This is a genomic window from Thermodesulfatator atlanticus DSM 21156 (genome assembly GCF_000421585.1).
Taxonomy (GTDB): Bacteria; Desulfobacterota; Thermodesulfobacteria; order Thermodesulfobacteriales; family Thermodesulfatatoraceae; genus Thermodesulfatator; species Thermodesulfatator atlanticus.
The window spans coordinates 1-57,671 of record NZ_ATXH01000008.1 but is presented as its reverse complement, the minus strand read 5'-3'; the positions used below and the strand labels follow the sequence as shown (position 1 = coordinate 57,671).

Annotated in this window: 54 protein-coding genes (1 of these 54 running past the window's edge); 28 read left to right on the top strand and 26 right to left on the bottom strand. The window is 43.0% G+C overall.

Going from position 1 to position 57,671, the window contains the following annotated elements:
- Together gyrB and dnaN are read right to left on the bottom strand one after the other, a co-directional pair.
- Nucleotides 1-1,411 carry the 5' portion of a DNA topoisomerase (ATP-hydrolyzing) subunit B gene (gene gyrB, locus H528_RS0104750; RefSeq protein WP_022853201.1) on the bottom strand. Its footprint begins 980 nt before the window's first position, so the window shows 1,411 of its 2,391 coding nt (coding positions 1-1,411); it begins with the start codon at nt 1,409-1,411; its stop codon lies beyond the left edge, outside the window.
- Nucleotides 1,412-1,413: 2 nt separating this feature from the next.
- On the bottom strand, nt 1,414-2,532 hold the full coding sequence (dnaN, locus tag H528_RS0104745; RefSeq protein ID WP_022853200.1) for a DNA polymerase III subunit beta: 1,119 nt from the start codon (nt 2,530-2,532) through the stop codon (nt 1,414-1,416).
- A gap of 213 nt (nt 2,533-2,745) precedes the next feature.
- On the opposite strand from dnaN, the gene H528_RS0104735 reads away from it, so the two are divergent.
- Nucleotides 2,746-3,345 carry an epoxyqueuosine reductase QueH gene (locus H528_RS0104735; RefSeq protein ID WP_022853198.1) on the top strand — a complete coding sequence of 200 codons (600 nt, stop codon included), beginning with the start codon at nt 2,746-2,748 and terminating at the stop codon, nt 3,343-3,345.
- Complete coding sequence (locus H528_RS0104730) at nt 3,332-3,556, top strand: DUF2905 domain-containing protein (RefSeq protein ID WP_022853197.1); 225 nt, start codon at nt 3,332-3,334, stop codon at nt 3,554-3,556. Before H528_RS0104735 ends, H528_RS0104730 begins: the two co-directional genes overlap by 14 nt.
- Here the strand turns inward: H528_RS0104730 and H528_RS13990 are convergent, their stop codons facing one another.
- The 4 genes from H528_RS13990 to H528_RS0104710 are packed head-to-tail and all read right to left on the bottom strand — an operon-like array spanning nt 3,557 to nt 5,920.
- Nucleotides 3,557-4,336 (bottom strand): tetratricopeptide repeat protein, encoded by a 780-nt coding sequence (locus H528_RS13990; RefSeq protein WP_022853196.1) that lies wholly within the window; start codon nt 4,334-4,336, stop codon nt 3,557-3,559.
- Complete coding sequence (gene hisG, locus H528_RS0104720) at nt 4,314-5,189, bottom strand: ATP phosphoribosyltransferase (RefSeq protein WP_022853195.1); 876 nt, start codon at nt 5,187-5,189, stop codon at nt 4,314-4,316. The genes H528_RS13990 and hisG overlap by 23 nt, the downstream gene beginning before the upstream one ends.
- Complete coding sequence (gene hisI / locus H528_RS0104715) at nt 5,173-5,556, bottom strand: phosphoribosyl-AMP cyclohydrolase (protein ID WP_022853194.1); 384 nt, start codon at nt 5,554-5,556, stop codon at nt 5,173-5,175. Before hisI ends, hisG begins: the two co-directional genes overlap by 17 nt.
- Nucleotides 5,557-5,578: 22 nt before the next feature.
- Entirely contained in the window at nt 5,579-5,920 is a 342-nt protein-coding gene (locus tag H528_RS0104710) for a cupin domain-containing protein (RefSeq protein ID WP_022853193.1), read from the bottom strand.
- A 118-nt stretch (nt 5,921-6,038) separates the two neighbouring features.
- On the opposite strand from H528_RS0104710, the gene H528_RS12710 reads away from it, so the two are divergent.
- Nucleotides 6,039-6,443 (top strand): hypothetical protein, encoded by a 405-nt coding sequence (locus tag H528_RS12710; RefSeq protein WP_033396255.1) that lies wholly within the window; start codon nt 6,039-6,041, stop codon nt 6,441-6,443.
- Between the two features lie 97 nt (nt 6,444-6,540).
- Nucleotides 6,541-7,275 carry a 3-deoxy-manno-octulosonate cytidylyltransferase gene (gene kdsB, locus H528_RS0104700; protein ID WP_022853190.1) on the top strand — a complete coding sequence of 245 codons (735 nt, stop codon included), beginning with the start codon at nt 6,541-6,543 and terminating at the stop codon, nt 7,273-7,275.
- A 50-nt stretch (nt 7,276-7,325) separates the two neighbouring features.
- Here the strand turns inward: kdsB and H528_RS0104695 are convergent, their stop codons facing one another.
- Nucleotides 7,326-7,532 (bottom strand): cold-shock protein, encoded by a 207-nt coding sequence (locus H528_RS0104695; RefSeq protein WP_022853189.1) that lies wholly within the window; start codon nt 7,530-7,532, stop codon nt 7,326-7,328.
- A 536-nt stretch (nt 7,533-8,068) separates the two neighbouring features.
- Between H528_RS0104695 and H528_RS0104690 the strand changes: the two genes are divergently transcribed.
- The 7 genes from H528_RS0104690 to H528_RS12705 all read left to right on the top strand — a co-directional run bounded on the left by H528_RS0104690 (nt 8,069) and on the right by H528_RS12705 (nt 17,747).
- On the top strand, nt 8,069-9,238 hold the full coding sequence (locus tag H528_RS0104690; RefSeq protein WP_028845782.1) for an acetylornithine transaminase: 1,170 nt from the start codon (nt 8,069-8,071) through the stop codon (nt 9,236-9,238).
- 36 nt (nt 9,239-9,274) lie between these two features.
- Nucleotides 9,275-9,796 (top strand): ferritin, encoded by a 522-nt coding sequence (locus H528_RS0104685; protein ID WP_022853187.1) that lies wholly within the window; start codon nt 9,275-9,277, stop codon nt 9,794-9,796.
- 54 nt (nt 9,797-9,850) lie between these two features.
- Nucleotides 9,851-10,771, top strand: a complete 921-nt coding sequence (locus tag H528_RS0104680; protein WP_028845781.1) for an aspartate carbamoyltransferase catalytic subunit — start codon at nt 9,851-9,853, stop codon at nt 10,769-10,771.
- The gene (locus H528_RS0104675) at nt 10,771-12,048 is read left to right on the top strand and encodes a dihydroorotase (RefSeq protein ID WP_022853185.1); all 1,278 of its coding nucleotides are present in this window, start codon (nt 10,771-10,773) and stop codon (nt 12,046-12,048) included. Before H528_RS0104680 ends, H528_RS0104675 begins: the two co-directional genes overlap by 1 nt.
- Before the next feature lie 103 nt (nt 12,049-12,151).
- Nucleotides 12,152-13,414 carry an ATP-binding protein gene (locus tag H528_RS0104670; RefSeq protein WP_022853184.1) on the top strand — a complete coding sequence of 421 codons (1,263 nt, stop codon included), beginning with the start codon at nt 12,152-12,154 and terminating at the stop codon, nt 13,412-13,414.
- Nucleotides 13,415-13,503: 89 nt separating this feature from the next.
- Nucleotides 13,504-16,068, top strand: coding sequence for a DNA mismatch repair protein MutS (mutS, locus tag H528_RS0104665; protein WP_022853183.1), 2,565 nt, complete (start codon nt 13,504-13,506; stop codon nt 16,066-16,068).
- A complete protein-coding gene (locus H528_RS12705) occupies nt 16,068-17,747 on the top strand; it encodes an N-acetylmuramoyl-L-alanine amidase (protein ID WP_022853182.1) in 1,680 nt (559 codons plus the stop codon). Before mutS ends, H528_RS12705 begins: the two co-directional genes overlap by 1 nt.
- On the opposite strand, the gene H528_RS0104655 is transcribed toward H528_RS12705, so the two are convergent.
- Entirely contained in the window at nt 17,737-18,864 is a 1,128-nt protein-coding gene (locus tag H528_RS0104655) for an HDOD domain-containing protein (protein WP_022853181.1), read from the bottom strand. The two genes, H528_RS12705 and H528_RS0104655, sit on opposite strands and share 11 nt — an antisense overlap.
- A gap of 178 nt (nt 18,865-19,042) precedes the next feature.
- Between H528_RS0104655 and H528_RS0104650 the strand changes: the two genes are divergently transcribed.
- From H528_RS0104650 to H528_RS12700, 3 genes are read left to right on the top strand one after another with little or no spacing between them, the layout of a single operon-like run.
- Nucleotides 19,043-19,558: a cysteine hydrolase family protein gene (locus tag H528_RS0104650; RefSeq protein WP_022853180.1), complete on the top strand. Its 516-nt coding sequence runs from the start codon at nt 19,043-19,045 to the stop codon at nt 19,556-19,558.
- Entirely contained in the window at nt 19,555-20,922 is a 1,368-nt protein-coding gene (locus H528_RS0104645; protein ID WP_022853179.1) for a nicotinate phosphoribosyltransferase, read from the top strand. Before H528_RS0104650 ends, H528_RS0104645 begins: the two co-directional genes overlap by 4 nt.
- Nucleotides 20,912-21,817, top strand: coding sequence for a DUF362 domain-containing protein (locus H528_RS12700; RefSeq protein WP_022853178.1), 906 nt, complete (start codon nt 20,912-20,914; stop codon nt 21,815-21,817). The genes H528_RS0104645 and H528_RS12700 overlap by 11 nt, the downstream gene beginning before the upstream one ends.
- Here the strand turns inward: H528_RS12700 and H528_RS12695 are convergent.
- The 5 genes from H528_RS12695 to H528_RS12685 all read right to left on the bottom strand — a co-directional run bounded on the left by H528_RS12695 (nt 21,801) and on the right by H528_RS12685 (nt 26,754).
- Complete coding sequence (locus H528_RS12695) at nt 21,801-23,465, bottom strand: cation:proton antiporter (protein WP_022853177.1); 1,665 nt, start codon at nt 23,463-23,465, stop codon at nt 21,801-21,803. The two genes, H528_RS12700 and H528_RS12695, sit on opposite strands and share 17 nt — an antisense overlap.
- Before the next feature lie 11 nt (nt 23,466-23,476).
- The gene (locus H528_RS12690; RefSeq protein WP_022853176.1) at nt 23,477-23,968 is read right to left on the bottom strand and encodes an NYN domain-containing protein; all 492 of its coding nucleotides are present in this window, start codon (nt 23,966-23,968) and stop codon (nt 23,477-23,479) included.
- Nucleotides 23,968-24,822 (bottom strand): ParB/RepB/Spo0J family partition protein, encoded by an 855-nt coding sequence (locus H528_RS0104625; protein ID WP_022853175.1) that lies wholly within the window; start codon nt 24,820-24,822, stop codon nt 23,968-23,970. The genes H528_RS12690 and H528_RS0104625 overlap by 1 nt, the downstream gene beginning before the upstream one ends.
- Nucleotides 24,809-25,582, bottom strand: coding sequence for a ParA family protein (locus H528_RS0104620; RefSeq protein WP_022853174.1), 774 nt, complete (start codon nt 25,580-25,582; stop codon nt 24,809-24,811). The genes H528_RS0104625 and H528_RS0104620 overlap by 14 nt, the downstream gene beginning before the upstream one ends.
- A 413-nt stretch (nt 25,583-25,995) precedes the next feature.
- Nucleotides 25,996-26,754 (bottom strand): 5-formyltetrahydrofolate cyclo-ligase, encoded by a 759-nt coding sequence (locus H528_RS12685; protein ID WP_033396253.1) that lies wholly within the window; start codon nt 26,752-26,754, stop codon nt 25,996-25,998.
- On the opposite strand from H528_RS12685, the gene H528_RS0104610 reads away from it, so the two are divergent.
- The 6 genes from H528_RS0104610 to thpR all read left to right on the top strand — a co-directional run bounded on the left by H528_RS0104610 (nt 26,753) and on the right by thpR (nt 32,026).
- On the top strand, nt 26,753-27,460 hold the full coding sequence (locus H528_RS0104610) for a septal ring lytic transglycosylase RlpA family protein (RefSeq protein ID WP_051132476.1): 708 nt from the start codon (nt 26,753-26,755) through the stop codon (nt 27,458-27,460). The two genes, H528_RS12685 and H528_RS0104610, sit on opposite strands and share 2 nt — an antisense overlap.
- A 38-nt stretch (nt 27,461-27,498) precedes the next feature.
- Nucleotides 27,499-28,239: a ribonuclease III gene (gene rnc, locus H528_RS0104605; protein ID WP_022853171.1), complete on the top strand. Its 741-nt coding sequence runs from the start codon at nt 27,499-27,501 to the stop codon at nt 28,237-28,239.
- Complete coding sequence (gene era, locus H528_RS0104600) at nt 28,220-29,131, top strand: GTPase Era (RefSeq protein WP_022853170.1); 912 nt, start codon at nt 28,220-28,222, stop codon at nt 29,129-29,131. The genes rnc and era overlap by 20 nt, the downstream gene beginning before the upstream one ends.
- Nucleotides 29,132-29,274: 143 nt before the next feature.
- Nucleotides 29,275-30,186, top strand: a complete 912-nt coding sequence (gene lpxC / locus H528_RS12680; protein ID WP_022853169.1) for a UDP-3-O-acyl-N-acetylglucosamine deacetylase — start codon at nt 29,275-29,277, stop codon at nt 30,184-30,186.
- Nucleotides 30,187-30,225: 39 nt separating this feature from the next.
- On the top strand, nt 30,226-31,497 hold the full coding sequence (locus tag H528_RS12675) for a CinA family nicotinamide mononucleotide deamidase-related protein (protein WP_022853168.1): 1,272 nt from the start codon (nt 30,226-30,228) through the stop codon (nt 31,495-31,497).
- Nucleotides 31,454-32,026, top strand: a complete 573-nt coding sequence (gene thpR / locus H528_RS0104585; RefSeq protein ID WP_022853167.1) for an RNA 2',3'-cyclic phosphodiesterase — start codon at nt 31,454-31,456, stop codon at nt 32,024-32,026. The genes H528_RS12675 and thpR overlap by 44 nt, the downstream gene beginning before the upstream one ends.
- On the opposite strand, the gene H528_RS12670 is transcribed toward thpR, so the two are convergent.
- The 13 genes from H528_RS12670 to H528_RS0104520 form a co-directional block, all read right to left on the bottom strand.
- Nucleotides 32,021-32,557 (bottom strand): methyl-accepting chemotaxis protein, encoded by a 537-nt coding sequence (locus tag H528_RS12670; RefSeq protein WP_022853166.1) that lies wholly within the window; start codon nt 32,555-32,557, stop codon nt 32,021-32,023. The genes thpR and H528_RS12670 overlap by 6 nt on opposite strands.
- Nucleotides 32,558-32,575: 18 nt before the next feature.
- Nucleotides 32,576-33,679, bottom strand: coding sequence for a cytochrome c3 family protein (locus H528_RS0104575; RefSeq protein WP_169352773.1), 1,104 nt, complete (start codon nt 33,677-33,679; stop codon nt 32,576-32,578).
- Nucleotides 33,657-34,976 (bottom strand): YncE family protein, encoded by a 1,320-nt coding sequence (locus tag H528_RS14525; protein WP_022853164.1) that lies wholly within the window; start codon nt 34,974-34,976, stop codon nt 33,657-33,659. Before H528_RS14525 ends, H528_RS0104575 begins: the two co-directional genes overlap by 23 nt.
- Complete coding sequence (locus H528_RS0104565) at nt 34,967-36,337, bottom strand: cytochrome c3 family protein (RefSeq protein WP_169352772.1); 1,371 nt, start codon at nt 36,335-36,337, stop codon at nt 34,967-34,969. The genes H528_RS14525 and H528_RS0104565 overlap by 10 nt, the downstream gene beginning before the upstream one ends.
- Nucleotides 36,312-37,394, bottom strand: coding sequence for a cytochrome c3 family protein (locus H528_RS0104560; RefSeq protein WP_022853162.1), 1,083 nt, complete (start codon nt 37,392-37,394; stop codon nt 36,312-36,314). The genes H528_RS0104565 and H528_RS0104560 overlap by 26 nt, the downstream gene beginning before the upstream one ends.
- A complete protein-coding gene (locus H528_RS0104555; protein ID WP_022853161.1) occupies nt 37,378-38,397 on the bottom strand; it encodes an NHL repeat-containing protein in 1,020 nt (339 codons plus the stop codon). The genes H528_RS0104560 and H528_RS0104555 overlap by 17 nt, the downstream gene beginning before the upstream one ends.
- A complete protein-coding gene (locus H528_RS0104550) occupies nt 38,370-39,563 on the bottom strand; it encodes a cytochrome c3 family protein (RefSeq protein WP_022853160.1) in 1,194 nt (397 codons plus the stop codon). The genes H528_RS0104555 and H528_RS0104550 overlap by 28 nt, the downstream gene beginning before the upstream one ends.
- On the bottom strand, nt 39,560-41,494 hold the full coding sequence (locus H528_RS0104545) for a cytochrome c3 family protein (RefSeq protein WP_022853159.1): 1,935 nt from the start codon (nt 41,492-41,494) through the stop codon (nt 39,560-39,562). The genes H528_RS0104550 and H528_RS0104545 overlap by 4 nt, the downstream gene beginning before the upstream one ends.
- Nucleotides 41,469-43,109 carry a peptidylprolyl isomerase gene (locus tag H528_RS0104540; protein WP_022853158.1) on the bottom strand — a complete coding sequence of 547 codons (1,641 nt, stop codon included), beginning with the start codon at nt 43,107-43,109 and terminating at the stop codon, nt 41,469-41,471. Before H528_RS0104540 ends, H528_RS0104545 begins: the two co-directional genes overlap by 26 nt.
- Entirely contained in the window at nt 43,109-43,555 is a 447-nt protein-coding gene (locus tag H528_RS0104535) for a hypothetical protein (RefSeq protein ID WP_022853157.1), read from the bottom strand. Before H528_RS0104535 ends, H528_RS0104540 begins: the two co-directional genes overlap by 1 nt.
- A 130-nt stretch (nt 43,556-43,685) precedes the next feature.
- Entirely contained in the window at nt 43,686-45,188 is a 1,503-nt protein-coding gene (locus tag H528_RS0104530) for a hypothetical protein (protein ID WP_022853156.1), read from the bottom strand.
- A gap of 192 nt (nt 45,189-45,380) precedes the next feature.
- Nucleotides 45,381-45,956, bottom strand: a complete 576-nt coding sequence (locus H528_RS13985) for a GNA1162 family protein (protein ID WP_022853155.1) — start codon at nt 45,954-45,956, stop codon at nt 45,381-45,383.
- Between the two features lie 14 nt (nt 45,957-45,970).
- Nucleotides 45,971-47,857, bottom strand: a complete 1,887-nt coding sequence (locus H528_RS0104520) for a hypothetical protein (RefSeq protein WP_157608117.1) — start codon at nt 47,855-47,857, stop codon at nt 45,971-45,973.
- A gap of 363 nt (nt 47,858-48,220) precedes the next feature.
- Between H528_RS0104520 and H528_RS0104515 the strand changes: the two genes are divergently transcribed.
- The 8 genes from H528_RS0104515 to H528_RS0104470 all read left to right on the top strand — a co-directional run.
- The gene (locus tag H528_RS0104515; protein WP_022853153.1) at nt 48,221-49,306 is read left to right on the top strand and encodes a cytochrome c3 family protein; all 1,086 of its coding nucleotides are present in this window, start codon (nt 48,221-48,223) and stop codon (nt 49,304-49,306) included.
- 48 nt (nt 49,307-49,354) lie between these two features.
- On the top strand, nt 49,355-50,458 hold the full coding sequence (locus tag H528_RS0104510) for a cytochrome c3 family protein (protein WP_022853152.1): 1,104 nt from the start codon (nt 49,355-49,357) through the stop codon (nt 50,456-50,458).
- A 6-nt stretch (nt 50,459-50,464) separates the two neighbouring features.
- A complete protein-coding gene (locus H528_RS0104505) occupies nt 50,465-51,550 on the top strand; it encodes an NHL repeat-containing protein (RefSeq protein WP_022853151.1) in 1,086 nt (361 codons plus the stop codon).
- Between the two features lie 21 nt (nt 51,551-51,571).
- Nucleotides 51,572-52,258, top strand: coding sequence for a DUF2202 domain-containing protein (locus H528_RS0104500; protein WP_022853150.1), 687 nt, complete (start codon nt 51,572-51,574; stop codon nt 52,256-52,258).
- A gap of 530 nt (nt 52,259-52,788) precedes the next feature.
- Nucleotides 52,789-53,895: a multiheme c-type cytochrome gene (locus H528_RS0104485; RefSeq protein WP_157608114.1), complete on the top strand. Its 1,107-nt coding sequence runs from the start codon at nt 52,789-52,791 to the stop codon at nt 53,893-53,895.
- A 16-nt stretch (nt 53,896-53,911) separates the two neighbouring features.
- Nucleotides 53,912-55,495 (top strand): formate dehydrogenase subunit gamma, encoded by a 1,584-nt coding sequence (locus H528_RS0104480; protein WP_022853146.1) that lies wholly within the window; start codon nt 53,912-53,914, stop codon nt 55,493-55,495.
- A gap of 9 nt (nt 55,496-55,504) precedes the next feature.
- Nucleotides 55,505-56,488, top strand: coding sequence for an NHL repeat-containing protein (locus tag H528_RS0104475; protein ID WP_022853145.1), 984 nt, complete (start codon nt 55,505-55,507; stop codon nt 56,486-56,488).
- Nucleotides 56,488-57,671 (top strand): cytochrome c3 family protein (locus H528_RS0104470; RefSeq protein ID WP_028845776.1); only part of this gene is annotated, 1,184 nt, incomplete at its 3' end. The genes H528_RS0104475 and H528_RS0104470, both read left to right, overlap by 1 nt.

The window sequence follows — 57,671 nt, the reverse complement described above, 5'->3', positions numbered from 1 at the left end:
ACTGGCGGATTTCCTCAGAGGAAATCATCTTGTCAAAACGAGCTTTTTCTACATTAAGGATTTTTCCTCTAAGAGGTAAGATGGCCTGGAAACGCCGGTCGCGGCCTTGTTTGGCACTTCCACCAGCAGAATCACCCTCAACTATAAAAAGTTCGCGTTCTTCGGGATTTTTGGACTGGCATTCAGCAAGTTTACCTGCCATCATTACGTCAAGGGCTTGGCCTTTTTTGCGCACAAGTTCCCGAGCCCGTCGGGCAGCCTCCCGCGCGCGCGCAGCTTCGACAATCTTTGCCAGTATCTGGCGAATCTCTTTAGGGTGTTCTTCAAACCAGCGCGACAAACCCTCAAAAACGATTGATTCAACTAGGGGCTTAATTTCGCTATTACCAAGCTTAGTTTTGGTTTGTCCTTCGAATTGGGGCTCAGGAACCCGAACAGAAATAACTGAAGTGAGCCCCTCGCGCACATCATCGCCTTCTACTTTTATCTTCAAGGCCTTAGGCAAATTATCGTGGGTAGCAATATAGCGGTTAATAGCCTTGGTAAGGGCCGCCCGAAAGCCAACTACATGGGTTCCGCCTTCTTTGGTATTGATGTTGTTTACAAAGGAATAACACAGTTCGTTAAAACCATGGTGATACTGAAGGGCAACTTCTACCTGCACTAAGTCTTTTTCGCCAGAAATGTAAATAGGTTCTTTATGGATAACTTCACGTCGGCGGTTAAGGTATTTTACGAACTCAACGATACCGCCTTTATAATAAAATTCCTCTTTTACGCCTGCGCGTTCATCAATTAAAACAAACTTGACTGTGGGATTTAAAAAGGCAAGCTCTCTTAGCCTGTGGACAATAACCTCATACTGAAACTCAAGCTCACCAAATATCTCGGGATCGGGTTTAAAAGTGATGATAGTGCCTGTTTTATCGGTTTTTCCTACCACTTCAAGGGAAGTTATAGCTTCACCACGCTTATATTTTTGACGATAAATTTTTCCATCACGGTGCACCTCGGCCACCAACCATTCCGAAAGGGCGTTTACCACTGAAACCCCTACTCCGTGAAGCCCGCCTGAGACTTTGTAAACACTATGATCAAATTTGCCACCAGCATGAAGCCTGGTCATAACAACTTCAAGGGCGGGAATACCTTCGGTGGGGTGAATATCAATGGGAATACCGCGACCGTTATCTTCAACCGTAATAGAACCGTCTTCGTGGATGATCACTTTAATTTGGGTGCAGAAGCCTGCCAAAGCCTCGTCCACAGCATTGTCAACCACCTCCCAGAGGAGATGATGAAATCCCTCTGGGCCTGTTGAGCCAATGTACATAGCAGGCCTTATCCTTACACCCTCAAGACCTTCCAGAACTTTTATTTGTGAAGCCTGGTAATCTTCTCTTTTATTCATGGCTATACACTCGACATAGGCATTACTAGGCAAAAGAAGCCTTTATCCTCAGGGCCAGTAATTACACAGGGCGTATCTTCGTCTTTCAATGAAAATTCTACTTCCTCTGAAACCATAACATCAAGGGCATCGGTAAGATACTTGGCATTGAAGTTTAAAACAATCTCTTCGCCCTGGAAATTGATAGGTACCTTTTCTCTTCCTTCTCCCAGATCAGGATGTTGGGAGACCAAGGTCAAAATACCATCTTTTATGTGAAAAGTTACCGGACGATAACGTTCTGCCGAAATAATAGAAATGCGCTTCAAAGCCTCGAGGAGTTTTTTACGGGGAACAAGGATAAGATTTTCCCTTTCTTCTGGAATAACAGCCCGGTAGTCAGGATACTGGCCGTCTATTAAGCGGGCTGTTAGGAGCATAGCAGGTGCAGCACAAATAAGATGATTTTCTTTGATGCCTATTTGGATTATGGGGGATTCCTGGGCTATTTTCTTTATTTCCTGGGCAGCCTTTTTAGGCATAATGATCCCTGGGCTTAAATCAAGCTGCGAAACCCCTTCAATCTCGCGGTCTATCATGGCTAAACGATGACCATCAGTAGCAACCAGGCGCAGAATGTTTTCTTCTTCAAGTTTTTCAACATAAATACCCGAGAGGATAAAACGCGTTTCTTCCGTAGCTACGCAAAAAATGGTCTTGGTTATCATTTCAAGGATTATATCTCCTGGGACTTCTACCAGTTCTACGTCATCTGTATCAGGAAGGGCCGGGAAATCTTCAGCCGGAAGGCAGGCAAGTCTGAAAAAGATGTCATCATCAAGGGGAGAGGTAATTTTTAGCCAGTTATTTTCTTCTTCTAAAACAAGTCTTTCATGGGGGAAATCTTTTACTATTTCGTAAAATTTGCGGGCAGGAATGGCTAATTCACCGGGTTTTTCTATTTCAGCTTCAAAATATGACTTAAAACCCAGTTCAAGGTCAGTAGCAGCTACTTCAATACCTTCATCAAGGGCCTTAAAAAGTACCGTTGATAAAATGGCCATGCTTGATTTGCGGTCTGCGATCCCTTGTACTTTTGAGAGCACTTTTAGGAGTGGTTCCTTTTCAACTATCAGCTTCATTTTTTACTCCTATGTATTAATTTTTTAAAAGATAGAAGTTATAAAAACGGTTTAAATTGTCAAAAATGTGTCCAGAGCTAGATATTTTAAGGAAAATGACCTGTTGAAATGTTTGTTGAAAATTTTTGGTAAAAAATATTAACACTTTTTTCAACACCTTTTTGACAACTTTTTTAACATCAAATTTAGGCCTGAGGCCTTTCTTTAAATAACATGAAAACAGCTAAAAAAGAAAAGATTTTCCTGCATATTTGTTGTGGGCCATGTACTCTTTATCCCTTAAAAAAATTACGGGAAGAAGGCTATGATGTAATTGGCTATTTTTATAATCCCAATATACACCCTTTTCGAGAATTTCGGAGAAGAATAAAGGCTTTAACTCAAGTTTCTGAGCAAAAGAAACTACCCGTAATCTTTGAAAAAGAATATAGGCTTAAGGAATTTTTAAGAAAAGTTATCTATCGAGAAAATAAAAGATGTGAAGTCTGTTATTTAATGAGGCTTGAGCAATCTGTGAAAAAGGCAATATCAGAAGATGCCGATGCCTTTACCACCACCCTTCTTTATAGCCGCTATCAACCTCATAAACTGATAAAAGAAATTGCCGAAGACCTTTCATTTCGTTACAAGATTCCCTTTCTTTACCGTGATTTTCGAGAAGGCTGGGAAGAAGGCCAAAAAGAAGCGAAAGCCCTTGATATCTACCGTCAGCCTTATTGTGGTTGTATCTTTAGTGAGCAGGAACGCTACGACAAAAAATTAAGAAAAAAATACACAGCAAGGAAAAAGGAGGATAAAAATGAATCCTCTTGAGGATTTAGGCAAAACTTTGTTGATTCTTGGCCTTTTTATGGTCCTGATAGGGGTTTTCTTGGTTTTTGGGAGCAAGATACCTTTTCTTGGCAAGCTCCCTGGAGATATCGTTATCAAGCGCGAAAACTTTACTTTTTATTTTCCGTTAGGGACTTGTATACTGCTGAGTGTGCTTCTCAGCCTTCTTTTTTCGCTGATTTTTCGGAAGTGATCAGTTTTCTAAATCCTTTAGAATCATGAGTTTTTCTTCGGCTTTTAAGGCCCAGCGCGACTCCGGTGCTAGCTGGAGGATGGATTCCCATACTTTTTTGGCTTTTTCTTCTTCACCAAGCCGCAAGTACACCAAGCCTAGGTAATAACGAGCTGCCATGTCTTGGCGGTTAAAGCGTACTGCTCTTCGAAAATCAAGCCGTGCTTGTTCATATCGGCCTTCTTCAAAGGCGATGAGCCCTCGATAAAAATAAGCTGTAGCATAGCGAGGATTATATTGTATGGCTTGGTTTAAATAAGAGAAGGCCTTTTTACGGTCGCCGAGCTTGTAATAAGCCCAGGCAAGATTCGTATAAGCAATAAAAGGCCTTTGATAAAAGGGATTTTTTAGGGCCTTTTCAAAGGAAGTAATGGCCTTTTTTATTTCTCCCTTGAGAAGATAAAGAGATCCTAAATTGTTAAGCACTTCTGGATTATCTGGTGCCAATTCAAGGGCTTTTTTAAAATTTGTTTCTGCCTTATCAAAATCGCCTTTGTCCATGTAAATGAGGCCTATGAGGTTATATACCTCCGGGTCTTTAGGATAGACTTTCTGTGCTTGATAGGCCTCTTTTAACGCTTCTGCTAAGCGACCTTCGTGATAATAGATAGCTGCCCGTTCAAGATAAATGTCTGCTTTTTCTTTGTAAAAGCTAGGTGGTGGCTCCACACTCTGACAGGAAGCCACCACCAGCAACATAGCCAAAAGTAAGAAAGCTTTAGATGACTTTGTTAAGGGCATATTCGATAATTCCTTGGGCGCCGCCTTCTAATAATTTTGGAACTAACTCCCTAACTACATCTTCGGCAACAACGGTTTCTATAGCAAACCAGTCGGATTCATAAAGAGGAGAAATAGTAGGGGCATTTAGGCTTGGAAGAATACTCACTATCTTTTCAAGGTTTTCTTTAGCAACGTTCATCTTCAAGCCAACAAGTCTGTGAGCCCGAAGAGCACCCTTAAGCATCACGGCAAGTTGTTCTATTTTTTTGCGTTTCCAGGGATCAGCCCAGGACTTTTCGTTTGCAATTAAATGCGGGGTGCTTTGCATGAGTTCGTGGATAATTTTTAACCCGTGGGCCTTGATAGTGGTCCCTGTTTCAGTAACTTCTACAATGGCGTCAGCAAGGCCCTGAACTACCTTAGCTTCGGTTGCGCCCCAGGAAAATTCTACCTGGACATTTATGCCGCGTTCGGAAAAATAGCGTTTGGTGAAATTGACGAGCTCGGTTGCGATTTTTTTGCCCTCAAGGTCTTCGAGTTTTTGAATGTTTGAGTCTGCAGGAACGGCAAGCACCCACCTTGCAGGACGTTTACTCACCTTGGAATAGACGAGCTCGGTCACGTAGTGGACTTTAGAGTCATTTTCAAGAATCCAGTCTTTTCCGGTAATACCACAGTCGAGAATGCCTTGTTCTACGTAGCGGCTCATTTCCTGGGCACGGCAAATAGCACATTCTATCTCTTCGTCGTCTATTTCTGGAAAATAACTGCGATGATGCACGTTGATGCGCCAACCGGATTTTTCAAAAAGTTCAATAGTTGCCTTCTCGAGACTTCCTTTGGGAATGCCTAGTTTAAGCTTTTTTTCCATAAACCACCTCTGGATCGAAAATTTTTTCTTGGTCAATGATCAATTTACCGTTTTCTAAACGGCGGTAAAAACAGCTTCGATAACCTTTGTGGCAGGCTGCGCCGCCGAGCTGTTCTACTTTAAGCAAAATGGTATCTTTATCGCAATCAAGGCGTATTTCCTTAACCAATTGCACATGACCTGAGGACTCACCTTTTAGCCAGATCTTTTGGCGACTACGGCTAAAGTAATGGGCCTTTTTTGTCTCAACGGTTTTTTCCCAGGCCTCTTCGTTCATGTAAGCAAGCATCAGCACTTCGCCGGTAGCAAAATCCTGTGCAATAACAGGAATAAGGCCACCGGTTTTTTCAAAATCTGGTTTTTCCATAGGGCCTCCTTTAAGTGCTTGCTTAGTATAACGGCGGACTATGAACAATAAAGAGCTTAAGAGGGGAATTTCCTGTATTTTTTACGCCGTGTTCGTCTCTTGCAGGCACAAAAACATAATCACCTGGTTTTATTTTTTCCCATTTCCCGTTAACAAAAGCTTCCCCTTCGCCTTCTAGAACAAAAATAGAATCAATTTGTGGATCATGAATATGCCGTGCGATTTCAACATCAGGTTCGAGGAGGAGCAGGCAAACACTGATTCTGTCTGTTTTTTCCGCATTTATAAGGGGTGCCCATTTTACTCCGTCAAATTTTGGATGAGGCACAAAGGTTATATCGTCCTTAGGAAAAAAATATGCCATAAGACTCTCCTCCTTTGAATTTTTCTTTTCAATAATAACTTTTTAAAAAGCTAGCAAAAGTTATAAATCTGTTAAAAAGAGGTAAAATTGCTTTAAACATGCTAAACCTGGCTTAACAATGTCAAAGCTTATTTTTAAAACTATCATTTTATGGATATTGATAGCTATTTTTGCGGTACTAAACGGAATCTTACGGGAAAAATTGTTTGTTTCTTTGATGGGCATAAAAATCGCCCTTCCTTTAAGTGGATTGACTTTATCTTCAATAATCGCGACCATTGTATGGTTTTTTCTTCCGAAAATGGGGTTATCTAGAAGGATTGACTTCATTTTAGTTGGCGTTCTTTTGGTATTTTTTACTTTAATCTTCGAATTTTTGTTTGGTTATTTCGTGATAGGCAAAAACTTTTCTGAATTGCTTGAAGTTTTTGATATAAAAAACGGAAATCTTTTTCTTTTGGTACTTTTAGTAATTGGTTTTTCGCCTTGGGTGTGTGCCAAAATAAAATATGGAGATCTTTGAAAAATGGGAACGGATCCATGCGATTGTGCTTGCAAAATTGTTCTCGGAAATTTTTCAAAGGTCTCCACATGGTCTTTAAAAAAGGTCTGGAGGGAATATGAAAATTTATGGCATTATTCCTGCTCGCTATGGTTCTACCCGCTTTCCGGGAAAACCCTTAGCGCTTCTTGCTGGAAAGCCCATGATCCAGCATGTTTACGAACAGGCCAAAAAGTGTCCCCTACTTGAAAAAATTGTAGTTGCTACAGATGATGAGCGCATAAAAAAGGCTGTTGAAGAAGTCGGGGGCATTGCGCTTATGACTAGTCCTCATCACGCTTGTGGTACCGAGCGCATTGCTGAAGCCGCAGAAATTTTAAGGCTCGCCCCAGATGACATAGTTGTGAATATCCAGGGAGATCAGCCGCTTCTGGAACCGGCTGTTATCGATGAATTGGTAAAGCCTCTTCTTTTAAAAACTCATATTCCCATGGCTACTGTAGCAGTGCCTATTACCCGTGAAGAAGAAAAAAAAGACCCTAACAGGGTCAAAGTGGTAATTAATAAAGAAGGCCTTGCCCTTTATTTTTCCCGCTCTCTGATCCCTTTTCACCGCCCCCCTGGCAAGAGTCCCAAATACTTAAGACACATAGGGATATATGCTTATCGCAGGGAATTTTTGGATACCTTTGTAAGGCTTGAACCAGGAGAACTGGAAATAGCAGAGAAACTCGAACAGTTACGCGCTTTGGAATACGGCTTTCCTATCGCGGTTTCTATTACCAAATATGAGTGTCCAGAGGTTGATACCGAAGAAGATCTTAAAAAAGTAGCAAAAATGCTTGAGGGTTAAAATAAAAAAGGCCCCGTAAGGGGCCTTAATGTTCATGTAAAAGATAGGAATTAGTCTTCTACAACGGTAACGTTTGCAGCTTGTTCTCCTTTGGGGCCTTGAGTAATTTCGAACTCAACAGTTTGCCCTTCTTGGAGGGTTTTAAAACCGTTCATCTGGATGGCGGAAAAGTGGACGAATACGTCGCCACCGTCATCCCTGGAAATGAAACCATAGCCCTTCTTTTCATCAAACCATTTAACCTTACCTCTAACCATGTTACCAAAATCCTCCTGTAAATTTAATACTTAATGGCATTATACAAAAACGAAAAATAAAGTAAAGCAAAAATTAAAAATTTTCTTAAATTTTGCTAAACTTTTCTAAGTAAAGCATAAATGAAAGGAAAATGATAAAAAACTGTGTGAGACCTTTGCAAAATTGTCGAGAGCAGTATTGCAAGCCAAGCGCAGGGGGATTCGTTCTTTTTTCGCAACGAAAAATAGGAACGGATTTTAGTTTGGTCACGGCATACCGTGCTCCTACAAGAGCAAAATGGTGGCAGTCTAGAAAACTAAAGGGTGCTTTTACTTTTAGCACCTGAAGAATCCACAGACAGGTCGGTGGATTCTTTGTTTCGCTCAGAATGACGTCTTCGCCCGTGGTTTAGGACTTCGACTCAGAGTAGGCTTTTCACTTTATCTAGTAAAAATTAGTAAATAGCCCTGACAAAATTCCTAACTAAATTAGGATAGTTTTGGGTGTAAAAGTCTCATAGGAGGGTAAAATGGCTTATATAAAAGATTTAGGGGAAATTTATTTGGCCAAAAATTACAAACGTTTTCCTGTAGCCTTTGTAAAAGGAAAAGGCACACGGCTTTTTGATGAGGAGGGAAACGAATATCTCGATTTTTGCGCAGGCATTGCCGTTTGCGCCCTTGGCCATGCACCAGATGAACTGAGTAAAGCCATATGTGAGCAGGCGCAAAAACTGATCCATGTTTCCAATCTTTACTGGACTGAGCCCCAGGCAAAGCTTGCCCGTCTTCTCTGTGAGCACTCTTTTGGAGAAAGGGTATTTTTTTGTAACAGCGGGGCTGAAGCCGTGGAAGCAGCCCTTAAACTTGCCAGACGTTACGCCTGGAAAAACTTTGGCCCAGAAAAAAACGAAATCATCGCCCTTGAAAACTCCTTTCACGGTCGCACATACGGAGCACTTTCTGCCACTGGTCAACCTGTTTACTGGCAAGGTTTTGAACCCATTGTGCCAGGTTTTAAGCACATCCCTCCAAACGATATCAAGGCCTTAGAAGAGGCTTTTTCCCAAAAGACCTGCGCCATTATCCTTGAGCCCATTTTGGGCGAAGGCGGGGTTATTCCCTTGAGCGACGAATTTGTGCAGGAAGCCCGAAAGCTTGCTGATAAATACCAAGCTCTTCTTATTTTTGACGAAATTCAGACTGGCATAGGCCGCACGGGAAAACTTTTTGCCTACGAATGGACAAGTGTTGTCCCTGATGTCATGTGTCTTGCCAAGGGTCTTGCAGGGGGTATGCCCCTTGGAGCCATTGTTGCTACCGAAAAAGTGATGGAAGCCCTTGAGCCAGGCACCCATGCCTCAACCTTTGGTGGAAACCCGGTAAGCTGTGCCGCAGCCCTTGTGGTGCTTGAAAAAGTACTGGCAAACGGCTTTCTTGAAGAAGTCACTTTAAAAGGTAAGGCACTTTTCCAGAAACTCGAGAACCTTGCCGAAAAATATCCTGAAAAAATCGCGCAAGTAAGGGGAAAAGGCCTGATGCAGGGCCTTGAGTTAAAAATTTCGGCAACTCCGGTGGCAAATTTTCTTTTTGAACAAAAGAAAATTCTTCTTACGGTCATTAAAGACCGGGTGCTCAGGTTTACACCACCGCTGGTGGTGGCCTATCGCGAGATAGACGCCTTAGCAGAAGCCCTTGAAGAGGCTTTGCAATCTGTTAGTCTATAAAAAAACTCAAATTAAAATTTTTCTAAGGAGGGAGTTATGCTAAGTGAAAAGATGGAAAAGGCCTTTAACGAGCAATTAAAATGGGAATTTTATTCTGCCTATCTTTATCTTGCTATGGCGGCTTATTTTGACAGCATTAACCTGCCGGGTTTTGCCAAGTGGATGAAGGCCCAGGCTATCGAAGAATCCGTTCACGCCATGAAATTTTATAACTACATTAACGAACGGGGCGGCCGTGTTGAGCTCCATGAGATAGAAAAACCGCCTGTTGAGTGGGAATCCCCCCTTGCCGTGATGGAATTTGCCTTGGCCCACGAGCAGGAAGTTACCAGACGTATTAACAACCTTATGAATCTCGCCCTTGAAGAGAAAGACCACGCCTCTCAAATTTTTCTCCAGTGGTTTGTTACCGAGCAGGTAGAAGAAGAAGACTCTTTTGGAAGCATTGTTGATCAAATGCGTTTGGTTAAGAATTCTCCTGAGGCCCTTTTCATGATGGACAGAGAGCTTGGCTCCCGAAACATTGATTTCACCGCCCTTTCACAGGAAACGCAATAGTTGCTTGACCAGCCCCTGGCCTTTTGGTATTTCTCTGGAGAGCCAGGGGCTGTTATGGAATTTCGTAAAAAACATATCCTTGATATCGCCAGTCTTGCGCCTGAAGAAATTACTTTTATTCTTGATACCGCAGAGGCCCTAAAAGAAGTTCTAGAACGCCCGATTCCCAAGGTTCCAACCCTTCGCGGAAAAATCGTCGCACACCTTTTTTTTGAACCTAGCACCCGCACCCGATTATCCTTTGAGCGCGCGGCTAAGACCCTTTCTGCGGATATTTTTAATTTTACCGCCCGGATGAGCAGCGTTGAAAAAGGAGAGTCCCTTCTTGATACCGTACTAAATATTAAGGCTATGGGGGCCGATCTCTTTGTCATCAGGCATCCCAACGCAGGTGCCCCGCATTTTATTGCCGAAAACATAAAAACACGTGTTATCAATGCCGGTGACGGCTTTAACGCCCATCCAACCCAGGCCCTTTTGGATCTCCTTACCGTGCGGGAAAAAAAGGGCGACTTTAAAGGCCTTAAGGTAGCTATCATAGGCGATATAAGACATAGCCGGGTGGCGCACTCAGATATCGTTGCTTTTCGCAAAATGGGGGCCGAAGTCTTTGTCTCAGGCCCTGCCACCATGCTTCCACCAGAAAGAGAAGCCCTGGGGGCCAGGGTTTGTTACCAATTAGAAGAAGCCCTTAAAGATGCCGATGTAGTCATGGCCCTTAGGGTGCAAAAAGAACGACATGGCCGTGCTTTGTTTCCATCGGTGCGGGAGTATGCCCGCTATTTTGGTATCAACCAGGAAAGACTATCCCTTGCCAAAGAAGACTGTCTTCTTATGCATCCAGGCCCTATTAACTGGGGGGTAGAGCTTAGTCCAGAGCTAGAAAACGACCCACGAAGCGTTATCCTCACGCAGGTTACCAACGGGGTTGCCGTGCGCATGGCCCTTTTAGTGCTTCTTTTAGGGGGTGAATAGTGAAGCTTTTACTCAAAGGCGGAAGAATCATTGACCCTTCCCAAAAAATTGATTTAAACGGCGACCTATTAATAGCAGAAGGAAAAATTAAAGAAATTGCCCCAGAGATTCACGCTGAAAGCGCGAAAATTATAAATTGCCAGGGCCTGATCGTTTGTCCGGGCTTGATAGATATGCACGTTCACCTGCGCGAGCCAGGTGAGGAATGGAAGGAGACCATTGCCACCGGGACTCTTTCCGCAGTGGCAGGGGGTTTTTGTGCGGTGGCTTGCATGCCTAATACCAAACCCCCCAATGATAACGCTGAGGTAACGCGCTTTATCCTGAAAAAAGCGGCTGAAGCAAACCTTGCCAGGGTCTTTCCAGTGGCCTGTATCACCAAGGCCCAAAAGGGTGAAGAACTTACTGAGTTTGGCGAGCTAAAAGACGCAGGAGCTGTAGCTCTTTCTGATGATGGTTATCCCGTGCCCGATGCGGGGCTTATGCGTCTTGCCCTTGAGTATGCCAAAAACTTTGATCTGCCCATAATTTCCCACTCGGAAGAGCTTTCCCTTTCCCAGGGGGGCCATGTAAACGAAGGCCTTGCCTCGGCAAAGCTTGGCTTAAAAGGCATTCCGCGGGAAGGCGAAGCTATAGCCATTTTTCGTGAGGTAATGCTTGCTAAACTTACGGGCTATCCTGTGCACATTGCCCATGTCTCTACCAGACTCGGTGTAGAAATTATCAGGGCCGCAAAGGCCCAAGGCATTCCCGTTACCGCAGAGACTGCGCCGCATTATTTTTCCCTTACTGAAGAAGCCACTTTTGGCTACCGCACTAACGCCAAGGTAAATCCACCCCTTAGGACTGACGAAGACCGAGAGGCCATTTGCCAGGCCTTAGCTGATGGAACTATCGACGCCATTGCCACAGACCATGCGCCCCATAGCCCGCTTGAAAAAGTTTGCGAGTTTGAAAAAGCAGCCTGCGGTCTCATCGGCCTTGAGACTGCCTTGCCCCTTGCGCTCCGCCTGGTACGCGAAAAGGTATTTTCCCTTTCGCGCATGATTGAACTTATGTCCCTAAATCCCGCACGTATTTTAAAAATTTCTGGTGGGACCCTTAAGCCAGAAGCACCAGCTGATGTAACGGTTTTTGATCCAGAAAAACGCTGGGTAGTAACCGAAGACGCCCTTCATTCAAAGAGCAAAAACTCGCCCTTTTTGGGCTGGGAAATGCAGGGTCAGGCCTTGCTTACCATAGTGGCCGGTGAAATAAAATTTTCGCGGCTAAATTAGATTCCATTGCCAGAATTCATTCCCATTTTTCGTTCCGAAAAATAGAAGGATCCTTTTTGCTGCAACAAGATCTTTTTCAGTTCATTTCCGTAATAAGGATCGCTTGAAAATTGACAAAGCCGTTGTTAATTTTCAAGCAATGTACAAAAAACGTTTTCTTGCGGAACGCATCAAAAAGGCTCTTCGGTATTTCCCCGTGGTTGCTGTAGTTGGAGCGCGGCAAACGGGAAAGTCCACTCTTGTGCAACACGAGTTTCCTGAACGAAAATATTTTTCGTTGGATTCTCCTGAAATAAGACAAGTGGTTGAAACGGAACCTTATGGATTTCTTTCTGCACAAAAAGGCCCTTGGACTCTTGATGAAGTTCAGAAAGTTCCAGCGGTTTTTGAAACCCTTAAAGTCATGGTTGATAAAGACCGAGAACCTGGACGCTTTTTGCTTACAGGTTCTGCCAATTTCCTTCTTTTGAAGAAGGTTTCCGAAACCCTTGCCGGGAGAATAGCTATTTTTGAATTATCGGGTTTTATGCTTGCTGAGGTTGAAGAATATTCTCCTCCTGAGTTTTTGAAAAATTGTTTGGTAGAGACAAAACTGCCTTCGTTAGAAGAGCCACCATCTAAACCTCCCCTTGAGAGCTTGATTAAAAGAGGAAGTCTTCCTCCGGCAGTTCTCATGGGAGATGATGAATTACGTCTTCTATGGTTCGAAAACTACATAGCTACTTATCTTGAAAGAGATTTACGAGATATATCACAGGTGGCTTCGTTAGGTGATTTTCGCAGACTTATGGGGCTTGCGGCTTTGAGGACTGCCCAGGTCCTTAACATCTCAGAATTGGCAAGGGATGCAGGTATTGCTCCTTCTACAGCCCGAAATTATCTTCAACTCCTTGAAATTTCTTATCAAATAAGGAGGCTTCCTCCTTATTTCACCCATCTTGGTAAAAGATTGACTAAATCTCCAAAGCTTCATTTTAGAGACACAGGCGTTGCTTTAAGCCTTTCGGGGATAATGCCTCAAGTCAGTAGGTTAACACTGCATCCTTACTATGCAGCCCTCGTGGAAACTTTTCTAGTTGAAGAGATTGCAAAGTATTTTTTGGTATTTGAGCCTCAGGTGCGCATTTATTATTATCGAACCCTTGCAGGAGCAGAAGTAGACCTAGTGGTCGAATTCGGTGAAAGGTTACTTCCCATAGAGATTAAGGCTTCGTCAACGGTATCTTTGAAAAAACTCGCTGGATTAAAACAATTTCTCAAAGATTTCGAAAAAAGAGCGCCTTTTGGCCTGGTTTTATACCTGGGAGAAGAAATTTTTCAGCCAGCTTCTAATATTCTGGTAGTTCCCTGGCATTATGTAATCTAATTTCCACAAGAAAGATAAGCAGCGTAGAAGGAATCCTGAATTAAAACATGCCCCTGTCAAAATTTGACACTTAGTTTAGAATTTAGCATATGGCCAAGCTGACCCCCATGTTTCGTCAATATCTCGAGATCAAAGAGCGCTACCCTGATGCTATTTTGTTTTTTCGCCTTGGGGATTTTTACGAGATGTTCTTTGACGATGCGGTGCTTGCCTCTCGCATCCTTGACATCACCCTTACCTCGCGCGACAAGGGTACCAAAGAAAAAGTCCCCATGTGTGGGGTGCCAGCGGCCAACGCCACCCCTTATATCAACCGCTTAGTGGAGGCCGGCTACAAAGTCGCTATATGTGAACAAGTGGAAGATCCAAAACAGGCCAAGGGGCTTGTGCGCCGCGAAGTCGTGCGTGTGATAACCCCAGGCCTTAATCTTTGCGGCGATTTCTGTGCAGCAAAAGAACATCTCTTCTTACTTTGTGTCTTTCCCGGTAAGAAATACGGTCTTTCTTACCTTGATTTAACCACCGGAGATTTTCGTGCCACCGAGCTCTTTGAAGAAGAACTTTTAAACGAAATCGCACGCCTTGAGCCCAAAGAGATCCTGCTACCCGAGGAACTAAAAGACTCTCAGTTAGTCTTGCGGATAAAAGAGATTTTGCCCCAGGTTTTTTTTAGTTTTCGCAATTTTTTGAGAGCAGCACGTCAGGCAGAAGAATTTTTGAAGGAATCTTTTAACGTGGCAGACCTTGCGGGATTCGGGCTCTCAGGAGCACCTTTTGCCATTCAGGCTTCAGCGGCACTTCTTGATTATGTTTTTGAAACCCAAAAAGAAAAGGCTTCGCACTTAACCCCCCCAAGGTTTTACTATCTTTCGTCTTTTCTGGTGCTTGACGAAAGCACCAAACGCAATCTTGAAATCCTGCGCAACAATCTTGATGGAAGTATAAAGGGAAGCCTTCTTGCAGTGCTTGATAAGACAGAGACCTCCATGGGGGGAAGACTCCTTAAGGAATGGCTTGTTTACCCCCTTCGCGATATAGAGGCCATTGAGGCCAGACTTCAGGCGGTGGCCTATTTTGTGGAAGATCACGGTCTGCGTAAAGAGTTGCGGGAGCTTGTGGCCAGGGTCTCAGACGTAGAACGCCTGGTTAGCCGGGCTGCCATGGGGCTTGCCAATCCCCGTGATCTGGTAGCGTTAAAAGAATCTCTCAAAGTTCTTCCCAAAGTTAAGGAATTAATTCCCCAAAAAGTATCTCCTTTGCTTGATGAGATATATGCTAATCTGGCTATTCCACAAGCGTTCGTTTCAAAAATTGAAAAAAACCTTATAGACGATCCCCCGGTTAATTTCCGTGAGGGCGGTTTTATTCGAGAGGGAGTCCATCAGGAACTAGATGAACTAAGAGGCTTAAAGACCGATGGCCTGAGTTATCTGGCCCAGCTTGAGGCCCGTGAGCGTGCCCGCACAGGGATCCCCAATCTCAAAATCGGATACAACCGCATCTTTGGCTATTACATCGAGGTTTCTAAAAGCCACCTAAGCAAAGTGCCAGAAGAGTACATTCGCAAACAAACGCTTGTTGGCGCAGAGCGCTTTATTACCCCTGAGTTAAAAGAATTCGAAGCTAAGGTGCTTTCCGCAGACGAGCGCATTAAGGAAATAGAGCTTGAGCTTTTCTTGGCCCTGCGCCAGGAAGTGGCTGACCAGGCACAAGTGATTAAGAACATTGCAAGGGCACTTGCCACTTTAGACGTGCTACTTTCCTTGGCAGAGGTTTCTGTGGAAAACCAATACGTGCGCCCCAAGCTTGTGCCAGAGCCTGTTATTGAAATCAAAGAAGGTCGCCATCCTGTGGTAGAAAAGGCCCTTCCTTCAGGGACTTTTGTCCCAAACAGTGTAAGGCTTGACCTTGAAGAAAACACCGTTCTCATCATTACCGGGCCAAACATGGCAGGAAAATCGACGATCCTGCGCCAGACGGCCTTGATCACCCTTCTGGCGCACATTGGTTCTTTTGTGCCTGCGGAAGAGGCCTGTATCGGGCTTTGTGATCGCATTTTTTCCCGTATCGGGGCTTCAGACCAACTCTCTCGTGGCCGCAGCACTTTTATGGTGGAAATGGCTGAGTGTGCTAATATCTTGCATCAGGCCACTTCCCGAAGCCTGGTGATCCTTGATGAAATTGGCCGTGGCACCAGCACCTTCGACGGCCTGGCAATTGCCTGGGCCGTGGCAGAATTTTTGCAAAAGAAGCAGGTGATGACGCTTTTTGCCACTCATTATCACGAATTGACAGAGCTTGCGGCTGAGTATCCAGGGATAAAAAACTTCAACGTGGCGGTAAAAGACTTTGAAGACCAAATAGTTTTTTTGTATCGCTTGCTTCCTGGTCCTGCCAGCGAGTCTTATGGGATCCAAGTGGCTGCCCTGGCAGGGCTTCCCAAAGAAGTAGTGGAAAGGGCCAAGGAGATTTTAGCCACCCTTGAGAAAGGCTCTGCCCCGAGGATTAGGCATACTAAAAAGCAACAAAAAAGCCTGTTTGCTATGGATGACATCTTAAAGCATCAGCTCCTTGCTTTAAATCCTGATAAGCTAACTCCTCTTGAGGCCCTGCAAAAACTTTACGAGCTACGCGCCCTGGCGGAGAAGTCCTGATGAGTCTTTTCGTCAAAAATTTGACAGCAAGGCTCCTTTTTTTGACCTTTATCTGGTGGAGTTTTTTATCCTTCGCCAGCGGGCAAGAAGCTGTAGCCGCTTCCCGGGCAGAGAAGGCCTACCAGCATGCTGAAGCCACGTTAAAAAAGTTTGCCAGGTCAAAAAAAATCAAATATCGCCGCTACTGGCTGGAGATTATTAGCAAGTTTAAAAGTATTTATTTACGTTACCCTGAAAGCGCGGTTGCTCCCAAGGCCCTTTATCGTACCGGGCGTCTTTACGAAGAACTATACGGTTATTCAGGAAAACGAAAAGACTTGATTCAGGCGGTAAGGTATTACCGTTTGTTATGGGAAAGATACCCTGAAAGCCCCCAGGCGAAACTAGCCCTTAAGAGAGCGGTAGTCATTTATGAGAAAAAATTTAAAGATCCAGTCACAGCCCTAGCACTTAAAAAGGAGCTTAAAAAGCTTGCCAGTGTTTCACGTGAAACAAAAAGAAAAGCTTCGGCGCAAAAGGTCCAAAAACCTGCAAAGCAAGAGACACCTGCGAAAAACGAAAGCACAAAAGTTTTGGCTTTTAAACTAGGTGGCACGGTAAAGCAGGTACGCTACTGGTCTGGCAAAGACTACAGCCGCGTGGTGGTGGATCTTACCCGAAACGTAAAATATAAGCCCCATGTTTTAAAGGCTCATGCAGGTAAGCCGCCTCGTCTTTACGTAGATATTCGTCCGGCAAAAATCTCCCCTTATGTAAAGCCAGCGATCCCTATTCAGGATGGCCTTTTAAAACAGGTTCGCCTGGGCCAATATCGCAGAGACACCGTGCGGGTGGTTTTGGATTTGGCAAGTCTCACGGACTATCGAGTTTTTTTTCTTAATTCGCCCCCGCGCCTGGTTATTGATCTTGTCGGACATCCCGCCAAAAAGAAGGGTTGTCCGCCGCCTCCTAAAATAATAAACGGTGATATTTCGCTTGCGCAGCAGTTAGGGCTCTGTATTAACCGCATAGTGATTGACCCTGGCCATGGTGGTAAAGACCCTGGTTGCCGCAGGGGGCGCCTTAAGGAAAAACACATTGTGCTTGAAGTTAGCAAAAGACTTGCTGCTAAACTAAAAAAGCGCCTGGGTTGTGAAGTTGTTCTTACGCGCAACCGGGACGTTTTCATCCCCCTTGAACAACGTACTGCTATTGCCAATATGAAAGGCGCTGACCTTTTCATTTCGGTACATGTAAATAGTTCTCCCAATCGCCGTGCTTACGGCCTAGAGACTTACTATCTCAATTTTGCAAGCGACGAAGAAGCCATGCGCGTAGCCGCGCTTGAAAATGCGGCCTCTACCCATTCCATGAGTGAACTCCAGGATCTTTTGAAGGGTATTTTACTAAACACCAAGCTTGAGGAGTCCCAGCGCCTGGCAGAGGCGGTTCAAAAAAATCTCGTTTCGTGCGTGAAAAAACGTTACCGCTATGTGAAAGACCGAGGCGTGCGCACGGCACCTTTTATCGTTTTGATAGGCACACGCATGCCCGCTGTGCTGGTGGAAATAGGCTTTGTCAGCAACAAAATGGAATATCGGCGCCTCCAAAGCCCGAAATATTTAGACCTCGTGGCAGATGGCATAGCCAGAGGCATTGAAGAGTACGTACGCCAAATGAAAATAGCTGCTACGCCGTAGTGTATTCCTCAAGAAGCTTCACCATGCGTTCTACTTCTTTTTCAAGGGCTGGGGTGATTAAAAACTCCGGATAACTGGGAAAGCCACAGGCCTCCAGGGCTTCTTTGGGGATTTCGTAAAGATAGGGCTCTTCTTCGCCGTATCCTAGAAGATGGCAGATATAGTCTGCTGCTGCCACGGTTGTTATAACATGCTGCATTTTGGGATGCAGCTTTTTAAGCCTGGCAAAATCGCCAAAATGATGCAAAGAAACCGTTTGCGAAATCTCTTCAGGGATCTGCCAGATGTAACAAAGCACCGCCCCAATCACCGCGTGATTAAATCCGGTTTTTTGTTCCTCCAAAATCAGGGGCGGGGGTTCTTCTTCGGCATCATTAAGGGAGAAGCCTCCCAGTTCTTCGCTGTTTTCAAAGTAAGGCAGGAAAAATTTGCCAACATCATGCATAAGGCCAGCCGTGAGCACTAACCCAGGATGGTCTTCAAATTTTTTGGCGATCTCTCCCGCTGCTACAGAAACGGCCGCGGAATGAAGCCAAATCTTCCGTATTTCTTCTTGGGAGAGAGGAGAGTGTTTGCTAACAGCTTGTTCAAGCATCAGTTGAAAAAGCAGATTACGCACTTGATTGAATCCTAAATAAAGAATAGCCCGGTGAATAGAGTGTATTTTTTTGCCAGAGGTGGGGCGAAAATAAGCTGAGTTCACCAGGGCCAGCAGTCTTCCTGAGATTATCGGATCTGTTGAGGCAAGAGCTGCCACTTTGCGAGAATCAACATAGGGATCGCGAAGCATTTCAGCAAGCTGCATAGCAGCTCCAGAGGGTAAAGGAAAACGCTTAAGCTCCTGGTAAAGAAAGTCTTTTTGGGCAGTATTCAGTTCGCGCGTAGTTTTTACCCTATGTTTGGCCAAAGAGTAAATTTTACGGCTCTTTTTTTTGTGGAGAATGCTTCGGTAGTAGATTTTATTGGCGCGTACCTCTGGGGGCAGCGGGTCTTTTTTCTTGCTACTTTTTTTGGTTTCAAGTTCTATTACTTCAACAGGAGCAGCTTGCCGCCTTAAAAATAATAGGCCGGCTAGTAAAAGCACTATTGTAGCTAGTATTAAATATGGATAAAGCATATTATTTCCTCAGACCTTGTGTTAAATATTATCGGAAAAAATAATCAAGTCTTGAAAACGTTTGAGAGACCTTTGCAAAATTGTCACGGTCCTGGCTCGGACCTTTAACAGGTGTTTTGCAAAGTTCTCTTCAAAACTTACTTGTCAGGGAAAAAATTATTTACTAATTTCCTAGGCAATGAAGGCCTTGCTTGTCATCGACATGATAAATGATTTTTTGGCGCCTGAAGGAGCGCTTTTCTGTGGGGAAGCAGTGCGTGCGATTATCCCGCCACTAAAAGAAAAGCTTGCACGATTCAGAAAAGAAAATCTACCCGTTATTTATCTTTGCGATCAGCATAGCCCGAATGATGAAGAGTTTTCCGCCTTCCCTGTGCATGCTGTGGCTGGTTCCTGGGGTGCTGAGATAATTCCAGAGCTTTTGCCCCTTGAGCACGAAGTGATTGTTCCCAAGACGCGTTTTAGCGGGTTTTTCCGTACCCGGCTCGAAGAAGTTCTTAGGGAAAAGGGCGTTGATACTGTTTGTCTTACAGGGGTATGCACCAGTATTTGTGTGATGGATACCGCAGCAGATGCCTTTTTTCGAAATTTCAAAATAATTGTTTATAAAGACTGCGTTGGCGATTTCGATGAGGAGATGCATCGCTTTGCCCTAAAACGCATGGAACGGATCTACAAAGCAGAAATCCTATGAGCGTAAAAACTTCCCCGTTGTTCACAGACCTTTATGAACTCACCATGGCCGCGGTTTACTTTGAGCGCGAAATGTTTGCGCCGGCAACTTTTTCTTTTTTCGTGCGCAGTTACCCTTCAAACTGGCGCTTTTTTATTTTTTTGGGCTTACAGGAAGTACTTGATTTTTTAGAAAATTTTTCTTTTTCCGAAGAAGATCTGGCTTATCTAAAATCCTTAAAGCTTTTTTCCGCTGATTTTTTAGATTTTCTTCGAGAGTTAAGGTTTTCCGGCGATGTTTGGGCCATGCCTGAGGGTGCGGTTTTTTTTGCTGAAGAACCGGTTTTAGAGATCACCGCACCTCTTCCTGAAGCCCAGCTTATCGAGACTTTTGTCATCAATGCGTTGTGTTTCCAGTCGCTAATTGCCAGCAAAGCAGTAAGAAACGTATTGGCAGCTTCTGGGCGCGGGGTGGTTGATTTTTCTGCCAGACGCACCCATGGCCTTGAAGCAGCGTTAAAAGTCGCCCGGGCCTCGTATGCTGTTGGTTTTTCAGCCACGAGCAATACCCTTGCCGGACAACTATACGGCATTCCTGTGACCGGGACCATGGCTCATTCCTATGTCGAAAGCTTTGAAACTGAGATCAAAGCCTTTTCTGCCTTTGCCGATGTCTTCCCAGAAAATACCATTCTTTTGCTTGATACCTACGATACACTCGCGGCTGCCAAAAAAGCAGTGGTTGTGGCCAAGGCGCTTGAGGAGAAAGGCAAAAAGTTGAAAGGGGTGCGCCTTGACAGTGGAGATTTGGCTTACCTTGCCAAAAAAGTGCGGCAAATTTTAGATGACGCCGGACTTACCTACGTGAAGATTTTTGTAAGTGGCGGTCTTGATGAGTATGAAATCAAAAAACTTTTGGCTGAAGGTGCCCCTATAGATGCCTTTGGCGTGGGGACCAAAGTGGGAGTTTCTGCTGATGCCCCTTTTCTTGATGCCGCTTACAAGCTTGTGGCGTACGATAACCGCCCTGTAACAAAGCTCTCTCACGGGAAAAAGACCTTGGCAGGGCCCAAGCAGGTATTTCGCCTTGAAAAAAATGGTAAATTTTTTAAAGACGTAATTTGCCTGCGTGAGGAAAATTATCCTGAAGGTTATCCGTTGCTCGAAAAAGCGATGGAGAAAGGTAAAAGGTTAATAGCTCCGCCAGGACTTTGTGTCCTTCGGAAGGCTATTCAGCAAAACCTAGAAAAGATTCCGGCCCCTTTTAATGAAGTTGTCCCTCCAAAAGATAGCTTTTATCCGGTTGAGTATTCTCAGTTATTGCTTTCCGTGCAAAAAAAGACAGAAGAAGAAATCCGCCTAAAAGAAGTAAAAAGTGCCTTATAAAGTTACTGCCTATCCCTGTCACTCTTATGATTTGAATCCTTTAAAGGATCTTCTGTACGAATTTTTAAAGGGATTTGAGAGGGATTTTTCTGGGCAAAAGATTTTGGTTAAGCCAAATTTTGTTACTTTTCGGCAGGCTTATCTTTCTTGTACCCATCCTCTGGTGTTAAGGGCAGTTTGCGAGTGCCTTCTGGACATGGGAGCCAGGCCTTTTATAGCAGACTCCCCTGCCTTTGGCACCGCAAAAAGGGTAGCCCGGGCCAGCGGGGCGGAAAAAGCTCTTTCCGAAATCGGCGTTCCTATAACGAAATTCAGACACAAAAAGAAAGTTTTGCTTCCTTGTGGTATAAAGGTCTCTCTTGCTCACGAGGCCCTTTCAGCTTATGCCATTGTCAATGTACCGCGATTTAAGGTGCACAACCAACTTTTGTTGACCCTTGCAGTGAAGAATTTGTTTGGGTGTGTGGTAGGTGTGGAAAAGGCGTGGCTTCATACCCGCCTGGGAGAAAAAGACAATCTTTTTGCCCGCATGATTTGCGAAGTGGCGACCATGCTTCCGGTAAAAGTCAATATCCTTGATGCCGTAGTTGCTATGGAAGGCCGGGGTCCAACAGGTGGGCGACCAAAAAAATTGGGAATGATAGTAGCGGCACAAAATGCCTTTGCCCTTGATACCGCTATTTATGAGCGTTTAGGGCTTAGTATTCAGGACGTGCCCCTATGGAAAGCCGCTCAAGACCTATCAATTCCCGCCGCTTTTCCCCAAAATATTGAAGTAAAAGGTCTTCCAGCAGCATTTAGTATAGAGCTTCCCCAAAGCCTTAGCCCGATAAGTTTTCAACCTTTGAGGCTGATTAAGAGTTTTACCAAGCGGCTCTTTACACGGCTTTTCTAAAAAGCGCGTAGTGTTTGTTGGCAAATTCTTCAAGGTATCGCCTGATGTCTTCTTCGGGAACCAAATAGAGCCTAAGTACCCGGGCGAACATGCTTAGCGCAGCTACAAGCTCTTCAGGCACCACTTCATCTGCCCCTAGTTCCAAAAGAGAGACCATTTCTGCGACGTATCTAGTGCGCACCAGGGTGTAAATGTCAGGTTTGACGTGCTTGGCAAGCCCCACTATCACACGGGCAGCTTTGCTATCTGGAATGGTCACAGCTAACACTTTTGCTTTTTCCAATCCCGCTTGGCGTAAGATGTATTCGTAAGTGGCATCGCCGAAGACGATGGGTTCTCCAGCTGCTTTTTCGCGTCTTACGGTGTCAGGGTTCATTTCTATGATAACGTAAGGAATTCCCACACGTTTGGCAGCGGTGCGCAGAGCCATCCCTGCCACGCCAAGCCCCACGATTATCATGTGATTTTCAGGGACAATAGGACAGACCTTGTCTTCAGCCACCATGGGTAAGCGCCGCCTAGCTAGAGCTATGACAAGGGGAGTAAGTAGCATGGTCAAAATAGAAATAGAGGAAAGCAACTGAAAAATAGAAAGATCAATGAGTTCAAACTTTAAGGCCTCTTGCGCCAGCACAAAAGAAAATTCTCCGATCTGGAAAAGGCTGACTCCTACGAGAAAGGCCACGTGGAGAGGATAGCGCAAAATAAAACGCAAAATGCCGAAGATAATGCTGCTTTTAAGTATAAAAATTGTAAGGCCTGCCCCTAAAATCACAGGGATCTCGCTAATAAAAAAGCGTATATCGAAAAACATGCCCACAGAGACAAAAAAGATACAAATGAGCAGGTCTTTAAAAGGCAGGATGTTTGCCGTGGCCTGGTGACTATAAGGGGAGCGGGCTAAGATAAAGCCAGCCAAAAATGCACCAAGAGAAAGAGACAGCCCCGCGAGATAAGCAGCCCAGGCTATTGCCAGGCAAAAAGTAAGGGTTGCAAGCAGGAATAGCTCACGGTTTCTGGTGCGGGCAATGATATCCATAAAAAAGCCAAGCACCCATCGGCTTATTACGTAAGCTCCCCCAAGAAGCAGGAAGGTTTTTAAAAGGATTAGCAAAAGGCCTACGTCGGCCTTGTGTTTTCCTGCTAAAAGCGGGATGAGCAGCATTAAAGGCACGATGGCCATGTCCTGGAAAAGAAGAATTCCAAGGGAAGCACGTCCGTAAGGCGTTTCAAGCTCTCCGCGTTCTTGAAGCAAAGTGAGCACGATGGCGGTGCTGCTTAAGGCTACGTAAGCTCCCACGAAAAATGCAAAGGGAATACTGCCTTTGAAAGCAAAATAGACAAATATCCCCGAGATAAGGAGGGTTGTAACGATTTGAAGGCTTCCGCCAAGTAAGGCGATGCGTCTTAGTTTTGCCAGATGCGCCGGGGAAAACTCAAGGCCAATGGTAAAAAGCAGTAGTACCACGCCAAGTTCTGCTAAAAAATGTACGGCCTCTTTGGCCTTAATCAGGTGCAAACCGTAAGGGCCAATCAAGGCCCCTGCCACAATGAAACCAATGATGTTAGGAATACGCAAATAATGAGCAATAAGACTACTTACAAAAGCAGACCCCAATACTAAGACTACGTCAGTTAGAAGAATCATGGCCGCCCCTCTTAGAGTTTAGCGATTTTAGCCAGGCGCTGACGGGCTTTTTTCGGGAGTCTTTTACGTGGACGTGGCTCAAAGGCCAATTTTTCGCCTTTCATTTCTTCGTAAAAAGCCGCTTCCATGCGCGAGAGAAAGTCTCGTGAGGTCACCGAGATGGCACCATAGGTTTCCACATAGCTCCGGATAGCTCTGTCAGAAGTTATCACCACGGCTCTTTCTTTTTCTTTAGCAGCGCGGCGCTTGATATAATCGTCAGCGGTTTCCCCGTGAGCGGTAAAAATAACCTGAATACCTTTTATGTTTACTTTGCTTTGTGGTTCATTTCTCCCCCAGGCATCGAAGACAACAGTAATTTTATGCCGTCTGATGCGCTGGTATTCCTGGAGTTGTTTAAGCAGGGCCTTGCGTGCTTCTTCTGGATCTTCCTGCATAAGTAAGACTAGTTCCGGAATTTGGTGTAAAAGATTGTATCCATCAATTAACAAATGAAGGGCCATTATCCTTTAAGCCTTTCCAGAAAAGATTCAAACTGTTCCGAAGACTTAAATTCTATTACGAGCTTACCTTTATTTTTGCCCCATGATATTTTTACCCTTGCGCCGATGACCTGAGCAAGCTCCTGTTCAAGGGCGATGATATCGGGATCTTTGGGCGATTCTTTTGGTTTGGGTGTAGTTTTTTCTTTGAGTTTTTTTACCAGGTCTTCGGTTTCTCTAACAGAAAGCCCCTTTTTGATTATCTGGTCCCGTATCTGGCGCAGGAGGTTTTCGTCGTGGGCAAGGGGTAGAAGGGCCCTGGCGTGGCCTGCAGAGATGCGATCGTTTAGCAGGTCGTCCTGCAGGAACGCTGGAAGTTTAAGTAGCCGTAGTGTATTTGCTACGGCAGCGCGGCTTTTGCCGACTTTTTGGGCTACTTCTTCTTGGGTGAGGTCAAATTCTTCCATGAGCCTTTGGTATCCTAAGGCCTCTTCGATGGGGTTTAAGTCTTCGCGCTGAAGATTCTCTATAAGGGCAAGTTCAAGGGTCTCCTGGTGAGAAAGTTCTTTTACGATAACCGGTACACGCTTAAGCCCTGCCAGGCGTGCGGCCTGAAAGCGCCTTTCTCCCGCCACGATTTCATAAATCCCAGGGGTTACTTCCCGCACAAGAAGTGGCTGAAGAAGGCCCTTTTCTTTGATTGAAGCCGCAAGCTCTTCAAGGCCTTTTTCCTTTTGGATACGGGGTTGGTAGGGAGAAGGTCTCAAGGCCTCAATGGGACAGAAAAAGATTTCTTCTCCTGGTTCAGAGAATGTTTCGTCGGGTAAAAGGGCGTCTAACCCGCGACCTAGGCCTTTTTCTTTAGATTTTGCCAAGGTTTGCCTCCCGTTTGAGAATTTCTTGGGCAAGGGTCATATAAGCTCGCGCTCCTCTTGAGGAGGGATCATAAGCAAAAATGGGCTTGCCGTGACTCGGAGCTTCGCTTAGACGTACGTTGCGCGGAATAACCGTTTGAAAGACCGCCCTGCCAAAGTGGCGTCTCACTTCGGATTCCACTTGTTTGGTGAGCTTATTGCGTGCGTCGTACATTGTCAAAAGGATGCCATAGAGATAGAGCTTGGGGTTAAAGTTCTTTTTAACACGTCTGATGGTATTTATAAGAAGGCTTAGGCCTTCAAGGGCATAATATTCACATTGAAGGGGGATTAAAACCCCTTGGGCAGCTACGAGGGCATTTAAGGTTAAAAGACCAAGGGATGGCGGGCAGTCAATTAAAATGTAGCGAAAATTTTTGCCTACTTGGGCGATGATGTTTGCCAGGAGATATTCCCGCCTTTCTTTGTTAGCGAGCTCTATCTCACTGCCAATGAGATCTATTGTTGAGGGTAAGAGTTTTAGTTTGGGATAAGATGTTTCATAAAGGGCTCTTCCAGGGTCTGCACCGTTTAAAAGGATATCGTAAAGGTTTGGTTTTGTTTGGCGCAGGCCTAGCCCGCTTGAGGTGTTGGCCTGGGGGTCTATATCGATAAGGAGTACTTCCTGGCCTAAAATAGCCAGTGCGGAAGCAAGGCTTAGGGCGGTGGTGGTTTTCCCCACCCCCCCTTTTTGGTTGGCAACAGCTATGATTCTAGGCATTGTTTCACGTGAAACATCTCAAGAGACCTTTGCTAGATCCGTTCCGTTTTTTTGTTTCGAAAAAATAGGAACGGCTCCCTTGTGGCTGTGCTTGCAAAACTATTCGCGGCAATTTTGCAAAGGCCTCCTTAAAATAGAAACTTAATTTTGGATTCATTATCACCTATTTTCCCCTGCTTGACGAGACCTTTTAAAAATTTTGAAAAAGATTGTCAGGTACGCATCAAGGTTTTTTGCTAAAATTTGTTTAAATGCCGTGGTGTGGGTGGAGGGAGCAGCACTTGAACAAAAATCATGGCTAGCGAGTATTTTACGAGATCGAAGTGTGCAAGTCGCGTAGCCACAGCAATTTATCGGACAAAACTCTCCAGCTTCAATATAAAAGGGTAGGCATTCTTAAGGTTTGTGGAATTTTATTCCATAAATTTCGAGGATTTTGTGGAAACCTTTAAACGACCTAAAATAGGGATTGCTCGTAGCTTGTCTTCTGGAAGGATTTCCCAAATAATACCACGGGGAAAGAGTTTTTTTCCTTCTCTTTTAAAGACACTTTCTGGAGTAGCAATAAAATCTACGGAAAAATCATGTTCTTCCAAGGGAATTTCTTTGACTATTTGTAAGGGATGGACGGTGGTAAGAATAGCCGTTTTTTCGTTTATTTTTTGAAACTCAGCCAGAAGAGCCAGTTCAAGGTCTGCGTACCCTCCTCCCTTGCCCAGGCGATGACCTTTTAGATTAACAGCCACGCACCCTGTAATAACCAGGTCAATAGAAGGCATTTCTTCAGGGGCAACTGGTTCACCGTATTTAAAGGCTCCTTTGATAGTGGCAGCACGCAGAGGATGAACTTTTAGCCCCGCAGGGTCAAGCCTTATAAAAGGCTTTTCGGCCTTTAGTTTTGGCACCGCCATGAAAATGGTCTTGCCTGCTAAAAGAGCCTTGACCCTTAGCGGGAGCTGAGGGCTATCAGGGTTTGCTTTGATATAGTTGGCTTTTTTAAAAACCTCTAAAGAAGCCGCTTTTTCCGCGGCAGCTTCAGCCCCTACAAAGTTAGGAATCCGGCCAAAGGCCCCGGGAAAGCGAGAAACGCCTTCTTCTGTTAGTTTTTGCCAGATTTTTTCCCTTAAAGCCTTCTTGGCAAGTTTTATTTCTGATAAAATCTCCTGTGTCATGCGGTTTGTCCCCATTTTAGTAATGTTTTTGCTGGTTTTTGGCTGTGCACCTCCTCCGAAGGTTAGCAAGAAAGTTTACGCGCCAAAAGCCCCCCCAACCCAGCGCCCATATCGTGTAGGCGGAAAGGTTTACTATCCTTTGCCGTCAGCGCAAGGTTATGTGGAAGAAGGCGTTGCTTCCTGGTATGGCCCAGGCTTTCACGGAAAGACCACGGCAAGTGGTGAGCGATACAACATGTATGCCTATACCGCGGCGCACAGAATCCTTCCTATGGGGACGAAAGTCCTGGTAACCAACCTGGAAAATGGCCGTCAGGTCATCGTGCGCATTAACGATAGAGGGCCGTTTGTTAAAGGGCGCATCATTGACTTAAGCTTTGCCGCTGCCCGAGCCCTTGGTATGCACCAAAAAGGCACGGCCTGGGTGAGGATTCAGGCGCTAAGTGAGACTTCTCCCAAAGCACATCTTTCTCTTAAGGGGCGCTATTTCATTCAGGTGGGAGCTTTTGCGAATTATGCCAATGCTATCAAGCTCAAAGAAAAGCTCAGAAAAAGATATTCCATTGTTACTATTGAGCCCTACAGTAAAGACGGCCGCACTTTTTACCGCGTACAGGTCTTTGTGGCTAATGATCTTGGGCGCGCCAAAAAGATGCTTTCTCTTCTTGAAAAACATTTCCCTCAAGCCTTTATTATTGCGCGCTAAAGCTTGCATCTTTCGTTAGGCTGATTATTCCTCTTTTCATGGCCAGCAATGATTATTTAGCAAAATATCAGGAACTTTTGTTAAGGCTTTCTAAATGTGTGGGGTTTCGCTTTAAAAACGAACTCTTTTATCTTAAGGCCCTAACACATCGCTCTTTTTTGGGAGACCATCCCGACTGGCCCTACGGGGATAACGAACTGTTGGAATTTTTGGGTGATGCGGTTCTTGGAGCAGTTATAAGCCATCTTCTTTTCGAGCGTTACGGAAAAGATTTCCGTGAAGGTGAGCTTTCAAAAATGCGAGCCTGGCTGGTAAATGAAGAAAGGCTTAGCAAAGTGGCTCAAAAGATCGGGCTTTCAGAGCTTATCCTTTTGGGGACAGGTGAAGAAAGGGGAGGCGGGCGCAAAAAGCCCTCGATACTTGCTTCAGCTTTTGAGGCTTTGGTGGCAGCTATTTATCTTGACAGGGGTTATGAAAAGGCCTTTGAGTTTGTGCGCGGGGCTTTTGCAAGGGTAATCCCTCAGGCCAAAAGGGGGCTTCTTTCAGACTATAAAACCGTGTTACAAGAGATTACTCAGGCACGTTTTAAAAAAACGCCAAAGTATGTGCTCATTGAGGCTTCTGGTCCAGAGCACGCCAAGAAGTTTTTGGTAGAAGTTCGCCTTAACGGAGAGGTTTTAGCCAAAGGCAAAGGTCGTTCCAAAAAAGCGGCTGAACAAGAGGCAGCCAAGCAAGCCTTGAAAATATTGGAGGAGAAATATGGAACAAAAGGAAAATAAAGAATTTCGTTCAGGATACGTGGCCCTTATTGGGCTTCCCAATGTGGGCAAATCAACTCTTTTGAACCAACTTTTGGGGTATAAGGTTGCCATTGCTACCCCTAAGCCTCAGACAACGCGTTTCCCAATAAGAGGAGTGCTAACAGGTGAAAATTTCCAGATAATTTTTGTAGATACTCCGGGGATTCATGACGCCAAAGATTTGTTTAACAAGCTTATGGTAGAGCAGGCTTTGAAGGCTATCGAAGAGGTAGATAGCATTGTTTTCATCATTGACGTGAGTAATCGCAATCCCAAGGCAGAGGAAAAAATCATCGAAATTTTACAAAAGGCTGAAAAACCCGCCATTCTTGCGCTTAACAAAATAGATTTAATTAAAAAAGGCGAGCTTTTGCCCATGATAGAATTTTTCTCGCGTATATATCCCTTTAAGGCCATTGTCCCCATCTCTGCCCTTGAAAGGGATGGTCTTGACGAACTGGTGAAAGAAATTGTCGAAACTCTTCCAGAAGGCCCCATGTATTACGATCCAGAGACTTTAACGGATCAACCCCAGCGCCTTTTGGCAGCAGAAATTATTCGCGAAAAGGTATTTATGCTTACGCGTCAGGAGATTCCTTATGCTACCGCCGTGGTGGTAGAAGAGTTTCAAGAAGATCCAGAAAAAAACATGATATTCATTCAGGCGACCATTTACGTGGAAAAAGACTCCCAAAAAGGAATCGTTATTGGAAAAGGCGGACAAATGTTAAAAAAGATAGGAACCTTGGCCCGGGAGGAACTGGAATTTCTCTTTGGCAAACGAGTTCATCTGGATCTATGGGTCAAAGTGCTTAAGGGCTGGCGCAAAGAGGAAAAGCTTCTAAGAAGGCTCGGTTTTCCAGGGGTGTGACTTTTTTACAACACTGTTTAAAAGAAGTCACACTTTTTGTGTGACTTCTTGGACAATCACTTTGTGAATCCTTTAATAAACAAGATTTTTAGATTTGGCATAAAACATGCATGGTTTAACCAGAAAAAAAGAAGGTAAAAGCCATGGAGCTTTTTCAACATACTATAACCAAAGCAATTACCTTAAGTGGCGAAGGGGTTATTTCCGGCAAGGAAATCTTGCTTGAGCTCTGCCCTGCGCCACCTAATCACGGTATTGTCTTTGAACGGGCAGATCTTCCCTCTCCTATCTCTATCCCCGTAGGTCCTGAAACAGCGCATGCCATTGACGGGGCTTCTTTGGTTGCCCTTGGCAAATATCGCATTATCTATGTGGAACATCTGCTCTCAGCTTTAAATGGCCTATCCATTGATAACATCTTGATTAAAGTTTACGGGGATGAAATTCCCCTTTTTGATGGTTCTGCTAAGGCTTTTGTAGAAGCTATTATTTCCGTAGGCAGGCAGCCTCAGTGGGCGCTTAGGCGTTATGTTCGTCTTGAAGAAGAAATAATCGTCCGTGAAGGCGAAAAAAGCATAGTGATTTCCCCTGCGGACACCCTGGCCATAGATTACGAAATAGACTTTGCGCATCCTGTTATCGGGCATCAAAAGTTTTCCTTTGAACTTTCCCAAGAAAAATACGTCTCCCAAGTGTGTATGGCGCGCACTTTTGCCTTTCTTGAAGATCTCGCTGTGTTGCGTGAGAAGGGCCTTTTGCGTGGCGGAAGCCTTGAAAATGCCCTTGTGCTGGACGACAAACAGGTACTTAACCCTGATGGTTTACATTTTCCTGATGAATTCGTCCGCCATAAAACCCTGGACCTCCTCGGAGACCTTTATCTTTTTGGCGCACCTATTTTAGCCAAGATAAAGGCAACACGCGCTTCTCATAAGCTGCACTTGCGGGCGGTCAAGGCCTTGGGTGAGAGCCTTTACGCCTGGCGTTGGTATCCCTCCCCTGGGCGTGCTCCTTTAAAACCTGCGGCAGTTTCTCTCCCTGCTTTTGCCGCATAAGTTTTGACTGCCTTTGATTTTTTGTGCTAAACAAAAGGCATGAAAGGGGCCATTTTAGCCGTTGGAAATGAGCTGGTTGAAGGTCGCGTCTTAAACCGTACCAGCTTTTTGGCGGCGAGAACTCTTCTTTTAAACGGTTACGAAACTGCTGAGATAGTAACCATCCCTGATGACCACGAACTCATCGAACGCTATTTGAATGATTTTTTAAAACGTTACCAGTTTCTTATCATAAGCGGAGGCCTTGGCCCTACAACCGACGATATAACCAATGAAGCAGTAGCAAAGGCACTTGGGCGGCCTTTGGTGCGTCATGAAGATATGGTGGCAAGGATTAAAGCAAGAGAACGAGCCCAAGGGCTTTCTCATAATCCTTTGCGCTTAAAGATGGCAGAGCTTCCGCAAGGGGCTGAGCTCCTTACTTATGATCACGCTATAGCGGGCTACTATCTTCGTGCCAACGATAAACTTATTTTTTGTCTGCCAGGGGTGCCTGAGGAGTTTGAACTTCTTTTAGAAAGCCGTGTTATCCCTCTTCTTAAAAAACTTTTACCAACTGACAAATACTTTTTGAGCAGGGTTTTTAAGGTGTTCGGCCTAAGAGAGGCAGACATTAACCTTGCCCTGGAGTGCCTTCTTCACAAGGAAAATATCAAAATAGGCTTTTATCCTGCGCTTCCGGAAATCCATATTTCCTTACTTGTATGGGATTCATCTTTTGATACTGCTCAAGCTCTTTTTATGGAGGTATCAGCTAAGATAGAAAAGACCTTAGGCCAGAATATTTTTGGTCACGATGAAGATGTGCTTGAATCAGTAGTAGGCAAACTCTTAAATGCTAAAGGAGAGACACTTGCTGTTGCGGAGTCTTGTACTGGAGGGCTTATTGCCTCACGTCTTACCCGTATCCCTGGTTCCTCAGCCTATTTCGAAAGGGGGGTAGTTACCTACTCAAACCAAGCAAAAATTGAGATTTTAGGCGTTCCTGAGGAAGCCATTAACAGGCACGGAGCGGTGAGTAAACCTGTGGCCCTTGCCATGGCAGAGGGGGTTCGCAAGCTTTCTGGAACCACTTATGGCATAGGGGTTACCGGGATTGCTGGACCTACTGGTGGCAGCGCTCAAAAACCCGTGGGCACTGTTTGGATTGGTTTTTCGTGCCCAGAGGATACCGTGGCGCAATGTTTTCTTTTTCCTGGGGAGCGCCATCTGGTTCAAGATTACGCAGCTAGTACGGCCCTTGATTGGCTTAGAAGGTATCTGACTTATGGCACGCTTGTTCCTAGCTATCAATTTCCCTGTAAAAGTTAAAGAAAAGCTTAAAGAGCTTCAGGAAGATTTGGCATCGAGCAGGGCTCAAGTCCGCTGGGTGCGTCCCGAGGGGATTCATTTAACCTTAAAATTTTTCGGAGAAGTCCCCGAAGAGAAGATTCCCGCTATAGCCAAAGTTGTTGAACAAGTTTTAAAGGATCTTCGACTTTCTGAACTAGAGTTGGGGATAAAAGGGATGGGAGCGTTTCCTTCATTACGCTCTCCGCGTGTGGTTTGGGTTGGGCTTACGGGTAACTTAAAGGCCCTGGTTCTTCTTCAGCAAAAGCTTGAAGAAGCCTTTGAAAAAATAGGTTTTCCCAGGGAGAAAAGACCCTTTGTGCCGCATGTCACCCTTGGCCGAGTAAAGTCTTACCAAAGAAAAGAAGCCCTTTTTAACAAAATTAAAGAGCATCTCGAAGACGAAGTCATTCCTACTGGAGAAATCAAAATTGGCGAACTCATTCTTTACGAAAGTACCCTTCATCCCAAAGGGGCTATTTATACCCCCTTAAAGCGTTTCCCCTTATGACTTTTGTTTCAAGTTTTCTTTTATTTGAGAGAGTAATTTAAGAGCTTCTTCATTTCGCCCTTCTTTTATTGCCTTTTGGGCTTGATCTATCTTATCTTGGATGTCCTGGTAATCTTTTCTAACTCGTTCAACAAGTTTGTTAGCGGCGTCAGCTAAAGAATGAAAAAATTTATCTCCCTTTCTTAGGGAGATTTTTTTACGGAGATCTCCGGTAGAAGCGATATATTTCAAGTCTTCTTCTACACGATAAAGCGGCCCAGCAATTTTTTGGGGAAGAAAGATAACGATAAAAAAGCCTGTTAAAAGGCAAACACCACCTGCTACTAAAATGACCGGTAACAGCAAGTCACTTACATGTTTGATAGTAAAATGAGCGTGGTATAGACTGTCACCTAATTCTTTGTGGCTAAACGCGTAAAGGATAGCTAAGGCTATGCCAACAGAAATCACAATGGCCACACCAATTTTTAACAAAAGCCAGCGCTGTAAATCCGCTTTGACCGACAAGTTGAGTTTTTTACGCTTTTGCATCTCTCTTCTCCGTACCGATTATTTGTCTTTGTGACAGGTTTTACATAATCCAGGTCCATATTTGCGCAAGTCATAAGGATAGGCTGAACCATGAGGGTTGTGGCAGGTAGCACAGGTTATTACGCCCCTAAAAAGTGGAAGTTCGTCATTGGCCATAAAGGGCCTCAAGGCCACATTTACCGGGTGACTCACCGTAAACATACTTCTTTTATGGCAAGAATAACAGGCATCAATTGATGACCACGAAAGGGGATTCATGTGCGGATGATCTGCTGGCTTAGAACTGCTTTTTTTGGCGATGTTTGATCTTGCAATGCCGCCAAGTTTCCAAGAAATTTTTCCGTCTGAGGCAATTTCTAGCACTAATTCGTCAAGATTTGAGCGAAAAAGCTTAACGGTAACATTTTGAGCCGGGGGATTGAGCTTTGAAAGATTGTTTTCAAATGCACCTTGGGCGGTGAAGGTGAAATTTTGAGGTGGAGTTTGGACTCCATTGAAATCTTCGGCTTCTACGACACAGTTATAAGTATTTCCTTCTTCCACGTGGGGAATAGAAATAACTTGGTAAGAATAGTAATTTTCTTCAGTACTTCCAGTGGCTCCATCACAGGAAACACTGACTTTACAGGGCGTGGTTGTTTGTACCAGGACTTTTGCTTCTATCCAGGGGCCTTTTTCTAGTCCTAAAAACCAGACCTTCACAATTTCAGGGGGGGTAATTTCTGAAAAAGAGGGAACCTCAAGGGTCGATAATATTTCTTGCTTCCAGGGATTTTGAGTGCGGAAGACCAAATCGAATTGTTCAACCTTGGGAGATAGCACAATGTAAGCCTTTCCACCTAATAGTGAGCCACTTTGGAACCACTTAATTCCTTTAATTACGTCTGTCTGAAAAGTATTTGCTGCTCCTCCGTGACAAGCCTCGCATTTCCCTTCAATAAAAGGCGCATGCCATTTACGGGCGTTAGGAGCAACTTTGGATGGAGGATGGCACTCTTGACAGGTTTTAGCAAAGATATTTTGCGCAAAGCATAAAGAGACAATGGCACATAAGATAATAATAAGAAATTTTTTTAAGCCGAGAAGTTTAAAATTGGACTTACTGGGCAACAGCAAGGCCAAAGGGACGGCACCCAAGCCTGATTTTTCCTTTGAGCCTTTCGGAGGAAAGGTCAATAACTGCGATGGATTTTTCTTTTCTAAGTCCCACATATAGCCAACCTCTTCTGTTACTTGACGCCAAATCATAAGGATATCGCCCAATGCTGATTTTTTTGGCAACGCTCATTTGGCCTGGGCTTGTTATGGATATCGAGCCCTCGTATTCGTTGCTAATATATACTCGGCCGTTTTGTGCAAAAACTTGAACAGCTCCTGAGCCACTAAAGAATTGGCCTTTGGGGGCGTAATTGCCAAGGGAAATGAGATGTACATATCCCGTGGCAGGATCTGCCACGTAAAGAATGTCTTCAAAGACATAAAGCCCCCGGGGAGACTGCCCTATCTTTATTTTTGACACAGGCAAAAGGCTTGGCTCAAAGACGTATATTGATTGGTCAGAGGGAGAAGAAACAAATATTTTTTTTCTTACGGGATCAAAAACCACTTCTGAAGGGCTGTATCCAACCCTTCTTGCAGATATGACATTACCTGTGTCTATATCTTCTACGAGTACGTAGTCTGAATCAGGGTCTGTTACAATGACATTATTACCCGGTAAAAGGGCTATGAATTGAGGCGAAATAACAAAAGGCAGTACGATAGAATCTACCAAGCGAAGGGTAGAAAGCTCTATGATATTTAGTCTTCTATTTTTTTGGGAGACAACAATTAGTCTATTATTCTTATCATCAGCGGCGAGATCTAACGGATATCCGCTAACTCTTATAGACGCGATTACTTGGTTCAGGTCTGTACGGATTACAAAAAGAGTGTCAGCGTCTTCACAGGTTACGTAAAGACTTTCTCGTCTAAAGGTTAAGCGTTGTGCTTTGACAAAAAAAGAGGGATAAAAGTTACCTTTCCGTAGGGAAGATTTAACATCCCATATAACAAAAATACAGATACTTTCATCGCCATTTAATTTAACATTTATGGGCAAATTTATAGATTTTTTTTCAACGGGGATTTCTTTCGTGTTAAGGAAAGCGCTTTTAAGATCTATGTTAATAGCTTCTATGTTTTTTAAATTATTTTCAGTATGTCCTAAAAAGGCCTGGTTGAAACTGCTTTTGGACGATATTTCCTTAGGAAAATCTTTTATCTCTAATTCTTTATTGGGTAGTTTTATTCTTATATCTTTGATTTGAAAGCTGATTTCTTGTTTTGTTGGGTTTTCTATGTTTAGAAATAAGTTGATTCTTGCGGCGCTAGCCTGTGTTGCCAGAAGAAATGTTATTAATAGAGCTATTAAAAACATATTCGTCCACTCTCCTCAGTATCTGGAGCCCATGTATCTTTCATCCCATGCTGGTGACACTTAATACAAGCTATAGGCCTGTTGTGCTGACCGTGACACCAGCCACAGCGTCCCTGATCCCCGTGTTTTTTAGGGTATGGAGCGTCTTCGTCATAATGGTGTACATATTCCCAGACATTTTCTTGTGTTGCGCGGCCAAGGGCCTTGTCGTCTTTATGGCAGGCCATGCAAAAATAGCCTAAAGAGTTGTCATCTATATTAAACGAAGGAATAATTTTTCCATTTACTACAGTGCGCAAGAGAAATGGCCTTGGTGAGCCATGAGGTTCATGACAATCAGTACATGAAGTAACAAAGTCTATGTTTATCCCTAGCAGAGTGTTTTCATATGGTTCCCGAAGGTTAACTTTTACTGTTGCAGAATTTTTGCCATGCTTGTCTGGCAAGGGATCAGTGTTAACGGTATCTCCCCCTATAGTGTACCAGTCTATTTTTCTTAAAGTTCTTCCTAGTTCGCTGCTGTAAATTACATTTGAGCTATTATGACAAGCAGTGCAAAACGTGGCATAATCGGGCAATTTTGTGCCTTTGTAATCTGAAGTGCCTCCAGGCTCATAAGTATTTTGACTCCCGTAATACAAAGGTGCCTGATAATGATTGGGATAAAAATCATTCATTGTTTCTCCGGGACCATCTCCCCAAAGGGTTTCGTGATTTTCTTGGCTGTTGCCAATGTTTTTAACTATAGGTAAAGAAACAGCGGTGTAAGCTGCTGGATTGGTTTGATTTATGCGTATTAATTTTGCCAAATGCGGGTTATGGCAAGCCACGCAGGGGTTAGATTTTTCTTTAAAAAATGGCCAGTTTTGTGTTAAAGCAAAGTCATAAATATCTTTTAGATTATGATAAGAAGCTGAAAGATTAGATTTTTTGAGATTAAATACTTCCAAAATAGAGCTTACATTGCTGGTGCTATCACCTCCAAACGTTTTGCTATAGTCATAATTAGTTATTCCCCCTTGTTGCAGGGAAGAAGGACCGTGGCATAAAAAGCAAATATTGTCATTGTCTGAGTCGTTATATGGGGCAGTCTCAGCTATGGTATTAAAATTTTCGGCAAAAAGAGCAAAAGGAAATGGTCCGGCAAGAGAGTCTCCCAGAGAGCCGTGTTGTAGATGACAATGTCCGCAATTACCTCGTGCATATTCCGAAAGGGATGACCTTTTTACCCCATAGGTGGCACTACCGTGGGCTGAGTCGGTATAACTTCCAGCAAAACAAAGACCAGCATGTAAAGACAGAAGGGCTATAAAAAGCCCTATTAATCCCATCGTATTAATCTTTATTAGTATGACACGCATTGCAGCCGTTTTTGGTCGTTGTTTGAGGCCAACCATAATAATCCCACCTTAATATGGCGTTATAGGGTGATCCGTGAGCTCTGTGGCATGATATGCAGGTAACTATGGCATCTTGCCCTTGAAAAAGGATATTGGTTTTAGGCGCAGAAACATCTTCACTTCCCAAGGGAGCAATTACAGAATACGGGTTTATTCCCGTTGATCTCGGAGCAGCGTAGTTTCCCGGATAAGCCCTGTATTCTGATCCAGAAGCAGTGTTTGACATGTCGTAATCAGTAGGATGACGTAACCAGGGAGACCCCCATCCTGTACTTTGTCCGCTTATTCCATCTCCGCTATGGAAAAAACCATGGCATTCAGCACAAAGATAACTGATAGTAGTGGTATTCACTTGGGCCTCAGAGCTTCTGTCTGTGCCCTTATATTGGTTATGATGTGAGGCGTCAGGTTGATATTCCCAGTCACTGTCTTCATAGCCCAAAATCCCTTTGAGGAACCGATAGCTGGTTCCTACTGTTTGGCCGTCTATAGTGGAGTCGTCAGCATGGTGTGCTCCAAGCAGAGCTTCAAAGTCGCCTTCTTTGTTTCTGTCTCCGTGGCATCCAGTTGTGCCAGCACAGGTCAATTGTGAGGTTAAACCAGGGCCTCCAGGGGGTGTGTTTCCGAAGCGGGAATCAGGGGGAAACGGCACAACGTTATGCCCTTTTTTTTCCTCCCCTATAGAAACCCAGTAAAAACTTCCACCTGCCAGGGTGTTTCCTTCAGTGCCTGTTTCTCCATAATTGGGAGGGGAAGTAGAAGTCACGTAAGGGGTAAAGTTTGTTCCATCGTTGTTTCCAGTGTGACATCCAATACAGTCGTTTATGACTAAAGCTTTATAGGGGCCATGTTTTCCCCACTCTTCAAGAACGCCTCCGTTTTGAGAATAGTGCATAGTATGACAGCTAGAACAAGGGATTCCCGCAGGGATTTTAGCAAAAGAGCCTTTTTGCAAAGGCCAAATAAGAAGCAATGTTAGCATTAAAACAAAGCCAATCTTTTTAGCGTTGCCACACATCGATCCGTCCATTCCCTTCGTCTACTAAAAATAAGTAGTTTTCGTATATAACTAAGTTGCTGGGATATAAGTCTTGTCCAGGTCTGAATCCTTCCTGTAAAAAGCTATACTTAAAGTTGCCCTTTTTATCGAAGACAAAAACTTTTTTCAAATCTCTATCTAAGACATATATATTCCCCGCGCTATCTATATCAAAAGAGACAGGAACTACCATCTGTTTCTTGAGGGTTAGTGAATGAAAGGAGCCGTCATTTAAATTAAAGGCGTAAAGTTTAGAAGACATATTTTCTAGCCCCCAAAGCCAGTTACCTTTAATTTTAATATCATAAATTCCGTTAAAGGTCTTCAATTTTTTTGAGGGAAAAATTTTTTGAATTTCTAAATATTGGTTGAGCAGAAACACCCTGCCAGATGCGCGATCTAAGACAACTACGTTTTTCCCCCAGGTAGCTATCCTATCAACTAGAATAGGTCGACGGCCCCAGGTCAGGTTATTTCTTTTAAATATGCGGTCTTTTAGGTTTATTAAGGTAAGAGAATTAAGAGGGCGTTCTACAACCCATAAAATGTTCTCGTCTTTGATCATAAAAATAGGCCCTTTGAGTTTTCCTGCAGCATTAAATGCTTTTAAAGGTTTTCCAGCGAAATCGTAAGAAACTAAGCGATTATTTGCTACGTCAGTAACGTATATGCGCTTTACTTTAGGATCTATAAAAATGCTAAACGGATGGTGTAAAGGCGTACCATCTGGGGCTTTTGCTAAAGAAAAGGCATATTTAAATCTAGCTGCCTGTGCTTTATTGCAGATGCTGCTAAGTATTAAACTTAAAATAAGCAATATTAAGAGAGACCTTTGCAGGCAGCCTTTTTCAAGATTTATTTCAGGATCCGTTTCTTTTTTACGCTTCGAAAAATAGGAACGGATCCCGTGTGGCTGTGCTTGCAACTTGGATCTCGATAGTTTTGCAAAAGTCTCTAATAGTTTTTGTGGCATTCTAAGCATAAAGCCGCCTCTCCGCTCATTTTGAGCTGATATTTGTAGTTAGTTCCCATAGGTTCGTGGCAGGTGATACAAGTCATTGGCTGTTTATTCCTAGGATCCAAAACCTTTTCTCCAACTGGATGGGAGAATTTCCCTTGGGTCTCATGACATCTGCTGCATACTTTGTTGCCATCTGCTCTCAGCATTGCAGGATGGTTAGAACCATGGGCTTTGTGACATTCCAGGCAGAATTTCCTTTTAGGATGAAAGTACAACATTTCTCTCTTTTGCTTGTAAACTGTTGTATGGCACGAAGAACACAAGTGTTCAGGGCTAGCTACTAAAAGATCTTTAGTTTCTGCTACATGTGGATTGTGACAAACTAAGCAAGTATTTTGCGTGTATCCACCGAGAAGATGGTTGTGAGTGTATTGAAACGTTTTGAGGTTGTCTTTGTGGCATTGTAAGCAAAGTTCTTCGTCCTTGGGAGCATTTTGAGCGTGACAGGCTTTGCAGTTCTTTGCTGCAAAAGGCTTGTGTTTTATCGGTCTTAATAGGGCTTTATTATTGCTGCCATGAGGATTGTGACACAAGAGACATTCGCCTTTAGGTGTTTTCCCATTGTGTGCTTTTAGTAATTTATTGTCTTTCTTGTGACAAGAAAAGCAGGTTTGGTTGGGATTCTTTTTTAAAAGTCGAGGGTCATTGCTATAGTGTGGGTTGTGGCATTTGAGACAGTTTCCATCTTTGTATGGTTTATGCACAAATTGATATTTTTTAGTTAATATTTTTTTGTGACATGTTTTACAGGTGGCTTGTACGGAGCTATTAAGTAAAAAGTTGTATTTAGATGAATGGGGATTATGACAACGTATGCAATGATTTTTGAGTGCTGGATCATGGGCAAATTTTGAGTTAAGAATTTTAGATTCTAGCTTTTTATGACAAGTTGTACAGGTTTCCTGCTCTGGTACCAATAATAATTTTTTATATTTTGATGCGTGGGGACGATGGCACTTGTCACATCTTTTATTTTTGACAGGCTGGTGAATAGACTTTCCTTTTAAAAACTGTTCTTTTTTATGGCACTTGAAGCAGACGTCGTTAGTAGGATATTCACTGGCCCAGCTATTACTGGAAAAGACAATGGATAGTAATATAAACAATGTAAGATAGATTTTTTTCATCTGGCAGCCTCCGTATGGCAAGGAGCGCAATCACCTTTTGCAAAGGGCGCATGTTCTACGGGCCACAGCATCCTCTTATCTGGGCCTCCGTGAGGATCGTGACAGGTTGTGCAGTCGTTAGGTCTGGGATTTATATTATTGTGAGCTTCAAGCAATTTTTTATCTATGGCGTGACATTTCGAACAAATTTTTGAAACAGGTCTATTTAAAAGAGCTAAATTATTTGAAGCATGTGCACTATGGCATTTGATGCAACTATCTTTTTCTTTTACTGGCTTGTGAGCGATTCCCATTTGCCAGTCTTCTGATATTTCATTGTGGCAGGAAAGGCAGCCGTCTATTAGATCAGTTTTTAATAAATATTGTTTTTTGCTTCCATGCGGATCGTGACACTGTGAACAATTCCCTTTTTGAGTGGGAGGGTGAACAATTTTTGCATGTTGCACTTGCTGTTCTATTTTTGTGTGACATTCAAAGCATGTAATATCTTCTGCTTGGTTTAGGTGGAAAGGATATTCTGAAGAGTGTGCATTATGGCACTTTAAGCATTCTTTCTCCTTAAAAGGTTTATGCTGTTGTGTTTCTGCGTATTGTTTAATTAGGTTTTTATGGCACTTTAAACAAAGTTGTTTTTGGTCTGTTTTTAAGAATAATTTATTGTTTGCACTATGAGGATTATGGCATCCAGAGCAATTCCCTCTCGCAAAGGCTGTATGCACGCTAAAATAATCTTCTTCTAGGGCTGTTTTTTGATGGCATTGAAAGCAAAGCGCTTTTTGGGGTCTGGTTAGCAATCTTTCATATTTTGATTTGTGGGGCTTGTGGCAATTAAGGCATTCTTTTTTCTTAAGTGGTTCATGAATCAAAGTGCCTTTTAGTTGGTTTTTGTGACAGTCCAAACACGTCTGGTTACCTTCTTTCTTTAGCAAAGATTTTATGTTTGATACGTGTGCTTTATGACACTTGAGACATTCGCCTTTTTCAGCTGGTTGGTGAAGCGAGACTTTTTCTTGGGATTTTTTTTCAACAACATTTTGATGGCAAGACAGGCATATCTGGTTTTTGTCTTGTTTGAGAAGCTGATCGTATTTGCAGGCATGTGGTTGATGGCACTTAAGACATTCGTCTTTTTGGTAGGGTTGGTGTATGAAATTTCCTTTTTCTGTTTTATGACATCTCTTACAGATTTCATTTTGGTTGGGTAGCGTGCCGGCTATTTGGTTGGCCTTTATCGTGTGGCATTCTTTGCAATTTCCCTTGGTGACCGGAAGATGGACTGTTTTTCTCAGCAATTTTGGTTTGTAAGACCCGTGAGGATTATGGCAATCTGCACAGTCTTTTTTAATGTCATACCCAAAATGGGCCTTAGCTATTTCCTTTTCTTTGTGACAAGAGAAGCAGGTTTGGGAGGTGGGTTCTTTGAGTAATCCCTTTGTATCTCCTGCGTGGGGATCATGACATTTTAAACAGCCTTCTTTAAGGGCAGGGTGTTTGAAAGGATATTTGGTAATGTCTTGGTGACACGAAAGACACAAGTCAGAGGCATCTTTTTTGAGCAAGAATTTATGAGGGGCAGAATGGGGATCGTGGCATTCATAGCATTTCCCCTCTTTTACGGGTTGGTGTAGGAATTTTTTCTGAAAGCGTGGAAGGTCTTTAGCATGACAATTGAAGCATATCCCGGGTGGGGAGCCCTTTAGAAAAATGCCGCCCACCACGCCGTGGGGACGGTGGCAACCATAGCAATTTTTATCTTTTACAGGTTGGTGTACAAATGGCCATTTATAGACTGTTTTTTCATATTCTGGGTGGCAATCGATACAAGTTTTTCTTTTTTGTGGAGCTGGACGCTGGGGAGCACAACTTGCAATAATAAACAGAAAAACAACACAAACGGCAACTATACTAGAACTTTTTATGTCTTTTTGCATTTTCCGCCTCCAGCTCCTTGTGCACTTCTTCCCAGGCCTTTTGATTGATCTCTATATGAGCGTTCGCTCTGAGCTTTTTGATATAATCTTCTTTTAATTTTTGGAATTTCTGTTGGTAGAGCATTTTTTCGATAGACTCTTTAACCATGTTGTACGGATGGGGCTCTTCAGGATAGTGCCTTAGCAGATAGACAATACAGTACCAGGTCTCATCGCCCCTTTTAAATTTTATTATCGGCGAAAAAGTTCCAGGCTTTAAACGAACAACGACTTCTTTCATCTCCGGCACAAGACGTGACAGCGGATATTTTTCGGGACGGACTCCGTGAAATTGGATTTCTTTCCCTACTTCGAAGAAGTCTTCACCGGATTTTAGTCGCTGGTAGGCTTTTTTAATAAGGGCCGGATCAGTGGTTTTGATAACGGCAATTTGTACCATTTCGGGGCGGGTAAAATCTTTGATATGTTCCTCGTAATACTTTTTAATTTCATCTTCGGTAATTTTTATTTGAGGTTTGATAATTTTTTCTTCTAAAGTATTGATTAATAGCTGCTTTTTATAAAATTCGTAAAGATCCTTAAGGGGTTCTTTTGTTTCATAATGTCTATTAAGGGCTTCTAAAGAAGTTAAAGTTTGAGCGATATAAGTATTAATCATGTATCTTTTAAGTCTTTCTAGTTCCTCTTTGTTAATTTTTTTATTTGGAAAACGCAGGGAAATCTCTTTTTGTAGTTTTTGGTAGAATTGCCCCGCGGTAAGTTTTTCTCCTTGAATTTCTAAAACAATCTGTTTTGCAAGTTCTTTGGGGAGTTCTTTGTTGCCTATTTGGTCAATTATGCTCCAGTATACTTTGACTTGATATTTTCTTTTTAGTCTTTCTAATAAATCGTTGGTTAGTTTTTCTTCTTCTTTTTTTCGTAACTTGTGACTAATGCTTTTTGTCAGAGCTTCAAAATCTTCTTTTTCAGGACCTTTTTTATCCTGCACCAAAACCAAGAAATAATTGTTATGGAAATTAACTAATAAAATATCTCCAGGTTTAGCGTTAATTACAGATTGTCTAATTTCTTTGGGAATTGTTATCGGACGCTCCCAGCCAAAATCTTTGGCTTTTCCTTCTTTTTTTAATTTTTCAAATAATTTTTCAAAATCTTCTTTTGATTTTATTTCTTTTTGCCATTTTTTTGCTTCTTTTTCGTTATTTGTCACAAGGGATATGATTTTTAGCCTAGGAACGTAGTCTTTTAGATATTCTTTCCATATTTTGTTTTGCGATATTTCTATTTTGCTATCAACTTCTTCGTTTTTCAGAAGCAACAGACTTCTAACAGATAGAAAAACACGCATCTTGTGCTTGTAATATGGGTCTTCATTGAGGGCTAGGGCTTCTCCTTCGCGAGAAAGTAAAATCCAGTTTATGAAAGGGTCGGGAGTATCCGGGATTTTCATCCCAGGTTCTTTCCAAAAATTCCACCATTTTAGGAAATCTTCCTTGGTATATTTTTGGTTGTCTATTTTTACTAAATAATTGTCCCAAAAAAAAGTTAAACCGTCAGCTGGTCTAAGCAGAACTAAAAAAAATAGTGATAACAAGATAATTGAAAGTTTTTTCACTACCAGCAACCTCCAAGATGTTCTTCATTCCAAGTGTATAAAATATCATCAGCCATGTTTTTTGCTAGTTTCGTCATGGTAAAAGGTCTTCCAAAGTGTAAAACTTTTCGATAATCTTCTCCTGTTTTAGAATAATAGGTAGTCCATAGCAATTTACCACTAGATGTGTCGATAGCATATATTAAAACTGATAGTTTTAGTTCTTTTCTGTTTGATTCTAAAATTTCTCCAATGATTAATGCGTCTGCTCCAGTTCTTTTGCGAATGGCATTTATTAAACTTCTAGATATTTCTTTGTTCCCGGTATAACGTTCAAGAATTAGAATCCTTCTTATTTGGCCTTCGGGAATGATTTCAAAGTGAGCTTCTTCAATCAAGGTGTCTAAAAAGATGCGATAAAAAAGATTTGATATCGTAGGGTCATCGGTTTGGTTTTTGAAGGGCAATACGGCTATTTTGCATGGTTTTTTTCTATGTTAGTAGAAACTTCAATTTTTGGGTTTTTGGTTGTTGAGCACGATATGCAAGCGAATACAATAAAAACAGCAATTAAAAATGATTTTAAGGCTTCCATGGCTAAAAGTCAGACGTCCAAGAATTAGTGAATGTTTTTTCTTTTTCTTGGGGAGTAGTAGCTGCTCGCAGTATCAAGGGTTTTAGGGGTATATTTTTTAAGATGGTTTTATTCCCTAAAATGTCTCTTATTTCTAAGGTGTATAAAAGGTTTTCATCGTTTGGTAAGGAGACTTCGTCTTTTTCTTTAGTGCTTTCATATTCGGATATGAGATTCCCGTCGCTGTCCCACAGTTCGAGACGCCATGATGTCAAGGGGAGCAGGTGTTTATTTACTTTGATTATAAGCTTAACTTTCTTGTCACTAAGTTTTTCTGCCAAAATTTTGGCTGCTGGTGCACTCTTTACAAAGAGTAACTTTGTTTCTTGCTCGTAGGAATTTCCAGCCTGGTCCCATACTTTAACCTTTGCAATATATTGGCCGTTAGCCAGGTATTTTCCGGCAATGTTTGTTCCCCGCCAGATGAGGCGCGAGGGAATCCTGCCTGGGCGCTCTACTTTGAAGACAGGTGTTCTGGTTTTAGGGTCCAAAACATAAAAAGCCCACCGGGCAATAGGCTCTGATTGTTCAAAGATGGGCACAAGGAGAATGTGACGGTTAAAGGCGATGCTATCTTTTATCTTTTCTCCTCGAATAATTTTTAAGCTAAATTTTGGCGGGGTATTATCAACTATCAGCGATGTCAAAAACATTTCTTGATGCAAAGAATACTTGTCCCACTTAACCACCAGCTTTATTGGATAACGACCTTCTTTTTCAGGTGCTATCCATTTTGCAATATAAAGTCCTTCTTTTTGTGTTTGTGGCCTTGCAGGAATTTCTTTTCCGTTTATCTGGAACAAAATTTCCGAGGGAGAAGGCCCCGCGGTGTTCAAACGGATGGCACACTCAACCTCAGTGTGGCTTTGTACCCTTTTAGGCTTGAGGAACACGTCGGTTATTTCTATTACCGGGGGATGAATTGCTTTTTGTTGAATTTCTGGAGGAATATTTGCCACTAAGGTGTTAATAGTCTTCATTTCTAATGATTGAAACGTAGGTTTGTCTAGGCCCAGGATGGAGATTTCTTCCTTGGCCGAAAAGACTGCTGAGCGACTCCAGATGAGCTTGTAGTCTTTAACTTTTAATAATTGGACAATTAAGCCAATACAGGGAGGTTCTGACTTATTAAGTTCTGTAACTGTTCCCAACATTATAAGGTCAACATTAAATTGTTTGGCAATTTTTAGCGCTGTGACCTGATCAACCCACCCCATCCAGCGATAGCGATTTTTGGCCAAAAAGGGAACAAGGGCATCGGGATAGACAACGGTAAGCCCTTGTTTTTCCAGGGCTTGGGCAATTTTGCGAGGGATTTCCAGGTTTACACCGTTTAAATCCTTTGAGATGTCTTCAAAAGGCATAACTGCAATTTGAGAAAAAACCCGTGCAGGTAAAGCGATCCATATACCCAGGAATAAAATCAGAAGCAGTTTTTTAAGAAACTTGCCCGAGATCCGCGACACAACATTCCCCCGCTTCAGTGTCTAAATCCATTTTATCATCAAATTTTCTTAAAAGGCAAATAATAAAATTTTAAAAGACTTTGCAAAACACTTTTTGAGATCTGTTCCTATTTTTAGTACCGAAAATAGGAACGGATCTTCTATGGCTCTGATTACAACACTTAAATCGGCAATTTGGCAAAGGTCATTTTGTTAGATATTCAAGGTGTCAAGCAACCTTTGTACGAGTTCAAAGCTCAGTTCAGTAAGATCTTTGCCTTTGGTGCCAAAGATTCGGCCCCAGGTGCTGTAGCCACTGGCAGTTCCACTTGCTTGCCATACGATTTCTCCTGTGGAGCCGTCAATGAGCGTGAGAGAAAGTCCTACTACCGGGTAAGAATAAGTTCCGGTGCGTTCGATGTCATAGGCATCAACAGAACCCGTTAGAACCGCTTGAACTCCTAGCTTACGGGCGATTCTTCTAAGGGTGGCTTTGTTATAAGCCCCTTCTTCGCCTACAATTTCTTCCATCAAAACCATATCTACTAGCGATTTATCAACAACATCAAAAATACCCTTTGCCAAAATTTCCGTGATCACGATGTTGCGCAACCTTTCCGCGGCATACTTGTTTTGAGAGTTGTTTTGAAACTTAAGTACCGCGATCTTTTTTATATAGGAGACATCAACACCTGGTCTGAGATAGGATTTTTGCACCAGCGGCGCACCACAAGAAGTTACTAGGAAGATAAGACAAATCAGTAATAAGCACCGTATATTTTTGAACATTTAGCCCTCCTTATTTAAAAATTTGCGGTCAAATTTATCATCCAGGACCATTGACCTTCCGGGGTTTGGTTATTCCAGGAGACATTGCTCTTTAGTGAAAAATGTCTTCCTATCTTCCAGGAGAAAAATCCCGAGATGTTGTCATAGCTCTCTCCGTTTATCCTTCCGCTGTATTGTACGTTTAGCTGGGTGTTTGCGCTGGGAGAGAGCCAAATCGAATAAGTTGAATCAAGGGTTGTTTCATCTGTATTTTTTTTGATGTTTTCCGTTATATGGACAGAGCAAACTTCTGATAAAGTCCAACTCAGGTCAACCAACAAAGAGTGGGTCGTGTCTGAGCCCCCTAAAGAACTGTCGGTGTAGTCGAGCTGGTAAGTTGTGCTTAAAACAACCTGAGGTTTTATCCTGGCCACTACGTATAAGCGCTGGGAATAACCTTTGGTAGAAACTGAACTTATATAATTGTAATTGTCGGATAAAGTTATGTCTAAGCGCAAATTTAAATCCGGAAAAATTTCTGCGGCGCTGTTAAAGTTAATGGTATCACTTCTGCTGTTTTTCTCGCCCCCTTCTTTTGTTATCGAATGGGTAAAGCCAAGGCTGGTGCTTAGGGTGGGAAGGATTTGTGAATAGTTAGAAAAAGAAAAGTTTTTTACTTTGATAGTGGGTTCTTTTTCTCTTTCCTGGGTGCTCACTGAAACAGCGGTCCTGGGTTGCAGGTATTTGTTATAAAACCAGGATAAAGACAAATTATGTATATTGTCTTTTGAATCTCTTCCAGGGGTCGGCTCTGAACGGTTGTTTGAGAAATAATAGTTGAGATTTAGGTTTTCGATGAGTTGATATCCCAGCGAAATGTCTGTCCGATAGCTTTTTACCGAGCTTTCATAGGTGGGGGCAGACAAAATTTTGTACAGCCGGAATTCAGGCTGATTAAGGGTTAAAGGGTCTGTTGCCGAGGTGTTGCGGGGAACCAGCTTGATGTAGCGTGCGGTGGAAAAGGTTGTCGGAAAATCATAGGGAAGCGAGACATCCTGATATAACAGATGCCAGTTGGTTTCATCGTAGCTCCAGTATATATCCCACTTTATGTCTGGGGGGATTTCCTTAAAATCGACAGAGTCATAATAAAATTCTATCCGGTCAAGAGATTCTGTGCCTAGGTCAATTACGATTCCCTTATCTGGAGTGTCTCCTGGCTGCCAATCTTTTACGTCGTTGATATAGACATTAAGATTATCTCCATCGCTAGGTGTGTAGTCTTCCCACGTTACTTCTATATTAGGGAGAAGATAACGGGCCTCTCCGCCTATAAGGGTTCCTTCCCATTTGGTATCGGTATAATTAAATTGCTGGCTTAAGTTGTAGGATAATTTTTTCCACACGCCGCTATATTGGCCCCTTAAAAGGTGAGAGAAGTTTTTGCTTTGGGAACGATTGATATAATCGTCGGCTTTGCTGCCGCGGTAATCGTAATTTAGCTGTAAGTGTTGCCACTGTTTGGCAAGATTTAATCCCCAGTAGTTGGTTTTGGTGTTGGTCCTTTCTTTATTCCAGTCAAATTCTTTTGATGAGCCGTAATAAACGCGGGTATTTACGATTTCTTTGTAATAAGAAGACAAATCTATATTCCAGGAACGGGAAGTGAAATCAGGCCCCTGGGAGTTTCTTCTTTCGGAGTCCGTGGCGCTTAAGTTGAGATTGAAAAAATCATTTCGCAAACTCAAAAAAGCCGTTGGCGAAAAATTTTCCCTGGTGGTGATATCTTGGTCCTGACGCGAATAACGGAGGGTGCTCCCTACCGAAATCGTATTGGTAAGAAAAGAAGAAAAGGTCAGGGAGTAGATTTGCGAAGTTACCCCTGGCGAGTCGGAGACTTTGCTATAACGCCAGTCTCCCATCAAATTGAAAGAACTGGCGTTTTGCGCCCAAAAGATAAAGCTTATGATTAAAAAAAATAAAGACTTTGTTCTCATTAGCCTTTCTTCATAAAGGTTGTTTGCTCATTTCTCAAACCGCAAAAAAACGAGAAATTCTTTACAAGGTGCCAAAATATTAACCAATTAATCAAAAACATTTAATTTAGATTAAAAACTTCCAAAATTCCTAGTTGAATTTAACAAAATTATCATAGAAATTTAAACATATAGTTCAAAGGGGTTTTGTTTGTGAAATTTTTGTGGGAGGTGAGGCCCTCAGGCTGACATAATAAGAATTTATGATTATATTAATCAATGAAAATACCTGATAAGGAGGTTTGAGTTATGAAGTGCAAATGTTTTTTGGTTTGGTTGGTTTTGTCTTTATTTGTATTTTTCCCTTTAAGTGTTTTGGCCAGGGTGCAGGGGCCATGTTCTGACTGTCATACCATGCACAACTCTCAAGACGGGGCGGCAGTGGTAGAGGGAGGTCCATACCGCGCGCTCACAAAGGGCGACTGTATTGGTTGTCACACGGGAACGAACGCTGCCGGTGGTAATATCCCTTATGTTGTGGACAACTCAGAGCCTAACTATGGAACTTTCGGTACAGAGGGGAACACCCTTGCAGGTGGTAACTTCTATTGGGTAAAAACCGATGATACCACCGGGCACAACGTAGTAGGTATCGCAAATGAAGACAGCAAGATTGGTCTGACTCCTCCTGGTTGGAATTCCAGCTTTAATGCTAACGGGCAAGTTGCAGGTGGTGAGGCCACCTGGAGCAAGCAGCTCACCTGTGCGGGAGTCTATGGCTGTCACGGTGGCCACCAGTATGAAGATGACTTTGCTGATATTCGTGGGGCCCACCATGCTGATGATAGCACCATTGATGGCACTACCGTGGGGACCAGCTTCAGGTTCTTAAAAGGGATCAAAGGTATTGAAGACAGTGACTGGGAATTTAAGCCTACTGCTACCGAACACAACCAGTACTATGCTGTAAATCGCAGCGATGTTACTACTGCTTCTGACACTGCTACCATTAACTATCTTTGCGCTGAGTGTCACGGAGATTTCCATTCTGGAAACGAAGTTAGCAACTCAGGCACTGGTTCTCCTTGGCTCCGTCACCCCTCTGACTTTGCCTTGAGCAGTGCTTCTGGTGAAGGATACACGGATTATCCTGGTCCTTTTGGACAAACTGGTACCTACTGGCCAGGTGCTCCTCTAGGTAGCGATCTTAACGGTGGTGTTTTAAGCACTGTAACTTTTAGTGGGACTGATGACATAGTCCTTTGTATCTCCTGCCACCGGGCGCACGGTTCTCCTTATGCAGACCTCTTGCGCTGGGATTATAGCAACTGCCAGGCTTCAAGTGGTTCGGCTAACAACTGCGGCTGCTATGCTTGCCACACCAACAAGTATTAAACCTATACCAGAGGGGGCCTTGGCCCCCTCTCTTAGTTGGAGGGGGGTATGAGAAAGCTAATTGTCTTGGGTCTTATGATGATTTTGCTTGGAGCCTCTCAGGCTCTGGCTCGTGTCTCTGGGGTTTGTTCTAATTGTCATACTATGCATAACTCACAAAACGGCGCTCCTGTTACAGAGGGGGTAAACCCAGGGCTTACCAAATACGACTGTGTGGGGTGTCATTCATCTTCTGAATCTTCTACCACATATCAACTGGGAGACAGTACGGTTCCGGTAGTCCTTTATACCGGTGGTAGCGCTCCTTCTCAGTACCTTGCAGGTGGTAATTTTTATTGGGTTAAGGAAGGCCTTGGTAACACAGACGGCAAAATAGGCGATCCCAAAGGGCATAACGTCTTCCTGAATGAAGACGATGATTTTCTTACCAAAGCCCCAGGTGGCCAAATTACCTGTGGAACTACTTCTTGTCATGCTAGGCTTAGCCGGCCTGCAGAGGGGGTTTCAGATCCTTTTATTCCGGATCTTGAGGGGCGTTATGGCTGTCGGGGTTGCCATTTGCGTCCTAAACACCATGCGCTCGACCATCCCAACGGAAATTACGATAACGTAGTTGGTGAAAGTGGCGGCTGGTATCGTTTCCTTTCTGGCCACATGGGAGGTCAGGGTAGAGGAGTGGAAGGGATCGAGGATAATGACTGGCAGGCCACGGTTAGCTCTTCTGATCACAACGAATACTTAGGAGTAACAGGGGCTTATACCGGAGTTGGTGGTTTTGGTATGGGAGTTAATGCGATGACAGCTTATTGTACCGGATGTCACGGGTTTTTCCATCAGCAAAGCGATAATCCTGACGGCGGCTCTCCCTGGTTGCGCCATCCTTCAGATGCAGTCCTGCCATCTAGTGGCGAGTATGCTGCTTATACTACCTACAATCCTCTGGCTCCGGTAGCGCGTCCCAGTCTTTCAAATACGGGGCCGAGTGCTACGGTTACTCCTGGAGAGGATATGGTAATGTGTCTTTCCTGTCATCGTCCCCATGGAAGCCCTTATGATGATATTTTGAGGTGGGACTACTCTAAGTGTACGGTAGATAACTCTAGTGACTGTGGTTGTTTTGTCTGTCATACTAAGAAAGGGACTTTTCAGTAAGAAGCTATGCTGAGAAATCATAAGAGGCTCAGGGCGATAATATTCGTCGTTCTGGGCCTCATTTTATGTTTTATTCCTTTTGTCAGGGCGCAAGAAAGGCAGGTTGCCCAGCAGCCCTCTGAAGAAAAATTAAAAGAAGTTTTACAGGGAAGGGCTGAGCGTGCTGAAATCAAAGTTATTGAAATTATCACTTCAGATGACCAGGGACAGAAGTTTTCTTTTCCAGCCTATCTCGCCTACGATCCCGAAATGGATGAACTTTATGTGATAGATACAGGGCGAGCACGAGTCATCGTATATAGCCCTGATCTTTTTCCTATTTTTTCTATGGGGAAAGGCAGAGGTCTTGTTTCTCCTTCTGGTTTGGCTATCGACCACAAAGGGAATTTATATGTTTGCGAAGCAGGGCGCCCGCCAGAATCAAAACCTCATATTGCTGTTTTTAATGGTGCGGCCATAAAGACAAGAGAGATTTACTTTTCTGGATTTAAAGGTGCTGAGGAGTTTATTCCTCGTTCAATAGCCATCGGTAAAAATGGCAATCTTTATGTAGCAGGTCTTAATTATCCGGGGGCCATAGTATTATCACCAGAAGGTAAGTATCTGCGAACAATTTCTCCTAAAGATTCCTTTATTCCCAATGAAAAGCCAAGAAGTGCCCTTATAATTGATGTCTATGTGGATTCGTCAGGAAGACTTTATTTGCTTAGCGAAGAGATGGGAAGATTTTATGTCTATGATGAAAATGGCAACTTTTTGTTTAAAGGTGGCCAAAAAGGGGGCGGCCCGGGTAAGCTTAGTCGTCCCCGCGGTATTTGCGCGGATCCTAATCAGGGTTTGATATACGTGGTTGATTATTTGCGCCACAGTGGTCTAGCCTATGACTATGACACGGGTAAGCTCATGTTTGAGTTTGGTGGGAGGGGATGGACACCGGGATGGTTTAATTACCCTTCCGATATTATAGTGGACAAGTTTGGAAGGATTTATATTGCTGATTTATTTAACCACAGGGTACAGGTTGTTGAATTGTGGCAGGAAAAAGAAGGTCTTCCTTTTGGTAAGATTCCTTCCTTTTTGCCTCAAAAATAGCGTAAAAAAAGGAGTGCTTAAATGAAAAAAATTGTCTTTTTCTTGTTTAGTTTTGTTTTTGTGGCCCATTGTTTTGCTTTCCCTCCTGGTGCTTTTAAACCTGACGGGGCTTCAGGATGGTGTATTCAAAAGGTCAAGGCCCTTCCCAAAGAACCTTTGAGCCCAAAGGAGAAGGCGTGGTTACTAAAGATGAGAGAAGAAGAAAAACTGGCACATGATGTTTACTTTACCATTTTACAGCGCTGGCCACTTAGGGCCTTTGAGAACATTACCAATAGTGAGCAAAAACATATGGATATGGTCAAGGCCCTTTTAGATAAATATGGGTTAAAGGATCCAGTAAAAGGCCTTGGTATGGGTTACTTCAAGAGTAAAGAATTCTCTGAGCTCTACTCTGAAATGGTTAAACGTGGGATGAAAAACTTTGGCGAGGCGATCAAAGTTGGGGCAGAGATTGAAGAGCTAGATATTCACGATTTACAACAAGCTTTAAAAGAAGTGGATAACCAAGACGTTAAGCTTGTTTTTCAAAACCTGATGAAGGCTTCACGTAACCACCTAAGGATATTTTCAAACTGGTTGAAGAAAATAGGCGAAAATTATCAACCGAAATATATATCAAAAGAAGAATACCAAAAGATAATATCCACCCCTATAGAGCGTGGACCTGTAGATATCAACGGAAAGCCTATTAAGCGAATTAATTAAACTGGGCCTCTATAAATAGAGATCTATTCTGTCTTGTATTTGTGGAAGTATTTGTAGTCTTACGGATTCATTTTCATTTTTGTTCCGAAAAATGGGAATGAATCCCTTGTGGTTATGTGTGCAAGCTTATAACAGCTATTTTGCAATTATATACTTAATAGATTAAGTGCCATTTAGGTGTCTCAATAACTTATTATTTTTGGTATTTCTAGCATTTTAGTATTCAATTTCTTTTAGCAAGCAAAAGTTTTTTTGTAGTTTTGTGTTTTTTGGCAAAAAAAAAAGAGAAAACAGAAAATAGGTTTTTCTATCCTCCCTTCTTTATGTGTAAAGGCCAAATTTTTCCCCATTAACTAGTTTTGTTTATTCAAACAATTAGTTTAGTTAAATATTTGGCTTTTAAAGGTTTTCGAACAAACTCATAAATGAAATTAGTAACAAAAAGATAAGGCTTCATGATTATATATTAAAAAAGGAGTGAAATGATGAGGTGTGTCTTGAGAAGAGATTTGCTTTGGTTGTGGGGCCTGATGTGTTTTTGGATCTTGTTTTCGGCTATTTCAGTTAGTGCCAGAACTCCTGCTGATGAAGAAGACTGTCTCATTTGCCACCGTTATCCAGGGCTTGCTCGTATAGAGCAAAAAACTGGTAAATTTAGATTGTTCTATGTTAATCCCCAGTTGTATGATCAATCTGTTCATGGCCAAATTTTGTGTCGTTATTGCCACATTGGTCTGGACGTCATCCCGCACAACAACGTTAAGAAAGTGAATTGTGCTACAAAATGTCACTTGAAAGAGCCTTCTACAGGGAAGGAATTTTCCCACGCTAACATTTATGAAAGGTTAATTCACAGCGTGCATAGCCCAGGCATTCCTCCAAAACTCAAGAAATATCCTGAAGATTATCCTCGCTGTGCTGATTGCCACGTAAACCAGATTTATAAACCAATTGCAGATCTAGAATCAATGAAGCCAGGTATTAATAAAGATGCCCTAAGGCGCTGCATGGGGTGTCATGAAGATAAGAAATGGACAAAACGGTTTTATCAGCACTTTGCCCACAGGCTGCATCGGGCCCGAGCACCTAAAGAGTTAGTTGACTTATGTATGGCATGTCACTCAGATGTTCAAAAGATGGCTCGTCATGGGCTTGAGCCTGTATCTGGTTATAAAGATAGCTTTCACTGGAAGGCTGTTCTTTACGGAGATCCAAACGCTCCTGATTGCTTAAGCTGTCACGCGCCTCCGGGCTTTGGTTTGGATGTGCATAGCATGGTACCTATTAATGATCCAAGATCGCCTTTATATCCCAAAAATCGTCCTATTACCTGTGCCAATCCTTATGGTTTGCAAAGATGTCACCCTGGAGCTACTTACAAGTTTGCTCAGGGAAAGATTCATAAGCTCCCTGTTACCCTTAGGGGTGAAGTAGGTCTTGTCCCTGAAGTAAAAACAAAGGCCTTAAAAGAAGGCGTTAAAGAAGAGGAACTTACCGAACAAGAACGGTTCCAGCGGAAAGTATATTATTTAGTTAAAGTTATCTATACTATGTTGATTACCTGTGTTGTGGGTGGAATGGCTCTTCATCAGATGATGGATTTTTATAGAACAGTAAAAGAACGTAAACATCACTAGAAAGTGAGGTAGAGTTATGCAGAACAATCAAAACAACAAAGACGACGTACTTAATCAATATGTAGTAAGGCTAAACATACATGAGAGGTTGCAGCACTTATTAACGGTAATTACGTTCTTTATTCTGGTTGTTACCGGATTTTTGCTTAAGTTGCCTGAGGACTGGATTGAGAAGATAGCAAAATATGTAGGTCCGAATTTCTATACTTATCGGACTCAGATTCATCACTGGGCTGGTGCGTTAATGATTCTTACCTGTTTTTACCATATTTTTTATTGTATTTTTCATAAAGACGGCCGCCAATTTATTAAGGATATGATCCCTCGTTGGAAAGATGCTGTCGATATTGCCCAGAATATAGCTTATTTTTTGGGCAAACGTCCTGAACCTCCCAAGTTTGATCGCTTTGACTATAAAGAAAAGATGGAATATTTAGCACTTGTTGCTGGTACTATAATTGTTTCTGTTACAGGTATTATTCTTTGGTTTAACACCCATTTCAGCTCTTTTGCGGTTGATTTGTCCGACCTCATCCACGTGATGGAAGCGACATTGGCAACAATGGCTATTATTGTCTGGCATTTTTATGCGGTTCACTGGAAACCTGGAAAGTATCCCATGAGCTGGATCTGGATTGATGGTAAGATGCACATAGCTGAGGTACTTCATGAACATCCTCTTTGGTATGAGAGATTGGTTAAGGAAGGAAAAGTTAAGCCACTTACCGAAGAGCAAATTGAAGCTCTTAAGCACATGCACCATATCCCCGAGCCCTCTCTGTTTAAGAGAGTATGTAATTTCTTTTTTAAGTTGTTGGCTATCCCTTCAATTATATTTTTCATCGGTGTTCTGTTGTTTCTTGCAAAGCTTCTTTATTTCCCAACACCTGCTGCAACTCAAATCAGTAAAGAGCAGGTTTTGATAGAACAGGCTAAAAAAGAAGAAAGTGAAGTTCGTAAATGGATGGGTCATTTTCATAATATAGATAATACTATTTACCTTAAAGTTAATAATCCTCCTGTATGTATGACTTGTCATGGTATTTATCCGCACTCCAAGTCTCCAGAAGTAAGAGCGCTTTTAAACATGCATACTTATTTCTTTGCCTGTGAAGTATGTCATGTAAGAAGAAATGAAGTTAAGGGCAGAATAGATTATGTGTGGTTTGATAATAAGACTAGCGAGCCCATTCAGCATATTAAGATGACGACAGATAATGGTGTTTATGGGGCAATGTTAGTTCCGGTCCTTACTACCCCTGATGGTAAGAAAGTCAGACTTGATCAAATTAACAAGGATTTCGTCCAGCAGTACTTAAAGGTCAAAGATAAGCTTTCTCCGGAAGAGCAAGCTCGCGCCAAGGCCTTGTTGCACCGTCATCTTACCAGGAAGCCGGTTAATTGCGATGAGTGCCACCGTAAGGATGGCTATCTCAATTTCGTTGCTATTGGCTATCCACCAAAACGTGCTGCTAGCTTGTATCGTACAGAAGTTGCACGAATGATAGATAGGTATATGAAGTTCTATCTACCTACGATGTTTGATCCAGAATTGATGAAGCAGCAGAGGTTGCGCAGATTGCAGCAGCAAGGGAAGTAGGTGAACGGCATGAGCTGCCACACCATTAATAAGTTAAGAATTGCTAAGTTAATGGTGTGGCAGCTTCTTTTTGTTCTTATATTGGTTTTCAATTTTCATATTAGTTTTGCTAGAGCAACTAAAAACTCAGTTTCCGAACAAAACTCTGAAACGCTTCCTATTTATCGCTACCGGCTTCTTTTCGAGATAAAAGGCCCTCTAAAATTGCCTAGTGATGTAGCGCTCGGGCCACAGGGCTGGATTTATGTGTTAGACGGGACTAACAATGTTGTTAGAGTTTACAATCCTCTAGGTAAGCCTCTATTTACGCTTGGTGGAGATAAGTTATTGCATTGGCCCCTAGGATTAGCAGTGTCGGACAAGGGCGAAGTATTAGTTGCGGACTCAAGGAATCATCGTTTAGCGCTTTTCCCTCCTGGAGTAAATAAGCCGCACTATATTCCTGTACCTGCTCCTAAAGATGGGGTGCCTTCAGATCCTACCGATGTCGTTTTTGGTTTAATGCCGGGCGTATATATCACGGTTGATAATGACAATCATCGCGTACTTGCACTTGATTTTGATGGAAATGTTATCTGGGCTACGGGAGAGATGGGAAGGGGGATCGAGCAGTTTCGCTATCCTTTTTTGATGGACGAAGATCAAGATGGCTACATTTATGTCGTTGAGGTTATTAATACCAGGGTTCAGGTTTTAGATCAGAAAGGCAAGTTTGTACGCTTTATTGGTGAATGGGGTATAGATCCAGGCCAGTTTTACCGGCCGAAGGGTGTAGCTGTTGATGAAGAGGGAAAAGTTTTTGTTTCGGATAGTTACGTAGGGGTAATTCAGATTTTCAAGAAGGATGGCAAATTTTTAGGGGCTGTAGGTGGTCCTGACGGAAAACTTTGGCGTTTTCATACGCCCGTAGGCCTGGCTACGAGGGACGGTTTTTTGTTTGTAGTAGAGATGATAAAAAATAGAGTTTTAGTCCTTCAAGCGTTGGACAAGTAATGCTAAAAAAAATTTGTCTTACTATTGCTGTATTTCTTTTTTCTCTGTTGGTGATAACCCCTGAATTATGTGCACAGGCCCTTAAACCGAGTCCTGCCAGAGAATGTGCCATCTGCCATTTTCGGTGGATGCCACCTTTTTATTATGAACAAAGGGGAACCCCGCTTCATCCTCTTCAGATTGAAAAAGTGGCAGGGTCTGAGATGATGTGTTTTAGCTGCCACGACGGTTCAACAGATGACTCTCGCGTGAAGGTTTGGCTTCGCGATAGGCACAAAGTGAATGTAAAGCCATCTAATAAAGTAAGGATTCCCAAAATTTTTCCGCTGGTAGATGGCAAAATAGTTTGTACTACTTGTCATTCTGCTCATGGAGTGCCTACTGACAAAAGTATCGAAAGGGTAATTTTTTTGAGGATATCAAACAAAAATTCGATAATGTGTGAACTTTGTCACGTAAGGCAGACCAAGAAAGGCTGTAACCATCCTATTCATACGGGTAAAAGACCTATTCCTAAAAAGTTGATTGAAGCTGGAGCAGTACTAGCAGATGAAGACCCCCGCCATGTTATTTGCGAAAGTTGCCATACCGCCCACGGGGGTATCGAAAAGAATTTTATCCTAAGGGTTAGCAATTCGGATTTGTGTATTACTTGCCATAGTGAAAAGGGAATCGAGATTAGTCCCAAGCTTGCTAGAAGGCGAAATCATCCTTTAAATGTCAAGTTTGACGCTAAAATTCATCTTTACCATGGGCAAAAAGGCACAGTTCAGTGTGCTTCCTGTCATGTTGTGCATCAGCCAGATGCTAAAATGCCTCCCTATAAATTGTTAGCAGCACCAGTAAACAGATCTCAAGTTTGCCTAATTTGTCATGCAGATAAAGGTGAGAAGAGAAAAAATCATCCTATCAATATAGTTTTTAAGGAACGCAAGAAGTGTCCTAGATTCTTCTTTGGAGATAACGAAACGCTTCAATGTCTCACTTGTCATGGTATTCACATGAAAAAGTCTCATCCCAAGGCTTTGGTGATGGAAAGAGATCCCCTTTGTAAGACGTGTCATGCCAAAGCCTTTGCTGTAATAAAGACAGACCACGATTTAAGGGTAACAGCACCGGAGGAGAAGAACATACTGGGTCAGAGGGTGAAAGATGCTGGGGTGTGTAGTGCGTGTCATGTGCC

What these genes read in the sequence shown, in the direction of transcription:
- dnaN (WP_022853200.1), bottom strand. Translation starts at nt 2,532, where the DNA reads ATGAAGCTGATAGTTGAAAAGGAACCACTCCTAAAAGTGCTCTCAAAA.
- H528_RS0104735 (WP_022853198.1), top strand. Translation starts at nt 2,746, where the DNA reads ATGAAAACAGCTAAAAAAGAAAAGATTTTCCTGCATATTTGTTGTGGG.
- H528_RS0104730 (WP_022853197.1), top strand. Translation starts at nt 3,332, where the DNA reads ATGAATCCTCTTGAGGATTTAGGCAAAACTTTGTTGATTCTTGGCCTT.
- H528_RS13990 (WP_022853196.1), bottom strand. Translation starts at nt 4,336, where the DNA reads ATGCCCTTAACAAAGTCATCTAAAGCTTTCTTACTTTTGGCTATGTTG.
- hisG (WP_022853195.1), bottom strand. Translation starts at nt 5,189, where the DNA reads ATGGAAAAAAAGCTTAAACTAGGCATTCCCAAAGGAAGTCTCGAGAAG.
- hisI (WP_022853194.1), bottom strand. Translation starts at nt 5,556, where the DNA reads ATGGAAAAACCAGATTTTGAAAAAACCGGTGGCCTTATTCCTGTTATT.
- H528_RS0104710 (WP_022853193.1), bottom strand. Translation starts at nt 5,920, where the DNA reads ATGGCATATTTTTTTCCTAAGGACGATATAACCTTTGTGCCTCATCCA.
- H528_RS12710 (WP_033396255.1), top strand. Translation starts at nt 6,039, where the DNA reads ATGTCAAAGCTTATTTTTAAAACTATCATTTTATGGATATTGATAGCT.
- kdsB (WP_022853190.1), top strand. Translation starts at nt 6,541, where the DNA reads ATGAAAATTTATGGCATTATTCCTGCTCGCTATGGTTCTACCCGCTTT.
- H528_RS0104695 (WP_022853189.1), bottom strand. Translation starts at nt 7,532, where the DNA reads ATGGTTAGAGGTAAGGTTAAATGGTTTGATGAAAAGAAGGGCTATGGT.
- H528_RS0104685 (WP_022853187.1), top strand. Translation starts at nt 9,275, where the DNA reads ATGCTAAGTGAAAAGATGGAAAAGGCCTTTAACGAGCAATTAAAATGG.
- H528_RS0104680 (WP_028845781.1), top strand. Translation starts at nt 9,851, where the DNA reads ATGGAATTTCGTAAAAAACATATCCTTGATATCGCCAGTCTTGCGCCT.
- mutS (WP_022853183.1), top strand. Translation starts at nt 13,504, where the DNA reads ATGGCCAAGCTGACCCCCATGTTTCGTCAATATCTCGAGATCAAAGAG.
- H528_RS12705 (WP_022853182.1), top strand. Translation starts at nt 16,068, where the DNA reads ATGAGTCTTTTCGTCAAAAATTTGACAGCAAGGCTCCTTTTTTTGACC.
- H528_RS0104655 (WP_022853181.1), bottom strand. Translation starts at nt 18,864, where the DNA reads ATGCTTTATCCATATTTAATACTAGCTACAATAGTGCTTTTACTAGCC.
- H528_RS0104650 (WP_022853180.1), top strand. Translation starts at nt 19,043, where the DNA reads ATGAAGGCCTTGCTTGTCATCGACATGATAAATGATTTTTTGGCGCCT.
- H528_RS0104645 (WP_022853179.1), top strand. Translation starts at nt 19,555, where the DNA reads ATGAGCGTAAAAACTTCCCCGTTGTTCACAGACCTTTATGAACTCACC.
- H528_RS12695 (WP_022853177.1), bottom strand. Translation starts at nt 23,465, where the DNA reads ATGATTCTTCTAACTGACGTAGTCTTAGTATTGGGGTCTGCTTTTGTA.
- H528_RS12690 (WP_022853176.1), bottom strand. Translation starts at nt 23,968, where the DNA reads ATGGCCCTTCATTTGTTAATTGATGGATACAATCTTTTACACCAAATT.
- H528_RS0104620 (WP_022853174.1), bottom strand. Translation starts at nt 25,582, where the DNA reads ATGCCTAGAATCATAGCTGTTGCCAACCAAAAAGGGGGGGTGGGGAAA.
- H528_RS0104610 (WP_051132476.1), top strand. Translation starts at nt 26,753, where the DNA reads ATGCGGTTTGTCCCCATTTTAGTAATGTTTTTGCTGGTTTTTGGCTGT.
- H528_RS12685 (WP_033396253.1), bottom strand. Translation starts at nt 26,754, where the DNA reads ATGACACAGGAGATTTTATCAGAAATAAAACTTGCCAAGAAGGCTTTA.
- rnc (WP_022853171.1), top strand. Translation starts at nt 27,499, where the DNA reads ATGGCCAGCAATGATTATTTAGCAAAATATCAGGAACTTTTGTTAAGG.
- era (WP_022853170.1), top strand. Translation starts at nt 28,220, where the DNA reads ATGGAACAAAAGGAAAATAAAGAATTTCGTTCAGGATACGTGGCCCTT.
- lpxC (WP_022853169.1), top strand. Translation starts at nt 29,275, where the DNA reads ATGGAGCTTTTTCAACATACTATAACCAAAGCAATTACCTTAAGTGGC.
- H528_RS12675 (WP_022853168.1), top strand. Translation starts at nt 30,226, where the DNA reads ATGAAAGGGGCCATTTTAGCCGTTGGAAATGAGCTGGTTGAAGGTCGC.
- thpR (WP_022853167.1), top strand. Translation starts at nt 31,454, where the DNA reads ATGGCACGCTTGTTCCTAGCTATCAATTTCCCTGTAAAAGTTAAAGAA.
- H528_RS12670 (WP_022853166.1), bottom strand. Translation starts at nt 32,557, where the DNA reads ATGCAAAAGCGTAAAAAACTCAACTTGTCGGTCAAAGCGGATTTACAG.
- H528_RS14525 (WP_022853164.1), bottom strand. Translation starts at nt 34,976, where the DNA reads ATGTTTTTAATAGCTCTATTAATAACATTTCTTCTGGCAACACAGGCT.
- H528_RS0104565 (WP_169352772.1), bottom strand. Translation starts at nt 36,337, where the DNA reads ATGCGTGTCATACTAATAAAGATTAATACGATGGGATTAATAGGGCTT.
- H528_RS0104560 (WP_022853162.1), bottom strand. Translation starts at nt 37,394, where the DNA reads ATGTGTGGCAACGCTAAAAAGATTGGCTTTGTTTTAATGCTAACATTG.
- H528_RS0104555 (WP_022853161.1), bottom strand. Translation starts at nt 38,397, where the DNA reads ATGCTTAGAATGCCACAAAAACTATTAGAGACTTTTGCAAAACTATCG.
- H528_RS0104550 (WP_022853160.1), bottom strand. Translation starts at nt 39,563, where the DNA reads ATGAAAAAAATCTATCTTACATTGTTTATATTACTATCCATTGTCTTT.
- H528_RS0104545 (WP_022853159.1), bottom strand. Translation starts at nt 41,494, where the DNA reads ATGCAAAAAGACATAAAAAGTTCTAGTATAGTTGCCGTTTGTGTTGTT.
- H528_RS13985 (WP_022853155.1), bottom strand. Translation starts at nt 45,956, where the DNA reads ATGTTCAAAAATATACGGTGCTTATTACTGATTTGTCTTATCTTCCTA.
- H528_RS0104520 (WP_157608117.1), bottom strand. Translation starts at nt 47,857, where the DNA reads ATGGGAGACTGGCGTTATAGCAAAGTCTCCGACTCGCCAGGGGTAACT.
- H528_RS0104515 (WP_022853153.1), top strand. Translation starts at nt 48,221, where the DNA reads ATGAAGTGCAAATGTTTTTTGGTTTGGTTGGTTTTGTCTTTATTTGTA.
- H528_RS0104510 (WP_022853152.1), top strand. Translation starts at nt 49,355, where the DNA reads ATGAGAAAGCTAATTGTCTTGGGTCTTATGATGATTTTGCTTGGAGCC.
- H528_RS0104505 (WP_022853151.1), top strand. Translation starts at nt 50,465, where the DNA reads ATGCTGAGAAATCATAAGAGGCTCAGGGCGATAATATTCGTCGTTCTG.
- H528_RS0104500 (WP_022853150.1), top strand. Translation starts at nt 51,572, where the DNA reads ATGAAAAAAATTGTCTTTTTCTTGTTTAGTTTTGTTTTTGTGGCCCAT.
- H528_RS0104485 (WP_157608114.1), top strand. Translation starts at nt 52,789, where the DNA reads ATGTGTTTTTGGATCTTGTTTTCGGCTATTTCAGTTAGTGCCAGAACT.
- H528_RS0104480 (WP_022853146.1), top strand. Translation starts at nt 53,912, where the DNA reads ATGCAGAACAATCAAAACAACAAAGACGACGTACTTAATCAATATGTA.
- H528_RS0104475 (WP_022853145.1), top strand. Translation starts at nt 55,505, where the DNA reads ATGAGCTGCCACACCATTAATAAGTTAAGAATTGCTAAGTTAATGGTG.